Annotated in this window: 48 protein-coding genes (2 of these 48 cut by a window edge); 31 read left to right on the top strand and 17 right to left on the bottom strand. The window is 69.3% G+C overall.

The window, feature by feature from the left end; all coding sequences use genetic code 11:
- Nucleotides 1-295, bottom strand: the start of a protein-coding gene (locus tag LXT21_RS20620; protein ID WP_254039854.1) for an alkene reductase. The gene continues 806 nt to the left of window position 1, outside the view; only the first 295 of its 1,101 coding nucleotides appear in the window; it begins with the start codon at nt 293-295; its stop codon lies beyond the left edge, outside the window.
- A gap of 199 nt (nt 296-494) precedes the next feature.
- Between LXT21_RS20620 and LXT21_RS20615 the strand changes: the two genes are divergently transcribed.
- From LXT21_RS20615 to LXT21_RS20600, 4 genes are all read left to right on the top strand, one after another.
- Nucleotides 495-2,174 carry a hypothetical protein gene (locus LXT21_RS20615; RefSeq protein WP_254039853.1) on the top strand — a complete coding sequence of 560 codons (1,680 nt, stop codon included), beginning with the start codon at nt 495-497 and terminating at the stop codon, nt 2,172-2,174.
- 168 nt (nt 2,175-2,342) lie between these two features.
- Nucleotides 2,343-3,083 (top strand): SDR family oxidoreductase, encoded by a 741-nt coding sequence (locus LXT21_RS20610; RefSeq protein WP_254039852.1) that lies wholly within the window; start codon nt 2,343-2,345, stop codon nt 3,081-3,083.
- 23 nt (nt 3,084-3,106) lie between these two features.
- Nucleotides 3,107-3,424, top strand: coding sequence for a DMT family transporter (locus LXT21_RS20605; protein WP_254039851.1), 318 nt, complete (start codon nt 3,107-3,109; stop codon nt 3,422-3,424).
- Nucleotides 3,421-4,050 (top strand): TetR/AcrR family transcriptional regulator, encoded by a 630-nt coding sequence (locus LXT21_RS20600; RefSeq protein WP_254039850.1) that lies wholly within the window; start codon nt 3,421-3,423, stop codon nt 4,048-4,050. The genes LXT21_RS20605 and LXT21_RS20600 overlap by 4 nt, the downstream gene beginning before the upstream one ends.
- 73 nt (nt 4,051-4,123) lie before the next feature.
- Here LXT21_RS20600 and LXT21_RS20595 read toward each other — a convergent pair whose 3' ends face one another.
- The 6 genes from LXT21_RS20595 to LXT21_RS20570 all read right to left on the bottom strand — a co-directional run bounded on the left by LXT21_RS20595 (nt 4,124) and on the right by LXT21_RS20570 (nt 13,903).
- Nucleotides 4,124-6,640, bottom strand: a complete 2,517-nt coding sequence (locus tag LXT21_RS20595; protein WP_254039849.1) for an SBBP repeat-containing protein — start codon at nt 6,638-6,640, stop codon at nt 4,124-4,126.
- Nucleotides 6,641-7,068: 428 nt separating this feature from the next.
- The gene (locus LXT21_RS20590; RefSeq protein ID WP_254039848.1) at nt 7,069-7,776 is read right to left on the bottom strand and encodes a hypothetical protein; all 708 of its coding nucleotides are present in this window, start codon (nt 7,774-7,776) and stop codon (nt 7,069-7,071) included.
- A 69-nt stretch (nt 7,777-7,845) separates the two neighbouring features.
- Nucleotides 7,846-10,311, bottom strand: a complete 2,466-nt coding sequence (locus LXT21_RS20585) for an ABC transporter permease (protein ID WP_254039847.1) — start codon at nt 10,309-10,311, stop codon at nt 7,846-7,848.
- Nucleotides 10,312-10,621: 310 nt separating this feature from the next.
- Nucleotides 10,622-12,460, bottom strand: coding sequence for a bifunctional metallophosphatase/5'-nucleotidase (locus tag LXT21_RS20580; protein WP_254039846.1), 1,839 nt, complete (start codon nt 12,458-12,460; stop codon nt 10,622-10,624).
- A 129-nt stretch (nt 12,461-12,589) separates the two neighbouring features.
- Nucleotides 12,590-13,339, bottom strand: coding sequence for a hypothetical protein (locus LXT21_RS20575; RefSeq protein WP_254039845.1), 750 nt, complete (start codon nt 13,337-13,339; stop codon nt 12,590-12,592).
- A 240-nt stretch (nt 13,340-13,579) separates the two neighbouring features.
- Nucleotides 13,580-13,903, bottom strand: a complete 324-nt coding sequence (locus tag LXT21_RS20570) for a hypothetical protein (protein WP_254039844.1) — start codon at nt 13,901-13,903, stop codon at nt 13,580-13,582.
- A 365-nt stretch (nt 13,904-14,268) separates the two neighbouring features.
- Between LXT21_RS20570 and LXT21_RS20565 the strand changes: the two genes are divergently transcribed.
- The 12 genes from LXT21_RS20565 to LXT21_RS20510 all read left to right on the top strand — a co-directional run bounded on the left by LXT21_RS20565 (nt 14,269) and on the right by LXT21_RS20510 (nt 28,754).
- The gene (locus LXT21_RS20565; RefSeq protein ID WP_254039843.1) at nt 14,269-15,135 is read left to right on the top strand and encodes an HpcH/HpaI aldolase/citrate lyase family protein; all 867 of its coding nucleotides are present in this window, start codon (nt 14,269-14,271) and stop codon (nt 15,133-15,135) included.
- A gap of 31 nt (nt 15,136-15,166) precedes the next feature.
- On the top strand, nt 15,167-16,399 hold the full coding sequence (locus LXT21_RS20560; protein ID WP_254039842.1) for an aminotransferase class I/II-fold pyridoxal phosphate-dependent enzyme: 1,233 nt from the start codon (nt 15,167-15,169) through the stop codon (nt 16,397-16,399).
- 35 nt (nt 16,400-16,434) lie between these two features.
- Nucleotides 16,435-16,965 (top strand): MaoC family dehydratase, encoded by a 531-nt coding sequence (locus LXT21_RS20555; RefSeq protein WP_254039841.1) that lies wholly within the window; start codon nt 16,435-16,437, stop codon nt 16,963-16,965.
- Between the two features lie 4 nt (nt 16,966-16,969).
- Nucleotides 16,970-17,968 carry an NAD(P)H-quinone oxidoreductase gene (locus LXT21_RS20550; RefSeq protein ID WP_254039840.1) on the top strand — a complete coding sequence of 333 codons (999 nt, stop codon included), beginning with the start codon at nt 16,970-16,972 and terminating at the stop codon, nt 17,966-17,968.
- Entirely contained in the window at nt 17,961-18,233 is a 273-nt protein-coding gene (locus LXT21_RS20545; RefSeq protein WP_254039839.1) for an acyl carrier protein, read from the top strand. The genes LXT21_RS20550 and LXT21_RS20545 overlap by 8 nt, the downstream gene beginning before the upstream one ends.
- Entirely contained in the window at nt 18,230-19,624 is a 1,395-nt protein-coding gene (locus LXT21_RS20540; RefSeq protein ID WP_254039838.1) for an aminotransferase class III-fold pyridoxal phosphate-dependent enzyme, read from the top strand. Before LXT21_RS20545 ends, LXT21_RS20540 begins: the two co-directional genes overlap by 4 nt.
- On the top strand, nt 19,621-20,058 hold the full coding sequence (locus tag LXT21_RS20535) for an acyl-CoA thioesterase (protein ID WP_254039837.1): 438 nt from the start codon (nt 19,621-19,623) through the stop codon (nt 20,056-20,058). The genes LXT21_RS20540 and LXT21_RS20535 overlap by 4 nt, the downstream gene beginning before the upstream one ends.
- Nucleotides 20,007-20,537, top strand: coding sequence for a 3-hydroxyacyl-ACP dehydratase FabZ family protein (locus tag LXT21_RS20530; protein ID WP_254039836.1), 531 nt, complete (start codon nt 20,007-20,009; stop codon nt 20,535-20,537). Before LXT21_RS20535 ends, LXT21_RS20530 begins: the two co-directional genes overlap by 52 nt.
- The gene (locus tag LXT21_RS20525) at nt 20,531-21,652 is read left to right on the top strand and encodes a beta-ketoacyl-[acyl-carrier-protein] synthase family protein (protein WP_254039835.1); all 1,122 of its coding nucleotides are present in this window, start codon (nt 20,531-20,533) and stop codon (nt 21,650-21,652) included. Before LXT21_RS20530 ends, LXT21_RS20525 begins: the two co-directional genes overlap by 7 nt.
- A complete protein-coding gene (locus tag LXT21_RS20520; RefSeq protein WP_254039834.1) occupies nt 21,649-22,236 on the top strand; it encodes a coronafacic acid synthetase in 588 nt (195 codons plus the stop codon). The genes LXT21_RS20525 and LXT21_RS20520 overlap by 4 nt, the downstream gene beginning before the upstream one ends.
- Nucleotides 22,237-22,471: 235 nt before the next feature.
- Nucleotides 22,472-23,872 (top strand): class I adenylate-forming enzyme family protein, encoded by a 1,401-nt coding sequence (locus LXT21_RS20515; RefSeq protein WP_254039833.1) that lies wholly within the window; start codon nt 22,472-22,474, stop codon nt 23,870-23,872.
- Nucleotides 23,873-23,927: 55 nt separating this feature from the next.
- Nucleotides 23,928-28,754, top strand: coding sequence for a non-ribosomal peptide synthetase (locus LXT21_RS20510; RefSeq protein ID WP_254039832.1), 4,827 nt, complete (start codon nt 23,928-23,930; stop codon nt 28,752-28,754).
- Between the two features lie 96 nt (nt 28,755-28,850).
- On the opposite strand, the gene LXT21_RS20505 is transcribed toward LXT21_RS20510, so the two are convergent.
- Nucleotides 28,851-31,208, bottom strand: a complete 2,358-nt coding sequence (locus LXT21_RS20505; protein WP_254039831.1) for a hypothetical protein — start codon at nt 31,206-31,208, stop codon at nt 28,851-28,853.
- A 304-nt stretch (nt 31,209-31,512) separates the two neighbouring features.
- Here LXT21_RS20505 and LXT21_RS20500 point away from each other — a divergent pair, with 304 nt between their 5' ends.
- The 3 genes from LXT21_RS20500 (at nt 31,513) to LXT21_RS20490 (ending at nt 35,213) form a co-directional block, all read left to right on the top strand.
- Complete coding sequence (locus LXT21_RS20500; RefSeq protein WP_254039830.1) at nt 31,513-32,952, top strand: S41 family peptidase; 1,440 nt, start codon at nt 31,513-31,515, stop codon at nt 32,950-32,952.
- Nucleotides 32,949-33,581, top strand: coding sequence for a hypothetical protein (locus tag LXT21_RS20495; protein WP_254039829.1), 633 nt, complete (start codon nt 32,949-32,951; stop codon nt 33,579-33,581). Before LXT21_RS20500 ends, LXT21_RS20495 begins: the two co-directional genes overlap by 4 nt.
- Before the next feature lie 579 nt (nt 33,582-34,160).
- Nucleotides 34,161-35,213 carry a fatty acid desaturase gene (locus tag LXT21_RS20490; protein ID WP_254039828.1) on the top strand — a complete coding sequence of 351 codons (1,053 nt, stop codon included), beginning with the start codon at nt 34,161-34,163 and terminating at the stop codon, nt 35,211-35,213.
- A gap of 66 nt (nt 35,214-35,279) precedes the next feature.
- On the opposite strand, the gene LXT21_RS20485 is transcribed toward LXT21_RS20490, so the two are convergent.
- Nucleotides 35,280-36,503: a lipase family protein gene (locus tag LXT21_RS20485; protein WP_254039827.1), complete on the bottom strand. Its 1,224-nt coding sequence runs from the start codon at nt 36,501-36,503 to the stop codon at nt 35,280-35,282.
- 283 nt (nt 36,504-36,786) lie between these two features.
- Between LXT21_RS20485 and LXT21_RS20480 the strand changes: the two genes are divergently transcribed.
- Nucleotides 36,787-38,250, top strand: a complete 1,464-nt coding sequence (locus LXT21_RS20480; RefSeq protein ID WP_254039826.1) for a glycoside hydrolase family 16 protein — start codon at nt 36,787-36,789, stop codon at nt 38,248-38,250.
- A 38-nt stretch (nt 38,251-38,288) separates the two neighbouring features.
- Here LXT21_RS20480 and LXT21_RS20475 read toward each other — a convergent pair whose 3' ends face one another.
- A complete protein-coding gene (locus LXT21_RS20475; protein ID WP_254039825.1) occupies nt 38,289-39,506 on the bottom strand; it encodes an SGNH/GDSL hydrolase family protein in 1,218 nt (405 codons plus the stop codon).
- 230 nt (nt 39,507-39,736) lie between these two features.
- Here LXT21_RS20475 and LXT21_RS20470 point away from each other — a divergent pair, with 230 nt between their 5' ends.
- The 3 genes from LXT21_RS20470 (at nt 39,737) to LXT21_RS20460 (ending at nt 43,628) form a co-directional block, all read left to right on the top strand.
- Complete coding sequence (locus tag LXT21_RS20470) at nt 39,737-40,681, top strand: protein kinase domain-containing protein (protein WP_254039824.1); 945 nt, start codon at nt 39,737-39,739, stop codon at nt 40,679-40,681.
- Between the two features lie 52 nt (nt 40,682-40,733).
- Nucleotides 40,734-41,759, top strand: a complete 1,026-nt coding sequence (locus LXT21_RS20465) for a DUF3592 domain-containing protein (protein WP_254039823.1) — start codon at nt 40,734-40,736, stop codon at nt 41,757-41,759.
- 195 nt (nt 41,760-41,954) lie between these two features.
- Nucleotides 41,955-43,628 (top strand): alpha/beta hydrolase, encoded by a 1,674-nt coding sequence (locus LXT21_RS20460; protein ID WP_254039822.1) that lies wholly within the window; start codon nt 41,955-41,957, stop codon nt 43,626-43,628.
- A 177-nt stretch (nt 43,629-43,805) separates the two neighbouring features.
- Here LXT21_RS20460 and LXT21_RS20455 read toward each other — a convergent pair whose 3' ends face one another.
- Nucleotides 43,806-44,678, bottom strand: a complete 873-nt coding sequence (locus tag LXT21_RS20455) for a hypothetical protein (RefSeq protein ID WP_254039821.1) — start codon at nt 44,676-44,678, stop codon at nt 43,806-43,808.
- A gap of 227 nt (nt 44,679-44,905) precedes the next feature.
- On the opposite strand from LXT21_RS20455, the gene LXT21_RS20450 reads away from it, so the two are divergent.
- From LXT21_RS20450 to LXT21_RS20435, 4 genes are all read left to right on the top strand, one after another.
- Nucleotides 44,906-45,463, top strand: coding sequence for an RNA polymerase sigma factor (locus LXT21_RS20450; RefSeq protein WP_254039820.1), 558 nt, complete (start codon nt 44,906-44,908; stop codon nt 45,461-45,463).
- An 87-nt stretch (nt 45,464-45,550) separates the two neighbouring features.
- Nucleotides 45,551-47,152: a VWA domain-containing protein gene (locus LXT21_RS20445; RefSeq protein ID WP_254039819.1), complete on the top strand. Its 1,602-nt coding sequence runs from the start codon at nt 45,551-45,553 to the stop codon at nt 47,150-47,152.
- Nucleotides 47,153-47,393: 241 nt separating this feature from the next.
- The gene (locus LXT21_RS20440) at nt 47,394-47,678 is read left to right on the top strand and encodes a hypothetical protein (protein WP_407667007.1); all 285 of its coding nucleotides are present in this window, start codon (nt 47,394-47,396) and stop codon (nt 47,676-47,678) included.
- A 34-nt stretch (nt 47,679-47,712) separates the two neighbouring features.
- Nucleotides 47,713-48,057 (top strand): hypothetical protein, encoded by a 345-nt coding sequence (locus tag LXT21_RS20435; RefSeq protein WP_254039818.1) that lies wholly within the window; start codon nt 47,713-47,715, stop codon nt 48,055-48,057.
- A 224-nt stretch (nt 48,058-48,281) separates the two neighbouring features.
- Here LXT21_RS20435 and LXT21_RS45210 read toward each other — a convergent pair whose 3' ends face one another.
- From LXT21_RS45210 to LXT21_RS20415, 4 genes are all read right to left on the bottom strand, one after another.
- Nucleotides 48,282-49,925: a hypothetical protein gene (locus LXT21_RS45210; RefSeq protein ID WP_254040134.1), complete on the bottom strand. Its 1,644-nt coding sequence runs from the start codon at nt 49,923-49,925 to the stop codon at nt 48,282-48,284.
- Nucleotides 49,926-50,109: 184 nt separating this feature from the next.
- The gene (locus tag LXT21_RS20425) at nt 50,110-50,757 is read right to left on the bottom strand and encodes a polysaccharide deacetylase family protein (RefSeq protein WP_254039817.1); all 648 of its coding nucleotides are present in this window, start codon (nt 50,755-50,757) and stop codon (nt 50,110-50,112) included.
- The gene (locus tag LXT21_RS20420) at nt 50,754-51,296 is read right to left on the bottom strand and encodes a VOC family protein (protein ID WP_254039816.1); all 543 of its coding nucleotides are present in this window, start codon (nt 51,294-51,296) and stop codon (nt 50,754-50,756) included. Before LXT21_RS20420 ends, LXT21_RS20425 begins: the two co-directional genes overlap by 4 nt.
- 37 nt (nt 51,297-51,333) lie before the next feature.
- Complete coding sequence (locus tag LXT21_RS20415) at nt 51,334-52,200, bottom strand: fumarylacetoacetate hydrolase family protein (RefSeq protein WP_254039815.1); 867 nt, start codon at nt 52,198-52,200, stop codon at nt 51,334-51,336.
- Between the two features lie 150 nt (nt 52,201-52,350).
- Between LXT21_RS20415 and LXT21_RS20410 the strand changes: the two genes are divergently transcribed.
- From LXT21_RS20410 to LXT21_RS20395, 4 genes are all read left to right on the top strand, one after another.
- Nucleotides 52,351-53,103 carry a GntR family transcriptional regulator gene (locus LXT21_RS20410; protein WP_254039814.1) on the top strand — a complete coding sequence of 251 codons (753 nt, stop codon included), beginning with the start codon at nt 52,351-52,353 and terminating at the stop codon, nt 53,101-53,103.
- A gap of 34 nt (nt 53,104-53,137) precedes the next feature.
- A complete protein-coding gene (locus LXT21_RS20405) occupies nt 53,138-53,974 on the top strand; it encodes an alpha/beta fold hydrolase (protein WP_254039813.1) in 837 nt (278 codons plus the stop codon).
- Nucleotides 53,975-54,337: 363 nt separating this feature from the next.
- Nucleotides 54,338-55,630 (top strand): metallophosphoesterase family protein, encoded by a 1,293-nt coding sequence (locus LXT21_RS20400; RefSeq protein ID WP_254039812.1) that lies wholly within the window; start codon nt 54,338-54,340, stop codon nt 55,628-55,630.
- An 18-nt stretch (nt 55,631-55,648) separates the two neighbouring features.
- Complete coding sequence (locus LXT21_RS20395) at nt 55,649-56,455, top strand: hypothetical protein (RefSeq protein WP_254039811.1); 807 nt, start codon at nt 55,649-55,651, stop codon at nt 56,453-56,455.
- A 14-nt stretch (nt 56,456-56,469) separates the two neighbouring features.
- Here the strand turns inward: LXT21_RS20395 and fabD are convergent, their stop codons facing one another.
- On the bottom strand, nt 56,470-57,399 hold the full coding sequence (gene fabD / locus LXT21_RS20390) for an ACP S-malonyltransferase (protein WP_267145417.1): 930 nt from the start codon (nt 57,397-57,399) through the stop codon (nt 56,470-56,472).
- Between the two features lies 1 nt (nt 57,400).
- On the bottom strand, nt 57,401-57,671 hold the final stretch of the coding sequence (locus LXT21_RS20385) for a non-ribosomal peptide synthetase (RefSeq protein WP_254039810.1). 1,322 nt of this gene lie beyond the right edge of the window; the window shows 271 of its 1,593 coding nt (coding positions 1,323-1,593); the start codon falls outside the window, past its right edge; it ends in the stop codon at nt 57,401-57,403.

Below are 57,671 nucleotides of genomic sequence, written 5' to 3'. Positions count from 1 at the left end.
ACAATTGCGTGACGATGCGTCCTCCCGCCTCGTGCACCGCCTGGGTGACCTTCTTCCACGCGGACAGCTGCTCAGGAGCGTAGAGCCCCGGGACGTCGGCATAGCCCTGGGCCTGGTGGCTGATGGCGGTGGCCTCGCTGATGAGCAGGCCCGCGGTGGCGCGCTGGGCGTAATAGGTGACGGCGAGGTCCGGAGGGATGGCGCCAGGCGAGCGGTTGCGCGTCAGCGGCGCCATCACGATGCGGTTGGCGAGTCGCAGGTCACCTGCGTGCGTCGGGTCGAAGAGGGTCGGCATGGTGCGTCTCGGGGGATGGAGAAAATTCCGGCCAGCGTAACGACCTGCCTCCCGCGTCACCACAAAGTGTTCGAGGCGCCCTCCAAGTGAAGATTTCCGCCGGGGCGCGCATCACGGAGACGCGACTTCTCATCCCAGACTCCTCCTGGATAAAATTGCAAAACGCGCTTTTCGCACCGAGCGCGCCACAGGAGACGAGATGCGCACCTTCGCCAGCAACCTCCAGCGGGCCACCCGGCCCACGCTCCTTCCGCTGATACTTCCGCTGTTGTCACTGGGGACGGGGTGTGGCGGTTTGGAGCCCGGTGAGACACCCGAGGACTCGCTGACCGCCGCGACGCAGGCAGCCTCGGATGCCCAGCTGTATGACTCCTTCACGCGGGCCAACCACGACTCGCGGCTGTACAGCCTGGAGCAGGGCGTCCACGCGTGGGCGTCCACGCCGCAGTGGGGCGCCATCTGGGGCATCCAGTCGGGCCGCGCCTACCTCTCCCGCGATGACGGCACCTGGCAGGACCACTACACCACCGTGCCCGCCACCGCGAACGTGCGCGTGCTGGTGACGCTGTCCACGCTGGGCCAGTACTCCGGGCTCACCTTCCGCTTCGTCGACCGGACGAACAACTGGAAGCTGGCGACGGACACGGCCCAGGGGAAGTACTTCCTCACCCGCTACCTGGGCGGCACGCAGACCTTCCCGCTGCAGATTGCCCAGGCCCCCGTCGCGGGCGACGTGCTCGAGGTCCGCGCCAGCGACACCCGCATCGACGTGTACATCAACGGCGTGCACAAGGGCGGCGTCAACGACTCCACACACCAGTACGCCACCCGCGTCGGCCTGCTCGGCAGCCAGGACAACCTGGCGCGCTTCGACGAGTTCAGGGTCTACACGCAGGGGACGCGCGACGCGACGCTGCAGCCGTTCCGCTCCAACTCGGTGTGGAACCTGCCCATCGGCCAGGGCGCGACGTACGCGGACACCACGGACCCGGCGACACGGGACTTCATCGCCACCAGCCTCAACGGGGTGGGCATCACCACCTGGGCCAACTGGAACCAGTACTCCCACCCCATCACCTTCGCGGCCAGCACGGACCCGTGGGCGACGGTGACGGACTACAACGACTCGTCGCGCAGCGGCACCTACTTCGTGCCCGCCACCGCCGCCATCGCGGCCGGCTCGGACGCGCACATGCACGTCGTCAACCCGCAGCGCACGTTCATCGACGAGGCGTGGGCCACCACGCGCCAGTCCACCACCACGTACCGCGTGGGGCGACACCACACCATCGACCTCTACGGCTCCGGCCTGGGGCCTCGCAACGGGGTGCGCGCGTACGGCGGCTCCGCGGTGGGCGGCCTCATCCGCGCCTGGGAGACGACGTCCACGCACCCGAAGTACACGGGGAGGATTCAGCACGCGCTGGCCATCGCCGTGGACCGCGTGCAGCTGTATTACAGCGGCGGCGGGAGCGGCTACGACGCCAGCGGCTACGGCACCGCGAAGGGCTACGTCTGGCCCGCCACCGAGCAGGACTGGGGCAGCGAGACGACCTACAAGGGCCGCGTGGCCATGGGCGCGTACTTCGCCATTCCACCCACCGTGGACCTCAACGCCCAGGGCCTCACCGCGGAGGGGAAGATGGTGGCGCAGGCGCTCCAGGACTTTGGCGCCTACGTGACGGACGCCACGGTGGGCACCGTGGCCTTCTACGTGGAGCCCACCGCGCCCTCGGCCTTCGTGGCCAACGTGCGCAAGGACGCCCCGAAGCTGCGCTCGCTGATGCGGCGCGTGACGAACAACAGCGCGGCCACGCCCAATGGCCCCGGTGCCCGCCGCGTCCCCATGGTGCCGGACCTGGCTCCGCCGGCGCCGTGACGTAGCGGTGCTCCCTCGAGGCCCCACCGGCGCTCGCGGCGGCCCCCGTCACGAGCGCCGGCCCCGTCTCCTCGCATTTTAGAACCGCTCGGTTCGAAATCATTGCCACGGCGGCCCCTGGCTCATAGTTATTTCTGAACGACCGGTTCAAAAGTCGAGGGAACACACATGGGTGACTTCACGGGCAAGGCGGCATTGGTGACGGGTGGCGCACGCGGAATCGGCGCCGCCATCGTCCGGCATCTGGCGAAGGGGGGCGCGCGCGTCGCCTTCACGTACGTGCGCTCCGAGGACAAGGCGGCGCGGCTGGTGGCCGAGCTCGAGGCGCAGGGGCAGCACGCCGTGGCCATCCAGGCGGACAGCGGGGACGTGGACGCCGTACGCAAGAGCGTGGACCGCGCGGCGGCGGTGCTCGGTGGGCTGGACATCCTGGTCAACAACGCCGGGGTCTTCCCCTCCGGCCCCTTCGAGGCCGTCACCGTCGAGGAGCTGGACCGGACGCTCTCCATCCACGTGCGGGGCGTGTTCGTCGCCTCGCAGGCCGCGCTCGCCCACATGAAGCAGGGTGGCCGCATCATCTCCATCGGCACGTGCTTCGCGCAGCGGGTGCCCCATGGCGGCGTCACGCTCTACGCGATGACCAAGTCGGCGCTGATTGGACTGACGAAGGGACTGGCCCGCGACGTGGGCGGGCGTGGCATCACCGTGAACGTGGTGGACCCCGGGCCCACCGACACGGACATGAATCCGGCGGACGGGCCCCACGCCGCGGGGGAGCTGGCGCTGATGGCCATCAAGCAGTTCGCCGGGCCTGACGACATCGCCGCCACCGTGGGCCACCTCGCGGGCCCCGGCGGACGCTTCATCACCGGGGCGTCCATCGCGGTCGACGGCGGCATCAACGCGTGAGCGCCCGGTAGGAGGAGGCCCCCATGGCCTGGCTGCTCCTGGTGGTCGCGGGCGCCCTCGAGATTGCCTGGGCGCTCGCGCTCAAGCAGTCCGAGGGGATGACGCGCCTGTGGCCGAGCGTCGTCGGCATCGGCATCGCCCTGACCAGCCTGGTGCTGCTGGGCGTCGCGTTGAAGCACCTGCCCGTCGGGACGGCCTATGCCGTGTGGGTGGGCATCGGCGCCGCTGGCGTCTCCCTCGTCGGGATGATGTTCCTCGGCGAGCCCATCTCCCTGGCGCGCATCCTCTGCCTGGTGTTGATTGGGGCCGGTGTCGCGGGATTGAGGGCCATCGACGGATGACGACTCGCAGAGCGAGCAAGAAGACCTCGGCCCCCCTGGGCCGGCCTCGGAGCTTCGACCGGGACGAGGCGCTCGAGGCCGCCATGCGCGTGTTCTGGGCCCGGGGCTACGAGGGGACCTCCATCCAGGACCTCGTCGAGGCCATGGGCGTCAACAAGCCCAGCCTCTATGCCGTCTTCGGCTGCAAGGAGGCGCTCTTCCGCGAGGCCGTCGAGCTCTTCGACAAGACCGAGGGGCGCCCCGTCACCCGCGAGCTGGAGGAGGCCCCCACCGCGCGGGCCGCCGTGGAGCAGATGCTGCGCGCCAATGCACGCTCCTACACGGCCAGCGACAAGCCCCGGGGCTGCATGATCGTCCTGGCGTCGTTGCTCGGCGCGCCGGAGAACGAGCCGGTCCGGACGTTCCTCGCGAAGAACCGGCGGAGCGGTGAGCGCGCGCTCGAGCGCAGGCTCCAGCGCGGCGTGGAGCAGAAGGAGCTGCCCGCGGGCACACCCGTGGAGAAGCTCGCGGCGTTCTACACCGCGGTGCTGGAGGGCCTGTCCATCCAGGCCCGTGACGGCGCGTCCGCCGCGAAGCTCAACGCCATCATCGACACCGCGATGCTCGCGTGGCCTTCCGGCCGTTGAGCCGTGAGCAGGCGCCTGCCCCCTCCGCGCTCCTCCGGCGGATGCGGCCGGAGGAGGCGGGAGGAACGGGCCGCTACTCCTGGGTGACCTCCACGTTGTCGAGGCCCCAGGTGGGAGCCGCCAGGAGCGGATTCGAGGCGGCACTGACCGGACGGTAGAAGCTCACGACGATGGGCGACGTCCCATTCGTGTCGAACCGCCACTTGAGCCGGTAGATGGAGTCTCCCGCCTCGTAGCCCAGCGTGTTGTTGGCGATGGAGCTGGTCCGGGCAGCGCTACCAGGACGCGGGTAGGACTGGGTGCTCGACGTGTTGGAGAAAGTGCCACCCCAGGAGCTCGACATGATTTGTACGTACCAGCTGTTCGCGGACGGATTGGCGTCTCCGTCCCAACCATCGAGGATGTACAGGTCGAAGTTCAGCGAGATGATTCCGGACTTGCCCGTGGCCGGGAGCGTCAAACGGAGGACCTGGCTGGTGAACGGCCCCAGGAAGGCCTGCACCCCATTCGGGGTTCGAGAGATCTGGTTCGAGCTCCACTCCTGGCCCACCGCGGCGCCGAAGTTCGAGAAGTACAGCCGGTTCCCCGCCGGCACGGGGGCCGGAGCCTGGGGTCCCCGTTGGGCCTGGGCCTGAGCCTGCACCCGGGCCGTGGTTGCGATGAAGCTCGTGTCCTGGGTCACCGCGACGTCCACGGTGCAGCTGTCGAGGAAGATGCCCGTCTGGACGCCGCCCGCGAGGCACCGGTTCCGCGCCGCATCCCGCTCCGTCGCGGGCAGGTCGGCGACCGTGGCGGGCACCGCTGGGAAGCCGGGGATGGTGAAGGTCGCCGTGCTCTGCCCGGAGGCGTAGTCGAAGAGGGACTCGGACTGGGAGATGCGCCAGCTCGTGGCGAAGCTGGTCGGCCCCTCATAGAGCTCAGGGAAGGACAGCGTCGGCGACAGCTGGGTACCATTGCGCAGCGCGAACTCATTCGTCGCGACGCCGTCGTAGTTGCCCAGCAGGCCGCGAATCTTGCCGCGCCGAGTCGGCTTCAAGGCGAAGTTGAAGTCCATGTACGTGCCGTTGAGCGTGACGAGTGCCTTGTCACCACCCGGGTACGAGAGCACATAGGACGCCGCGTCCCGACGCAGGACGCGTCCGCCGCCCGCCACGGGAACGGTGTCCCCCACCGTAACGGAGGTCAGCACGCCGTCGACGCGCAGCTCGTGCCCGCTGGTCGTCAGGTAGACGCCCACCCGGCTCGCACCCAGCCTCGTCGCCACCGCCGTCATCACCGTCACCCGGTTGTTGTTCACCCATGGCTGCATGCGCGCCTGCGCGACCATGGGCGCGTTGGCGTCCGTGCTCTCCACGAAGATGAACTCGCCGGCTCCCTGAAAGTCGTAGTGGCGGTTGTCGAAGGTGACCAGGTGCGGGTCACCCCAGCCGTAGCCGATGCCGCACTGGCCCGGCGTGTTGATCTGACAGCCGTCCTCGTAGCGGAACACCACGTAGTCATCGCCACCGGCGTTCGGCAGTGGTGAGCTGACGAACTCCCCCTGCGTGGAGCCCGTGACGTAGACGCTGTCATTGATGTCCGCGGCGACGCCGTTGCCGACGTCATCCTGCATGGCGGGGTCGTTCATGTTGGTGGAGCCGAACTGACGCGTGAGCAGCAGTCCGCCTCCTGAGTCGTACTTCTGCATGAAGAAGTCGTACGAGGAGTTCGGCGAATTCGTGGCGAAGTCGTAGTTGCTGCGCCCCGTGATGTAGACGTTCGCACCTCCATCGGAGGCGATGCCGAGGGCCATCTCACTCCCAGCCGTTCCGAACTGGCGGGACCAGATCCGGGTCCCGGCGCCATCGAACTTCACGATGATGGCGTCCTGGCCGCCTGCGCTGGGCTGCCCGTCGAAAGGCATATCCGAGTAGCCCACCACGTAGACATTGACGACCCCACTCGACAGCCGCGAAGTGGCGACACCGTAGATGGTTTCCGAGCCCATCGTTCCCATCTGCCGTCGCCACTGCTGGACGCCCGCGCTGTTGTACTTCACGATGAACAAGTCAGTAGTGGGGGGGATACCGACGTTGGGGGTGGCGAACGTGCCCGTCGTGGAGCCAACGACATAGACATCGTTGTTCGCATCCGCGGCCACGCCTCGCACCACCTCGGCCAGTGACGAGCCGAACTGGCGAACCCAGAGCTGGGTGCCCGCGGAGTCATACTTGGCGAGGAAGCCATCCTGGCCGCCCGCGCTGGTGTTTCCCGGCAGTGTGCCCGCCGTGTTTCCCGCCACGTAGATGGAACCCGCGGGGTCCGTGGCCACACCCTGGGCCTGGTCCAGCACCGTGGTGCCGAACTGGCGCACCCACTGGAGGGCTCCGTTGGCCGGATTCACCCGGGCCAGGAAGGCGTCCTGCCCGCCCAGGGCTCCCGCGCCCCAGCTCCCGGTGGTGTAACCGGTGACGTAGAGCTGCGGCGTCGCCGGCACCGTATAGGTGGCGATGCCCGTGCCCACTTCGAGGGCGGACGTGCCGAGCATCGTGGACCAGACCTTGGTGCCATTGGCCAGGTGCTTGGTGACGACGACGTCGGAGCCCCCCATGGGAGCACTCGAATCGAGTGACCCCGTCGCTTCGCCCGTGGAGTAGACGCCCTCCGCGGTCGCGGCCACCGCGCGGCCTCGGTCCGCGTTCGCGGTGCCTCGGTGCCAAATCCAATTCGGGACCTGCGCCATCGCGGGCAATGCCACGAAGGCACACGCTCCTAGAATCCATGCACGCATCTGAATCCCCCACAATGAAAGACAGCAAGGCCGTCAGACCTCACGTCCCGCAATAGCAACTCGCGACACCCGCAGCATTTCGCAATGCGCAATCAAAAACGTCGACACAGGTCCGACACCACCTCAACCCGCGTCCTCTTGGCGCCACATGTCGTGATGTCTTTTTTGTCTCTGCGGGGAAACCCTGACATCTCACGCCCGCGCGGGCGGCGCGGGTGAAGAGTTCTCGTGGGGGAGCGCTCCTCACGTCAGTCGCCGTTTCTCGACACAGTGACGAGTTTCAGGAGGAGCGACTGGAGGTTCTGGTGGATGAGGCGCACCGCGGCCTGCAGCTCGCCCAGCATGTTCGCGCGTGTCTGGAGTTCGGCCAGGGTGTAGCGCCCACCCTGGCCGAAGTAGGGGCCACCCCTTACAGAGTCATCCACGTACCCGGACGCGATCCACCGCGCACAGACGTTGTGGCGGATGGCGTAGCGCTGCTCGTTGCTGAAGTCCTTGTGGCTCAGCACGAACCAGAGGGACGCGGGGAAGTCCGCGGAGCGCGCGGGGTGTCGCCAGATGTCCGCGAGCAGGTTCCTCGGGTGCTCGAAGTCCAGCGAGGGGGACGAGAAGAGCGCGGCCAACCCCAGCCCGGCGCCCACCGCACCGCCCGTGATGTCGAGGATGTCGTTGGCCCGGTCATCGTTGGAGATGGCGGTGACGGTGGTGGTCAACGCGCCGACGACGATGGAGGACACGGTGAGCAACGTCTGTCGCCGCGTCTCCTTGGCGTCGAGGAGGCTCGCCATCTGCGCCGTGCGCCGGGCCTCGCACTCCAGCTCAGCGGACACACTCGAGAGCGTCGTCGAGAACAGGAGCAGCCGCAGCTCGATGTCCTGGAGCAGGGCCTCTCGCTGGAGGCGGGAGTCGGCTCCAGGCTCCAGCCGAGCCAGCGCCTCCATGGGCGCACGAGACAACGCCTGGCCCGCACCAGGGCCAGGCGCGTCGTGCGGTGGACGGCGACACCAGGCCGTCCCCACCGTGACTCACGCCTCCGAGCGGAGCACCGTCATCGGGTCCACGCGCGAGGCGCGTCGGGCCGGCAACCAGCTCGCGAGCAGGGCCACGCCCAGCAGGAGGACCGCCACGCCCGCGATGACCAGCGGGTCCGCGGTGCTCACGCCGTACACCAGGCCCGACAGCACCTGTCCCAAGCCCAGCGCCGCCACCACCCCGAGCGCCACGCCGACCCCCGCGAGCACCACCGCCTGCCGGAGCACCAGTCGCAGCACGTCCTCGGCCGTGGCCCCCAGGGCGAAGCGGATGCCGAACTCCCGCGTGCGCTGCGCCACCGCGTAGGACACCACCGCGCCGAGTCCCGCCACCGAGAGCAGCAGCGCCACCGCGCTGAAGGCCCCCAGGAGCAACAGGCTGAAGCGCCGCGAGGCCAGCGAGCCCGTGAGCAGGCTCTCCACCGTGCTCAGGCGCGAGGGCAGCTCCGGAGCGAGCTCGCGCAGCACCGGCCCCGCCGCGTTCACCAGGGCCGAGGAGCCGATGGAGCCATGCACGGCGACATGGAAGTGGGAGAAGGCCCGCGTCCGCTGCCGGGAGCAGCCGTAGAACGTGGGCTTCGGCGCCTCGTCCAGGCCCCGCTCTCGCACGTCCGCCACGACGCCGACGATGGTGAAGGCACGCAGGTCCCCATCCATGTTGCCGAACTGGATGAGCTTGCCCAGCGGCTCCTCGTTGGGCCACCGCGCCTTGGCGAGCGACTCGCTGATGACCGCCACATGCGGCGACTGCATCGTGTCATTCACATCGAACAGGCGCCCGCGCACCAGCGGGATGTCCATCGCGTGGAAGTAGCCCTCGCTCGCCACGCGGTACTCGGCGACGCCCGTGCGCTCGGCCTCCTGCGCCAGTCGCCCGAAGTCGCCGAAGTCCTTCACCTCGTCAGGGCGATTGAGCACCAGGAAGGTGCCGTCACCGCCCGAGCCTCCCTCGAGCGGGAAGACGCTCACCGCCCCCACCGCGCGCACCCCGGGCAGCGCGCCCAGCCTCGACAGCAGCTCCTCTTGCAACCGGACGTTCTGCCCCGCCTGCACCGCGTCGTTCTTCTCGACGGGAGGGAGCACCAGGCTGAGCACCGCCACATCCTCGGTGCGGTAGCCTGGATCCAACGACAGCAGGCTCATCATGCTGCGGCCGAGCAGCGCCGCGCCCACCAGCAGGACCAGCGCGAGCGCCAGCTGCCCCACCACCAGGGCACGCCGCGCCCGGTCCGCGCTCCCACCGCCTGACTGCGTGCGCCCCGCCTGCGTCAGCGCGGCCCACGGACTCTGGCGCCCCGAGCGCAGCGCCGTCACCAGCCCCAACCCCACCGCGAGCACCAGCGACAACCCCAGCGCGAACAGGAGCGCCGTGGCGTTCACCTCCACCTCCTCCACGCGCGGCAGGTGGCCCGGCTCGAGCGCGAGCAACGCGTGCACACTCCAGGTGGCGAACAAGGCGCCGAGCACCCCACCCGCCAGCGACAACACGAGCGACTCCATGATGAAGCGCCGCACCAGCGCGCCCGGCCCCGCCCCCAACGCCACGTGGACCGCCAGCTCACGCCCTCGCGACGCGGCGCGGGCGAGCAGCAGGTTGGTGACGTTGGCCCCCGCCACCAGCAGCAGGAAGGCCGCGGCGCCCAGCAACATGTAGAGCGTGGGGCGCACGGTGCCCACCAGTTGCTCGCGAACCGGCACCACGGAGACATCGCGCATGTTGGTGCCCTGGCCGTGGACCGCGACGAGCTCGCGCGCGATGCCGGTGAGCTCCGCCCGCGCGGCCGCCAGGTTGACGCCCTCCGCCAGCCGCCCCACCACGCGCCAGTTGTGGGCCGTCCGGCTCGGAAGACGCGGCTCCAGCTCCCGCGGAATCCACAGCTGCGTGCCCGCGGGGTAGTCGAAGGACTCGGGCATCACGCCGACCACGGTGTAGGCGCGGCCCTCGAAGGTGAGCGTCCCGTCCAACGGGAGCGGCCGCGCGCCCAGGTACCGCTTCCAGAAGGCGTGGCTCACCACCACCACCGGCGCGCCTCCGGCTTGCTGCTCGTCCACGGCGAACACGCGCCCCTGTGCCGACGGCACACCGAAGGCGGGGAAGAACTCGCGAGAGACCCACGCCAGCGAGGCGAAGGTGGGCTCGCTCGAGCCGGTGACGGCGACGCTCGCCGAGTTGGAGACCTGGGCCAGCGACGTGACGGTGCGGCTCTGGGCCTGCACGTCCTCGAAGTTGGGGTCCGAGAACCGCATCGACTGGCCCTTCACCCCCAGCTGCGAGAGCTCCACGAGCCGCTCGGAGTCAGGATAAGGCAAGGGGCGCAGCAGGACGCCCTCCACCACGCTGAAGAGCGCGGTGCTCGCGCCGATGCCCACCGCGAGCAGCAGGATGCAACCCAGCGTGAAGCCCGGGCTGCGTCGCAAGGCACGCAGCGTCTGACGCACGCCACTGATGAGGATGTCCACGCGTGAAGCCTCCAGGCGCCTCGGCGGGCGCCTCGATGGGCGCCTACGGAGGCGGCGGCGGATGATTGCACCGTGGCGGCGCGTTTCCGACGGCGACATACCGCCCGTGCGCGGCCGCCGCGGCCTGCCCTCACTCCGCGCGCGACGTGGGCGGTGGAGCCCGCGGACACAGTGGCGCTTCTTCGTGGAAGACGAGCAATCCGTCGATGACCGTGCCCCAGGATGTCTTCACCACCCAAGGCTTGGGGGACGAGCGCACCGGAGGCGTGCGCCCGTCCCCTGGGATGACGTGACGTCAGTCGCCCTGCGTTCAGGGCCCGCACTTCGCGGGGCCGAGCGTGGCCGCGAAGTAGCGCGTGTACAGGTCCGGCGCGAGCGTGAAGTTGCAGGTGTTCACCGCGTCGGGAGACAGCCCCTGGTGCGACTGCATGTAGCGGGCGACGTAGTCACGCACGCCGTCCGCGGAGGTCCACAGCACCTTGCCCTCCTTGAACATGGCGTACCCACCGCCGCCACCCGCGCGGTAGTTGTTGATGGCGACGACGAAGACCTGGTCGTCCCGGACCTCCGCGCCCTCGAAGCGCAGGTGCGTGAGCCGGGAGCCCGCGGGCTTCGTCAGGTCGTAGCCGTACTCGATGCGCGAGTAGAGGTCCCAGTTGTAGTCGGCCACCACGGGTGAGCTGGCCTTGGCGCCCTCGGGCCGCTCGGGCAGGTTCGCCGCGTCGAGCCTCGCGAAATACAGCGTGTTCATCTCCAGCGCGCGCCGGAGGATGGAGCCGTTGATCTCCATCACATACAGCGTGTTGTCGTAGATGTAGATGCTGTACGCGTCGCGCAGGGTGACGTCACCGGCCGGCAGCGCGCCGTCGTTGGTGAAGATGGCCGCCAGGGAGAAGTCCACGTCGAAGCCCGCCTCGCGCGCGGCCTCCTCCTGGACGATGTTGATGAGGTCCCCGAGCGGGCTGTCCACGTAGCGCGCGGCGAAGCCTCCCGGGAACGCCGCCGTCGTCGAGCCGATCTTCTGGTTCACGTACGTCACCGTGGTGTCGTGGTAGCGCTGCGTCAGCTGCGTGACGGTGGCATCCGCCGCCACCTGCTCGTCCACGACATGGAGCCGGGAGTCATGGGTGTCCACGCCCCACCGCTCGCCGTTCCAGGTGACTTGGAGCTCCACATCCGCCAGGTGGCTGCCCCAGCGGTTGGGCTGGGTGAGGAGCACCTCGCGGCCCTCCGGGTTCTTCAGCAGCATCTTCGGGATGGGCTGGTGCGTGTGCCCGGTGAGGAGCACGTCGATGCCGGACACCCCCTGCGCAATCTGCACGGCCGGGTTCTCCCCGGGCAGGTTGCCCCGGTCCGCCCACTTCGAGTCATCCGCGTAGTCCACGAGCCACGCGTCGGGGTTGCTCGCGCTGCCGGTGGGCTGCTTGTCGGGGCCACCGTGGATGGCCACCACGATGACGTCCGCGCCCGCCTCCCGCATCCTCGGCACATAGGCCCGCGCCGTCTCCACCGGGTCGTCGAAGCGCAGGCCGGGGATGTTCTCCGCGCGCTCCCACGTCGTCACGCCCGGCGTCACCAGGCCCAGGATGCCGACCTTCACGTCGCAGACCTCCGTGAGCACGTAGGGCTGGAAGGCCTCGGCGCCGTCCGCGCTCTTGCGCACGTTGGCTCCGAGCACCGGGAAGTCGACCTCACTCTTGAACTTGTCGAGGACGCCCAAGCCATAGTTGAACTCGTGGTTGCCCACGGCCATGGCCACGTACCCCAGCTCGTTCATCGCGACGGCCATGGGGTGGCGGGGCGTGTTGTCCACCAGCCCGTAGTAGGTGCCCAGCGGCGTGCCCTGGAGGGTGTCGCCGGTGTCGACCAGCAGCGTGCAGTCCGGGTTCGCCTCTCGCGCCTGCTTGATGAGCGTGGCCACCTTGGCGAGGCCGCGCTTCGCATCCGGTTTCCCGCTGAAGTAGTCCCACGGGAAGATGTTGGTGTGCAGGTCGCTCGTCTGCAGCAGCGTCAGCTTGCGCGGCGAGGTGTCTGGGGGCGTGGGCCGGGGCGGCTTGTCATCGGAATCACAAGCGGTGAGGAACGCGCAGGCACCCACGAGACACAGGGAGGCGGCGCGCAACGCGCGCAGCGGAACAAGAAGACGCATCAGGAGACCTCGTTCAACGAGTCATGCCAGACGAATTGCCTGACGCGGGGCACCCTAGCGTCCCGCTCTGACGTCTCCGGAAGGCCTTGTCGTGAGGGATTCAACACTCACGCCACGCACCGCACGACCTCAGTCCATGCGATAGAGCGGCCCCGTGAAGCCCTCGGCGAGCAGCGTGTCCGCGGGGACTAGGTAGGGATTCGCGGAGGGCTCGAGCCCGCGCAGGAAGCGGTCCCACGCGGCGCGGTCCGCGGCGTCGTCGACAGGCGTCGAGAGGGCTTCGAACCATTCGCGCGGCACCGGGCGCTGCGCGCTGTGGTCGATCACCTTGACCTTGCCCTTCGGCTGGTCGACCTCTCCCGCGGGGCAATTCTTCGCCAGGGCGTCCAGGGCACGCCGCAGCCAGGGCTCGAAGTCCGCGTCCGGAGGAAGCATGTGGAGCCCCAGCGCGGCGCACTTGCCCGCCTCCATCGACATCTGATGTCGGCCCTTCTTGAAGACGAAGTTCAGGTCCTGCACGCGAATCAGCGCGTCCTGGCGCGGCCCGTCGGGGTTGCCCCGATTCATCACGTCGTTCGACACCCCGTCGTAGTCCAGGTTCTTCGAGTACGGCAGGGCCACCATCGACGCCCACGCCGCTTCCAACCGGGACAGCAGGTCCGTGACGTCCGTCAGTCCCGCCAGGCGCCACGCGACCCACTCGATGCACGCCAGGCCCAGCGCCGCCTTGCCCTTGTAGTTCACGCGCCACAGGGGGTCCCCCAGCCACTCCGGGATGTTTCCCGGGTTGTCCAGCGCGAGGGAGATCTCGTTGTTGAACCGGAAGGTCATCGGAGCGGTGGAGATCCACTCGGGGACATAGGCTGGGCGTTGCAGCATGCGCGGCTCCTCGATGAGGACTCCCTTCTACCCTGGAGTGAAGGTGAAGACCCGAGCCAAGATCGGTGGAGGCCTCCCCCGGAGGAGACCGTGCTCGAGCTTCAGCGATGGCTGTCTCCCGACGAGGCCCTTCGGTGGCTGCGTGAGCAGCACGACTTCACGGGACTCGACGTCGACCCCGAGATGATCGCCAGCGGATATGCCTCGAGCGGAGCGGGGCTCTACACGCCTCGACTAGCGCTACGGCGCGCTCGGACTGTCGCTGTTGAGCGCCCAGGTGTTGTTGCCCAGGCGCACCCAGCTCGTCTGCCGCCCACACCCCGTCACCCCGACACTCCGGGCATCGCTGGCCACCTTCGGGCCACTGCTCGAGGAGAGCACGAGGATCACCAGCTGCTCGGCCGGGCACTGCGTGGTGAACGCGGCCTGTGAACGGGCGGCGTGCTCGTCGCGCCCCCAGGACTCCGCGCCGAGCAGGAAGCCATCACGCTCCACCGTCGGTATCGACGCACACGAGGGACCCAGGAGCAGGACGGCGGCGAGAAGGTGCGGAGGGCTTCGCATGGCCGCGGCAGATATCACCGCCTGTGCGGGTGCGGCAATCCGATGACATGCCGTGTCAGCCATTCACGGCGAATCGAGCACCGTTTCATACGGGTTAACCGTCCCTGGGTCCCGACAACTCCAGTCTCAATCCAGTCTCACAAAAACATGGCAGCACGTGGTTACACCTATTCACACGCAGAAAGACATATCAAGACATAGCACGCGGCGAACCTGCAATTGCTTGCAGATTTTCTTGACGCCTCCCGGCCGACGAGAGTACCCAGACAAACACTGATTCATCGCGCCTCGAGCGGGCCGCCCGGAGTCTCACGGGCGGCGACGTGACGGGTGCGAGCAGGGCAGGCCCACCTCCGGAGGCGACCATGAAGTTCACCCGGTATTGCCGCTCCATCCTGTTCACTCCCGCGCTCGTCGTGGACCGCTTCGCCCGAGGGCAGCAGTCCGGCGCGGACATCAGCCTGGTGGACCTGGAGGACTCCGTGGCCGCCAGCCACAAGGACACGGCCCGCCAGCAGGCGGAGGCGTTCTTCTCCGCGCCCAAGGGCCCCAGCCGCCGCGCCATCCGCATCAACACCGTCACCCGACCGGAGGGGCTCAAGGACCTGCTCGCCCTGCGTCACTACGCCGTCAAGCCGGACGCGGTGCTGGTGCCCAAGGTGGAGTCTCCCCGGGACTTGGAGATCGTCGAGCAGGTGCTCGGCGCCAGCTGCTCGCAGGTGGACCTGCTCGCCCTGGTGGAGACCCCGCGCGGCGTGGAGAACGTGCACGCCATCGCCTGCGCGACGCCCAGGCTCAAGGCGCTGGTGTTCGGCTCGGCGGACTACTCCTTCAGCATCGGCGCGTCGCTCTCCTGGGAGCCTCTGTACTACGCGCGCTCCCGGCTGGTCGCCGCAGCGCGCGCCGCCAACGTGCAGGTGGTCGACTCGCCGCTGTTCGACATGTCCGACGTGGAGGGCCTGCGCCGCGAGTGTCAGCTCGCCCGGAGCATGGGCTTCAGCGGCAAGGCCGCCGTGCACCCGCGCCAGGTGGAGGTCATCAACCAGGCGTTCTCCCCGGACGAACACACGCTGCGCAAGGCGCGGACCATCGTCCAGGAGAGCCAGGCCCGCGACTTCAATATCTGCGTGGTGGAGGGGACCATGATGGGTGCCCCGTTCGTCGAGGCGGCCAGGCGCACACTCGAGGAGTTCGGCCCCCGAGAGGCCGACAGCCCGGCGCGCTCCCTCTGACGCCCCACCCCCTTCCCCAGGAGGAATCCCCATGGAAACGAGCAACGAGCAGAGCGTCTTGGGTCCCCGCCGCTATCGCAACAACGAGAAGCTCATCGCCGTGGGGGACCGTGGCTGGCAGCACGCCAAGGACAACGGGCTCATCGGCATCAAGGTGGACTTCGAGTCGAACAACCGGCTCGCCGACACCACGTCGGGCCACGAGTTCATGACGCTCTGCTCATGCTCGTACCTGGGCCTCAACCACCACCCGAAGATCCTCCAGGGCGCCATCGACGCGCTCCAGGAGGCGGGCACCAACAGCCTGGCCATGTCCACGCTGCGCATCCGCCTGAAGCTCATGGCGCGGCTGGAAGAGGAGCTGCGCGAGCTCTACGGCTGCCCCACCCTGCCCGGCGTCACCTGCAGCGCCCTGACGGCGGGCATCCTCCCACTGCTCGCCTCCGGCCACGTCACCGAGGACGGCCAGCCGCGCGTCATGGTGTTCGACCGCTACTGTCACTTCTCCATGGCCTACATCAAGCCCATCTGCGGCGATGAGAGCCTGGTGCTGACCAGCCCGCACAACGACCTCAACTACCTGGAGGACGTCTGCAAGAAGTACCCGCGCGTGGCCTACGTCGCCGACGGTGCCTACTCCATGGGCGGCCTCATCGCGCTGGAGGGGCTGCTCCAGCTCCAGGAGCGCTACGGCCTGTTCCTCTACATCGATGACTCGCACTCGCTCGCGCTGACGGGTGAGCGCGGCGAGGGCTACGTCCGCTCGCGGCTGAAGATGAATCCCCTGACGATGGTGGTCGCCTCGCTGGCCAAGGCCTTCGGCAGCTCCGGCGGCATCGCCATGCTGGGCAGCGAGAAGAGCTTCGACTTCCTCTACCGGAACGCGGGGCCGCTGGCCTGGTCGCAGAACCTCCAGATGCCGTCGGTGGGCGCGTCGCTCGCCAGCATCGCGCTTCACCACACGCCGGAGCTGCGCGAGCTGCAGGGACGGCTCGCGCGCAACATCCAGCTCTTCGACAGCCGCTTCCCCTCCCCCAACGCAGGCAACGGGATGCCCATCCGCCTCATCCAGGTGGGCGAGGAGGCGCGCGCCATCCGCCTGTCCTCGGAGCTGTACCAGCGGGGCTACTACTGCTCGGCGGTGTTCTTCCCCGTCGTCGCCCGGGGCGAGGCGGGGGTGCGCGTGATGATGCGCGCGGACATGAGCGAGGAGCAGGTCCGCGTCTTCTGCGACGACGTGCAGGACATCCTCTCCCGCTTCTGAGCCACGCCCACCTCCCGCCGACGAGGAGTCACGCCATGCAGGGCAGCGCCATCACCGGATACAAGCAGCTCGGCCCCCAGCGCTACCGCGAGGTGCTCGGCTTCCACTACGAGGACTTCACCGTGGGGGACGTCTTCGAGCACCGCCCCGGCAGGACGGTGACGGAGGCCGACAACGTGTGGATGAACACGTTGTGCATGAACCCGTCCCCGCTGCACCTGGACGCCGCGTACTGCGAACAGACGGTGTGGGGCCGGCCGCTCATCTCCAGCCTCGTCACGTTCAGCATCGTCTGCGGGATGAGCGTGCGCAGCACCAGCGGTCGGGCCACCGCCAACCTGGGCTGGGACAAGATTCGCCTCACCCACCCCGTCTTCGCGGGCGACACGCTCTACGCGGAGAGCCGCATCCTCTCCGCGCGCCTGTCCACCCGCCGCGCTGGCGAGGGAATCATCACCTGCGAGACGGTGGGCCTCACCGCCAAGGGCGAGGTCTTCCTCTCCTTCGAGCGCAGCTTCCTGGTCCCCACCCGCGCGCACGCCGTCGAGGAAAGGGCCAGGTACTGACGCCATGCGCGCCGTCGTCTTCGAAGGCATCGGTGGGCCGGAGGTGGTGAAGCTGCGCGAGGTGCCCCAGCCCATCCCCACGCGCGAGGCGCTGCTGGTGAAGGTGCACGCCACGGCGCTCAACCGCGCGGACCTGCTCCAGCGCCAGGGCGAGTACCACGTGCCGGAGGGACAGTCCGCCATCCCCGGCGTGGAGGTGGCGGGCACCGTGGAGGCGTGGGGCGAGGACGTGAAGGGCTTCACCCGGGGACAGCGCGTCTTCGGCGTGGTGGAGGGAGGAGGATTCGCGGACTACTGCCTGCTGGACCAGGGCATGGCGCTGCCCATCCCCTCCGGCTTCGACTTCGCCGAGGCCGCCGCCACCTCCGAGTCCTGCCTCACCGCGAACGAGACGCTCTTCACCCTGGGCCAGCTCCAGCGGGGACAGGCGGTGCTCATCCACGCGGCCGCCAGCAGCATCGGGACCACCATGGTCCAGATGGCCCGGCACGTGGGCGCGACGACGTACTGCACCGTGGGCACCCGCCGGAAGGTGGAGGCCGTGCGCGCGCTGGGCGCCGACGCGGTGTTCGATTACCGGGAGCAGGACTTCGTCCAGGAGGTGCTCCAGCTCACGCGAGGCGAGGGCGTCCCGCTGGTGATGGACTTCATCGGCGGCGCGTACCTGGAGCGCAACCTGGGGGTGCTGGCGCACGAGGGGTGTCTCGTGCTCGTGGGGCTGCTCGACGGCATGTCCACGCAGGTGGACCTCCTGCGCATCGTCCAGCGCCGGCTGCAGCTCAAGGGCTCGTCGCTGCGGCTGCGGCCTCTGAAAGAGAAGCGCGAGGTGAACGCGCGCTTCCGTCAGCGGTGGATGGAGGTGCTCGCCCTGGGCGGGCTGCGCCCCGTCATCCACGCCCGGCATCCCCTGGAGGACGTGAACGTGGCGCTGGGGGAGATGGAAGCCAACCGCAACATCGGGAAGTTCGTTCTCACATTGGAAAGGAATGCCAGCCATGCATGAAGCGCTGACGGCAAGCATCAAGCAGATCCTCATCGACAAGCTGTTCGTGGAGCTGCCCCCAGAGCAGATTGGCGAGGACGACGGCCTGCAGTCCGTCATCGGGCTCGACTCGGTGGGGTTCCTGGAGCTGCGCGTGCTCTGCGAGGACGTGTTCAAGGTCCGCATCACCGACGAGGACTTCAACACCGACAACTTCCGCACGGTGAACCAGCTCGTGTCGCTCATCGCAGGCCTGAAGACCGCGGCCCAGGGAGGTGCGTGGTGAGGACGCCCGCGCCCGGAGGCAGCCTCGCGCCCGCGGACCTCGAGCGCCTGCGCGCGGGCCAGGCCCTGCAGATGGACCACTACGGCGGCGGGCGCCTGCCCTTCGTCTCCCTCCAGGCCCGAGGGCTCGTCCAGCACATGGTCCCCCTGGAAGGCGAGCGCGCCGGTCAGGTGCTGGAGGTGATGGACGCGAGCGGCGGCTATGCCAGCGCGTGCCTGGGCGCGGCGCATCCATGTCTCCAGCCCGCGTTCCGCGAAGGGCTCGAGCGCGGCTACGTCACCGATGAGCTGGGCTCGCTGGAGCGCACGCTGCTCCTGGAGGAGCTGTTCGGTCCTGGGGGACGTTGGGCGGACCGCTTCCCCGGCGGCGAGTACCACGCCAGCGGCCGCAACTCCGGCTCCGAGGGCCTGGAGCTCGCGCTGCGGCTGGTGCTGGAGTCGGGCTTCGACCGGCGGAGGCTGACGGCGAAGGCGGGCCGCGAGGCACGCAGGACGGTCCTCGCCTTCGAGGGCGCGTGGCATGGCTGGACGGGGGGACTGGTCCCCCTGCTCAATCGCAGACACTATCGCCTGGGCCTGCCGCTGCCGGGCGCCGAGCCTCCCTTCGGATTGGACGTGGCCTTCCTCCCCTTCGGCGAGGCGGCGCTCCTGGAGCGGTTCTTCGTTGAGCAGGGCTCGAAGCTGTCCGCGGTCATCGTCGAGCCCATCCAGGGCGACGCGGGCATCCTCGTCCCACCGCCGGGCTACCTGCGCAGGCTGGCCGCGCTGTGCCGGGAGCATGACGTGCTCCTCGTCGCGGACGAGGTGCTCACCTTCGCGAAGACGGGCCGCTTCTTCGCGATGACGGACGAGGAGGGGCCCATCCCCACCGACGTCACCGTCATCGGCAAGAGCCTGGGCATGGGCGCGGTCTCCACGTCCATGGTCATCGCGCGTCGGGAATTGAGCGTGCGTCCGAGCGGCGCGGTGTCCACCTCCGATTTGCGTCCGCTCACGTGCGCGCTGATGCGCTCGGGCCTGCGCTACCTCTCGGAGGAGCGCCTCATCGAGCGGGCGGGCGCGCTGGGCGAGGAGCTGCGCGAGCGGCTGCGGCGCGACGTGGTGGAGGCCTTCCCGGCGCTGTTCCTGGAGGTGCGGGGTCAGGGCTACATGAACGGCGTCGAGCTGACCGAGCGGGCCTCGCACGGCCTGACCCGGCTGCGCCAGCGGCTCCTGGAGGCCGGAGTCTTCGTCGAGTTCATGGCGGGCGCGGGCAGACGCTCCCACGGGCTGCGCTACCTGTTCCCCGCCATGCGCGTCGCCCCGCCGCTCATCGCGAACGACGAGGACCTGCGTCACATCGTCGAGCGCATCCGCGAGGGGACGCGGCGCTTCGTGGAGGCGGGGCCATGAGGATGGAGTCCCCCGCCCCGGCGCCCCGGCGTCATCGGGTGGAGCACGTGGACACCGATGCGTCGGGCGTCGTGCACTTCTCGCGGTACGCGTCGCTGCTGGAGACGGCGGCGCTGGAGGAGCTGGAGCGTCGCGGCTCGGACCTCGTGAAGCTCGAGGGGCAGGGGTTGGATCTGCGCGTGCGTGAGCTGCGCATCCGCTACCGCGAGGCCGCGCGCTTCCAGGACTGGCTGCGGTTGGAGGCCCGTCTGGAGCACGTGGGCCCCGCGAGTCTGAAGCTGGGCGTGGCGGTCTACCGCGAGGGCCCCGCGCCCGAGCCGGTGCTGCTCGCCTCCGGAAGTCTGGACCTGGCTGTCGTCAATCGTGAGAGCGGAGACCCCACATGCCTTCCCCCGAACCTCAGCAGCGCCCTCGAGCGGTCCCCGTCGTCCTGAACAAGGCCGAGCGCCAGCCCAGGCCCCTGGGCTTCACCGCCCTGCGCGAGTGGCTGCGGCACCGCCACCCGATGATTCTGTTGGACCGCATCGTCGACCACGAGCCGGGCGACTTCCTGGAGGCGCTCGTCTCCATCTCCGGGAACCTGGACTGCATCGCGGGCCACTTCCCCGAGCGCGCCATCTACCCCGGCAGCAACCTCATCCAGGCCTTCGCCCAGGCGGGCATCATCCTCTACCAGATGAGCACCTCGCCCCTGGCCGAGGACGAGCTGACCTTGATTGGCTCGGTGGAGAGCCGGTTCCTCCAGGTCGTCGTGCCCGGGGACCAGGTGGTGCTGCGCATCCAGAAGAACCGGCTCGCGGGAGGGCTCTTCGTCTACTCGGGCAAGGCGATGGTGGGCACGCGTCGGGTGGCGGCGTTCCGCGCGAGCCTCATCCGCGCCAAGGTCTCGGAGCTGGGCTCGCCGCTATGGTAGCGCCCATCGCGGTGACCGGGGCCGCGTGGAGCACGGCCCTGGGCCACGGGCTCGAGGATGTGTGGCGGCGACTGCTCGCCGGTGAGCACGGCTTCGTCGAGGTGGCCTCTCCGCATCGGCTGCGCAACACGCTGGCCGCGGTCATCCCCTCACGGGGGGAGGGTCCCGCGCCCCGGCTGCGGAGGTTCGCGGTGGAGACGCTCGGTCGCGCGCTGACGGAGGCCGGGCTGGACGCGCGCGGAGCCACGACGAGACTGGTCCTGGGCACGAGCCTGGGCGCGTGGCTCGACGACGAGGGCGAGTGGACGGCGCCGCTCCACGCCTGGGCGGACGAGGTGGCCCGGGCGGTGGGGGCGCGTGAGCGGCCTGTCAGTCTCTCCACGGCGTGCTCCTCGGGGGCGGACGCCATCCTCGTCGGGGCGGAGCTCATCCGCTCCGGTGCCGCGGAGGTGTGCGTCTGCGGCGGCGTGGATGTCATGACGCCAAGCAAGCGGCTGGCGCACTCGGCGCTCTCCACCATGTCCCCCACCCGCTCGCGCGCCTTCGACACGCGGCATGACGGCATGTTGTTGGGCGAGGGCGCGGGGTTCCTGGTGTTGGAGTCCCTGGAGCATGCGCGGGGGCGCTCGGCTTCGCTGCTCGCGCTCTTCCGGGGAGCGGGCTCGGCCAACGACGCGGCGAGCATGACCTCGCCGGACCCAGCGGCGTTGGGGGCGCGGTTGGCGATGGAGCGGGCGCTCCAGGACGCGCGGGTCTCGGCTCGGGACATCGGGCTCATCAACGCGCATGGCTCGGCGACGCCGGCGAATGACCGCGCGGAGGCAGAGGCGTTCCGGGCGCTGTTCGGGACGGGCCCGCGTCCGTGTGTCTTCGCGACGAAGGGGGCCTTCGGACACACGTTGGGGGCCACGGGAGCGATGGAGGCGATCGCGCTCATCCTCGCGCTGCGCGAGGGAGTAGTGCCGCCCATCGTCGGACTGGAGCAGCCCGACAAGGACTTCCCCTGCCCGCTCCCCGTGGGGCGGCCGGTGAGGCACGAGGAGCGGCTCGGACTGAGCCTGACGCTCGGCTTCGGTGGGTTCGATACCGCGCTCGTCTTCGAGGCGGCGCGATGAACCCGACGACCTCGCTGGTGCTCCGTGGCGGCGCGCGGACGCGCGGTGGTGGAGCGAATCCCTACGTGGCGAAGGTGAAGACCTCCGTCCGCTACGCGGACCCGATGGCCTGGACGCTGGTGCTCGCGGTGGGAGAGGTCCTCGAGTCGCTGGGCGAGAGCTTCCGCGCATCGGCGGACCGATGCTCGCTCATCCACGTGGGCACCCAGGCGCCACCGGAGGCCCTGTCCAGCGCCGCTCGCGAGGCCTTGCGTGGCTTCGCATCGCCCATCCGTTTCCCTGCCGCGCCTCCGAGCGCGCCGACGGGTCTGGCCTGCATCGTCCACGGGATTCGAGGTCCGACGCTCGCGCTGACGCTGCCCGTGACGGAGGGGGCTGGACTCGCGTTGTCGCTCTCCACGGCCTGGCTCATGCGCGGTGTCATCGACTACGCGCTCATCGCGACGACGGCGGCGGTGTCCGGAGAGGAGCCTCGCGCCGCATGTGTGGTGCTCTCACGCGGCGAAGGGCAACCCGTGGACACGGCGCTGCTGGTGCAGGCCCTACTCCCGGCGTCGCGCGCCACTGACGAGGTGCGTCCATGAAGAGAGCCACTGCCACCGGCGCAGACCCCTCTTCGAGAGCCACGTTCCTGGCTCCGTATGGAGCCGCGAGTCGGCCGCGAGGTGCGTTCACGAGGCGAACGACCACCTGCGGGCCCGATGCTTTTCCCAGAGCCCGGCGTGGCGCTTCGCGCACCGGGTGCGACGCCTCCACCGTGTGCCGGACCCTCCGCGGCTCCGACGCCGCGGGTGACAGTCGTTCCCCTGGTGATGCCCCATGACCGAGCTCGCTGACATCCCTCTCTCCTCCATCCAGGCGTTCCTGGACCGTGTTCGGGACCTGACCTGCGAGACGGGTACGTCCACCCGACACCGGGTGGAGCCCCTCGCCGAGGCATGGCGAGCACATGGACTGAGACCGGGCGATGTCGTCCTCCTCGCCCTGCCGAACGGAGCCGAGCTGCTCACCCAGCTCTTCGCCATCCTCGCCGCCCGTGGCGTGCCCGCCCTGGTGTCACCGTCCGCGCCAGCATTGCGACAACAGGCCCTCGTGGAGGCGCTCCCCGCACGCGCGTTGGTCACCATGCGCCGCCCCGCGCCCCTGATTCGGGGTGTGGACCGCTTCCACCTGGGCGGAGCGGAAGTCGCCATGTTCTCCGAGGCACCACCTCCCGGCGCCCAGCCCGGCGAGATGGTGCTGCTCACCTCGGGCACGTCGGGCTTCGCCAGCGGCTGCGTGTTCGACCTGGAGGCGCTCTTCCGCAACGCGCGTCGTCACTCGGACGCCGTGGGCCTGCGTCCGGGCGACACCGTGCTGGTGAACCTGCCGCTCTACTACTCGTACTCGATGGTGGCCCAGGCCTTCGCCTCACTGCTTCGCGGCGCGGACCTGGTCATCAGCGGCCCCCCGTTCCAGCCCGCGGCCTATCTGCGACTGCTCGCCGAGCAGGGCATCACCGTCTCCGCCCTCACGCCCCTCCTGGTGCGCGCGCTCCTCCAACAAGGCGGAGCCTTCCTCGAGGACTTGCGCTCACTCGGCGTCGGAGGGGACGTGCTCTCCCCCGAGCACGTGGCGCAATTGCTTCGCCTGCGTCCACGCGGAGAGCTGTACCTCACCTATGGGCTGTCCGAGGCCGGTCCCCGGGTGGCCACGCTCGCGGCCCATGCGGAGCCCCCACACCGATACGCGTCCGTGGGACGTCCCCTGCCCGGTACACAGGTGTCACTCTTCCCACGAGGCCCCGGCGGACAACAGGAGCTGCTGGTCTCCTCCGACACGCTGATGAAGCGGCGCATCGGACTGGTGGAGGGCGACAAGCTGCACGCGTGGCGCGGCCCCCGTCTGCTGGCCACCGGCGACATCTTCGACATCGACGCGGACGGCTACCTGTACTTCCAGGGGCGGCTCTCCGACTTCCTCGTCCGCGGCAGCGAGAAGATATGCATGGCCTCCGTGCGGCGCCTGGCCACCACGCTCCCGGGTGTGCTCACGGCGCGAACCCAGGTCGTCTCCGGCACGGAGGGAGATGACTACGAGATGATCCTCACCGTGGCCGACGAGGGCCGACCCCTGGAGCACGTGTCCGAGGCGCTCTCGCGGCTTTTGCGACTCGCCGAGCGCCCCCGACGCATCCAGGTCGTCTCCGCCGACGGCAACACCGCCGCCCTGCACAAGTGAGCGGCCGACGCCACACGCGTCCCCCCAACCTGTTCCACCCGAGAAGGACTCTCCGATGACGCTCGCCTCCGCGAACACCGGCAGCAATCAGTCACCTCGCACCCAGACGGAGCAGGTCCTCTGCGAGCTCTGGAGCGTGCTGCTGGAGGTCGAACGCGTGGGCGTCCACGACGACTTCTTCCAGCTCGGCGGCCACTCGCTCATCGCCACCCAGCTCGTCTCGCGCATCAACGAGATATTCCAACTGCGACTGCCGCTGCCGAGCATCTTCGATGCGCCCACCATCGCCCAGCTCGCCTCGGCCATCGACGCCTCTCGAGGCGCCGCGACCCCCAGCAAGGACCTCAAGCTGCGCCCGGGTGTCCGGAGCAGCGAAGCCCCGCTCTCCTATTCGCAGGAGCGGCTCTGGTTCATGGAGCAGCTCCACCCCGGGCAGGCCACCCACAACATCCCCATCGCCTATCGCATCACCTCCGCGCTCGACTTCGGCGTGCTCCAGCAGGCCCTGGACGAGGTGCTCCGTCGACACGAGTCTCTCCGCGTCACCTTCGCCTCCACGGAGTCGGGCCCCGTCGCACGCATCACACCCCCGGGTGCCTTCCCACTCTCGGTCATCGACCTGTGCCACCTCTCCGCAGACGCCCGCGAGGAGGAGGCGTCGCGAGTCGCCACGGAGCAGGCGCATACGCCCATCGACGTCCGCACCGGCCCCATCATCCGAGGCACCCTGCTCAAGCTCGGGGCGCGAGAGCATCATCTCCTGCTCACGATGCATCACATCGTGTCCGACGGCTGGTCCGTGGGTGTCCTCCTGCGCGAGCTGCGTGCGCACTACGCGGACTTCGACGCCGGCCGGTCGTCATCGCGCCCCGAGCTGCCCGTGCGGTACGCGGACTTCGCCGCCTGGCAGCGACAGTGGTTGCCCCCGCAAGCCGAGGAGCGGCTCCTGCCCTACTGGCGCAAGCGGCTCGCCCAAGCCCCCTCCCTCCTGTCGCTTCCCTCGGACCGCCCCCGGCCACCGCTCCAGCGCTTCCAGGGCGCACGGCGGACGTTCCACATCCGCGAGGAGACGGCGCTGGCCCTCGACGCGCTCTGCCGCCAGGAGCGCACCACGCTCTTCATGACGCTGCTCGCGGGCTTCTGCGCCCTGCTCCATCGCTACTCCGGCCAGGAGGACCTCCTCGTGGGCTCCCCCATCTCCGGACGCATCCGACCGGAGGTGGAAGGACTCATCGGCTTCTTCGTCAACACGCTCACGCTGCGCAATGACCTGTCGGGAAACCCGCGCTTCGTCGAGCTGCTCGCCCGGGTGCGTGAGACGACGCTCGGGGCCTTCGCCCACCAGGAGTTCCCCTTCGAGAAGCTGGTCGAGGCCCTCCAGCCCGAACGCACGCTCAGCCACGCGCAGCTCGTCCAGGTGATGTTCGTGCTGCAGAACGCGCCCACGCTGGAGGAGGACCCGTCCGCCGCGCTCCAGCTCTCCGCCCTGGCGGAGCCGTGGGAGACGAACACCGGCACATCGAAGTGCGACCTCGTCCTCTACATGGCGAGGAGCGCCGAGGGCCTGCGCGCCACGTTCGAGTACGACACGGACCTCTTCGACGAAGCGCGCATCGAGCGCATGGCCGGGCACCTCCAGGTGATGCTCGAGGCGGTGGCCGCCGACCCGCACCAACCCCTCTCGGCGCTGCCCCTGCTCACCCCCGCCGAGCGCACGCAGGTGCTGCGCGACTGGAACAGCGCCTCCGCGGACTTCCCTCGGGACGTCTGCGTCCACGAGCTGTTCTCACGTCAGGCCGCGAGGACTCCGGACGCGGTCGCCGTCTCCTACGGTGGGCAGGGCCTCACCTACCGGGAGCTCGACACGCGCTCCAATCAGCTCGCCCACCACCTGCGCGCGCACGGCGTGGGGCCCGAGGTGCTCGTCGGCCTGTGTGTCGAGCGCTCCGTGGACCTGGTCGTCAGCATGCTCGGCATCCTCAAGGCGGGAGGCGCGTACCTTCCGCTCGAGGCCTCGTATCCCACCGAGCGGCTGTCCTTCATGCTCCAGGACTCCCGCGTCTCGCTGTTGCTGGTCCACGCGTCCAGGCTCCAGCAGCTGCCCCCGTTCGCGGGGCCGGTGGTCCGCATCGACACCGAACGGGAGGTCATCGCCCGGTGCTCCGCGCTTCCGGTCGCCTCCACCGTCTGCCCCGACAACCTCGCCTACGTCATCTACACCTCCGGCTCCACCGGCAGGCCCAAGGGCAGCGCCATCGTCCATCGCGGCATCTGCGCCCTGCTCTTCCAGACGAACTTCGTCCGCTTCTCGCCGAAGGACCGCGTCGCCCAGGCCTCCAACGCCTCCTTCGACCCGAGCACCTTCGAAATCTGGGGGGCGCTGCTCCACGGAGCCCGGCTCGTCGGCATCACCGCGGACCCGGCGCGCGAGCCGCACGAGCTGGCCGCCCAGATTCACGACGAGGCCATCACGGTGATGTTCGTCACCACCGCGGTGCTCCACCTGCTGGCGCGGCAGATTCCGGACGCGTTCCGCGACGTGCACACGCTCGTGTTCGGAGGCGAGGCCGCGGACCCGCTGGCGCTGCGAGAGGTGCTCCGACACGGGCCCCCGCGCCGACTGCTCAACGGCTACGGCCCCACCGAGTGCACGGTCTTCTCCACCTTCCACGCCATCGACTCGCCGCCGCCGCTCGGACAGCCCGTGCCCATCGGGCGGCCCATCACGAACGGCCCGGTCTACCTGCTGGACGAGCACCTGCGGCCGGTGCCCGTCGGTGTCCCCGGGGAGCTGTATGTCGCGGGAGAGCGACTGGGTCGTGGTTACTTCCACCGCCCGGACCTCACCGCGCGCACGTATGTGCCCGACCCCTTCGGCAGCCAACCGGGGGGGCGCCTCTACAAGACGGGGGACCTGGGCCGCTACCTGGCCAACGGCCGCATCGAGTACCTGGGCCGCGCCGACCTGCAGGTGAAGATTCGCGGCTTCCGGGTGGAGCTGGGCGAGGTCGAGGAGTCGCTGCGGCAGCACCCGTCCGTGGAGGACTGCACGGTGGTGGCGCTGGAGATGGGCGGGGACCGCAAGCTGGCCGCGTACCTCGTCTCACGGGGACAGGCGCCCTCGCAGTCGTCCCTGCGCGCGTGGCTGCGGGAGCGGTTGCCCGAGCACATGGTGCCCGCGTCCTTCACGGTGCTGCCGGTGCTGCCGCTCACGCCGAACGGCAAGGTGGATCGACGCGCCCTGCCCTCGCCCGAGGCGCCCCAGGGAGAGGCCTCCACGCATCAGGCCCCGCGCACCTTCACGGAGGAGACGCTCTGCCGGATGTGGGCGTCCCTGCTGGGGATGGCGCGCGTGGGCATCCACGACAACTTCTTCCACCTGGGTGGGCACTCGCTCCTGGCGACGCAGGTCGTCTCGCGGGTGCGCGCGGAGCTCGGGGTGGAGGTCTCCTTGCGCACGTTGTTCTCGGCGCCCACGGTGGCCGACCTGGCGAGGCACGTCTCTCGCGCGGAGCCCCCCGTGGTGCTCGCGCGGCCAGTGCCTCCGCTGCGCAAGGTGTCTCGGGAAGGAGCGCTGCGGGTGTCGTTCGCGCAGGAGCGCCTGTGGCGGTTCTTCCAGCGCGCGCCCGAGTCCAGCGCCTACAACATCCCGCGCGCGTTCCGGTTGAAGGGACGGCTGGAGGCCCGGCACCTCGAGGCCGCGTTCCAGGGGCTCATCGCCCGGCATGAGACGTTGCGTGTCACGTACTCCGAGGAGGACGGGGTGCCGCTCCAGCACCTCCATCCCTCGATGGACTTCCCCTTCCGGGAGGTGGACCTCCGAGGGCGCGAGGACCGCGAGGAGGAGGCGCGACGCCTGATGTTGGAATCCGCGCTGCGCCCGTTCGACCTGACGCGAGGGCCGCTGATTCACGGGATGCTGCTCCGATTGGAGGACGAGGAGCACCTGCTGTTCTGGAGCATGCACCACATCACGGCGGACGGCTGGTCCATGGGCGTCATCTCGCGAGAGCTGAGCCGGCTCTACACGGCCAGCGTCACGGGGGGCGCGCATGGGCTGCCGCCGTTGGGCATCCAGTATCCCGACTACGCGGCCTGGCAGCGCGACTGGCTGTCGGGGGCGGAGCTGAAGGAGCGGTTGGGGTTCTGGAAGAAGGCGCTCGCTGGAGCGCCCACGCGGCTCGACCTCCCCACGGACAAGCCACGGCCCTCGGTGCGGACCTTCAACGGACGTCATCTGAGCGTGGAGTTGGGCGTGGAGCGCAGCCATGCCTTGAATGCGCTCTGTCGTCAGGAGCAGGTGACGCCCTTCATGGCGGTGCTCGCCGTCTTCGGCGCGGTGTTGGCGCGACACTCGGGGCAGGAGGAGGTGGTCATCGGCTCGCCCATCGCCAACCGCCTCCGGCCCGAGCTGGAGCCCCTCATCGGGATGTTCGTCAACGGGCTGTGCTTGCGAGTCAATCTGCAGGGCCGCCCCGCCTATCGGGAGCTGCTCCAGCGGGTGCGAGAGGAGACCCTGGCGGGCTATGCCCATCAGGAAGTCCCACTGGACCAGGTGATGGCCTCACTCGGGGTGGAGCTGCCCGTCAACCGCCCGCCGGTGTTCCAGGCGATGTTCGTGTTGCAGAACGCCCCCACCGCGCCGCTGGAGCTCCCGGGGCTCACGGTCCTCAACGAGTCCGTCAATCGCGGCTCCGTCACGTATGAGCTGACATGGGCGCTGACGGAGACGCCCGAGGGGTTCTCGGGCATCTTGGAGTTCAACACGGACCTGTTCGAGCCCACCACCGCGGCTCGCATCCTCGCGGACCTGTTGGAGTCGCTGGATGCCGCGCTGGCGGACCCGGATGCGAGCCTGGGGCTGGAGACGCGCGCGGGCTAGATGCCATCGAGCGAACTGCCTGCTCGAATGGAAAAGACCCGGCCGGCAACGAGTGCCGACCGGGTCTGGATGAACCCGAACAGAGGCCCTTCGCGCTCAGGGCGACGCTTGCAACGCCTTGCGCTCCTTGGCGCAGACCTGGATGAGTTCAATCATGCTCATGCTGCCGTTGCCGGTGTCGAACTTCTGGTCCTTGAAGTCGGGGTAGCCGTTCTCCAGGATGCGCCCCTCCGCGATGCAGTCGTTGAGCTGCGCGAGCGCCTCGGGCTTCTTGCCCTTGGAGAGCAGCGCCTTCGCGGAGTCATAGGCCTTGCGCTGGCCCTCCTGGAAGCGCAGCTCCACGTCCGCCTTCTTCTGCGGCGCCTGGATCGCCTCCGCCGTCTGCGCGCACTGAGCCATCACGTCCTGCGGCCGGGTGGGAATCCCCTCCACCAGCACATCCACGCTGGCGAGGCTCGCGTTCTCCTTCACCATCCTCGCGCCCTCGTCCTGGCAGGCCCGGAGCTTCTCCGCCGCGCTCGCGTACAGCTCCTTGCGCTTGCGCAAATCCTTGGAGGACCCGGCCAACGCGAACGCCTTGCCGGCGGCGGTCAGCGCCTCACCCGTCAGCTGCCGCAACGTCCTCGCCTGCTTCGCGAACTCCAGCGCCTCCACCAGCTTCAGCCACTCGGCGCGCCCTCGCTCCGCGTTCGCCGCGTAGCCCGCGTCCTGCCGCTCCAGCGCCGCGTTCGCCTCGAAGAACTGCATCACGTCGTCCACGCCCTTCGACGCCGTCTCCACGTCGCCGTCCGTCGCGGAGATGCTCTTCGCCGACTCCAGCTTCTCCTTCGTCAGCGCCAGCCGCGTGGACAGCTGCGCCCGGGCATCCGCCGCGGACAGGACGATCTTCCGGCGGTTGATCCGCTCCGCCAGGTCCGCCATGCGCTCCTTCGTCTCCTTGGCGTAGATGGCGTAGTCGCGGTCCTTCTTCACGAAGGCGGCCCCCGCCTCCAACACCACGCCAATCTGCTTCACGGCGTTGTCCGCCTCCTGCAGCTGCGCAGGCGTGGGAGACTCCTTCTGGATCTGGATGACCAGCGCCGCCGCGGTCTTGCGCGCCTCGTCCACCTTCATCCGCTGCTGCGTCAGGTCGACCTCGTACCGGCGCCGCTCCATCGTCGCCCGGCCGTCCTTGAGCAGCTGCCGCGCCTCCACCGCCGAGGGGCTGATGGCCGGGTTCTTCACGTGCACCGTCTCGAGCGTCTTCTCCAGGACGACCATCGCCGTCTTGGCCTCCTCGAACTGCTCGGGCGTCACGGCCCGCTTCTCCACGTTGCGCAGGGCCTGGACCACCTCGGCGCGCGCCGCGTCCAGCGTGCGGACCTGGAGCGCCACCTCCACCTCGACGAGCGTGTTCTTCACCTCGCCGAGGTACTGGCCAATCGCCTGGCTCCTCGCCGCCTGGGGCTCGTACTTGTCCACCAGCTTCCGGGCGACGAACGCCGCCGTCTTCGCCTCGGAGAGCTGCTCGGGCGTGGGGCGCCTCGCCCGGAGCGCCTTGGCGGACGCGCGCAGCTCCTCGTGCGCGGGCTCCAGCTCCACCTTGACCCGGGAGACGCCCGCCTGCACGACGAGCTCATCCATCCGGCGCCGGGCCTGGGTGATCTCCGCGCGGGCCTTGTCCGCCTCCGAGCGGTACGCCTTGTCGCGCGCCTCGAGCGGCGTGCCCTCGTCGAGCGTCTTCTGCAACGCCACCGTGGCCTTGTCCGTCGCCGAGAACTTCTCGTCCGACCAGGCCTTGTTCACCTCGGCGAGCGCGTTCGCCAGCGACTTGCGGCTCTCCTCCAACTGCCCGCGCTGCTTCTGCGCCGACTGCTGCAACCACCGCTCGTCGAGCGTCTTCTCGTGGCGGGCGATGGTCGCGTCGACCTCGGTGAGGTACTGGGCGAACTTCGGGTCCTGGCTCTTCAACGGCCGGCCCTCCTCCGCCAGCTTCTTGAGCCCGTCCACCGCGGCGCGAGCCTCGTCCATCCCCTGCTTGCCGGAGTCCTCCTTGACGAGCTTCGCCATGCGCTCGTTCAGGGGCGCGAGCGCACCGTCGATGCGGCGGCGGAACTCGTGGATGTGGACCTTGGCGCGGCGCTCGTCGACGTACTCCCGCTGCGTGCGCAGCTGCTTGCGCGCGGCGAGGACGAGCTTGGCGTACTCCAGGTCCTCCGTCTCGAAGCTGGCCCCCGCGTTGAGCGCGTCCTTCAACGCCTCCACGGCCACGACGGCGGCGTCCAGGTCCGCGTTGCGCGGCGGCTCCACCTCGATTTTCTGCACGGCCGTCGCGAGCGCCGCGCGCGCCGACTCCACCTTCTTCGTCGCCTCCGCGATGGACTTCGCGGCGCCGGCTTCCGGGGACGCGGCCAAGGCCTCGGCGGACGCGAGGATGAACAACCCCATCAACACCAACACAGAAGTACGTACCATTCACACCAACCTACTACAGCGAGGCCGTGGGAGCCCCGGCATAGTGGATGCGCCCTGAAGGCTGGCGGGAACTGGACTCGAGGTGGGAGACCCACGGACTCCCACCTGGGCCAGCAGGCGTCCAGGCTCCTGGATGGACTGGTGCCGCACGTCCGACGTCGCCCGGCATGCAGGGGAGGCACACGTTCCAACAGGAACGAGGAACCGGGGGCCTCACGTGTCAGCCGTCGCGAGGCAGCGAGGTTGACGTGTCAGCGGCCCCGAGGCGGAGTTGGTCTAGCGTGGCCTCGTGAGGCCCCATCTCGTGAAATCCACCGTCTTCCTCCTGCTCATCGCGGGCCTTCTGGGCTGCGCCGCGACCTCCTCGGTCGCCCGTTCCACCCCACCCGAGCCCGTGCTCCTCGTTCGGGACGGCGTCACGGCGGAGACAGCACGAGGCGTCTGGCGCTCGCGTGGCTACGGGTACGTCCTGACCGTCTCCGCGACGGACCTGAAGCTGCATCACACGACGGCCGCCGGCTGCCATCCGCAGCCCGACGAAGAGCCAGGGGCGCTGTCCGGCTTCGTCTACGTGATGCCCGATTCGGCTCCCGACACCCTGTCCCTCAGCACCGTTCCCGGAGACACGCGGTACCTCTTCGAGCGGCTCCCCGCCCTGCCCTCCGCGTGCGCGGCCACCACCGAATGGACTCCGCCGAAGCTGTTCGAGCTCTTCGCCGCGACCTTCACGGAGCACTACGCCTTCTTCGCGGAGCATCACGTGGACTTCCGCGCCCGTGTCTCCGCGCTCCGCCCCAGAGTCACCGACACGACGGATGCGCGGACCTTGTTCGGAGTCTTCCAGGAGCTGACGACGGGGCTCGGGGACGCGCATACCCGCATCAGTGCCGAGGTGGACGGAGAGCCCCTCAGCTTCGGAGAGGGAGAGGCCCGGACGCTGGAGCGCGTGGAGGCCGAGGGGAAGAAGACCGGACAGTCATCCCGGGATGCACAGCGAGCCTGGCTCGCCGCCTACCGCGACGGCATCCTCCAGACCGTGCTGAAGGGCGCGGGTCACCATGTGGCGAACAAGCGCATCTTCCATGGGCGCGTGGGCGACGTCGGCTACCTCAACGTGATGACGATGGGTGGCTATGTCGGCGAGGACGAGGTCCCGCTGGAAGAGGAGCTCCGGGTCCTCGATGGAGCACTCGACACGGCGCTGCAATCCTTCCAGGGCGCACGGGCCGTCATCGTCGATGTCAGCAACAACCGCGGAGGCCACGACGTCATCTCCCGAGCCATCGCCGCGCGCTTCACCGACACCCGGCGGCTCGCCTACACCAAGGCCCCGTTCAACTCTGGAGCGCCACCCCAACCCTTCCACGTCGAGCCCACGTCAAGACCGCGCTACACCGGCCCTGTCCATCTGGTGACGAGTGACGTCACCGTGAGCGCCGGAGAAGTCTTCACCCTCGCCATGCGCGCGCTGCCGAACGTCACCCACGTGGGCACCACCACCCGGGGCGCCCTCTCCGACGTGCTCGTCAAGCCGCTGCCGAATGGCTGGAGCGTGGAGCTGTCCAACGAGCGCTATCTGGACCCGAAGGGACAGCTGTTCGAGGCACGCGGCATCCCGCCCCAACAGGAACTGGAGGTCTTCCCCGAAGAGGACCTGCACAATGGCCACGCCAGGGCCGTGCAGTCGGTGGTGGAAGCGGCCTTGGGTCAACGAGACGCAGTCCCGGGAGGTGCTCGCGAATGACGGCGGCCTACGAGTTGTTCATGCGGGAGGTCGATGCCCAGGGACGGGAGCGTGCCGACGGGTTCTCGCTGGGCAACCTTCGACACCTCACGCCCGAAGAGCACCTCCAGGTGCTCGCCACGTTGACGCGCCTGCTCTCCGAGCGGGAGGACCGGGCCCCCGTCGCGCTGGCCATCCTGGCCCCGACACCCGCCACCGTCACGCTGTTGCGTGAAGCACTCCCGCTGCCGTGGAAGCCCGAAGCGCGGCCCGAGTACTTCGACCTGGAGGTCGCCTCCGCGCTCGGCGTGCTCACGGGTGACCCCATGGCCCTGGACCTGCTCGAGGACACCGTGGCCCGAATCCCGGACCAGTGGGCCAAGGGCATCGCGACGGAGGGGCTGCGCCGTGCCTCGCCTTCGAGTGACGCCAGCGCGCGCCTCGCGCGGCTCATCCGCACGCGACCTCGGGAGTCGATGCGGCTCGACAGCGCGGAGATGCTGATGACGCGGCATGGACTGTGGGCCTATGACCTGGCACACCAGGATGAGCGACTGACGCTCCTGCGCGCGCTGGCGGGAGACGACGACACCGCCCGGGACGAAGCCCTCGGGCAGCTCCTCGCCGCGCCCGTCAAACCCTGGCCCTGACGGGAACGCGCGGCTGCGGCTGCCCCGGACGCAGCTGCGTTCCACCGGCACGCCCGCTGCCTTCCCGGCCCGGAGGCGTTCAACAGGACCTCAGATGGTATGTGTCTTGAGAGCGCCGAGACCCGCAAGGACGGAGCCATGCTTCAGGTCGCATTCGAGTCCCGGTACCGACTGGAGCCAGGAAAGCCTTTCTACAACACCTTCGACGCGACCAGGCGAGGCATCGAGAAGTTCCACAAGCCGCTCTCGGGGATTCACGGCGACTTGAATCCGGAGCGCCAACAGCGACGAGCGCGGGGCCCGGGCCTGCGGGCAAGCGCCGCGGGCCTGGGCGAGGGCAGCCGACGAGGTCACCCCTCGCTGGCAGCCGCGAGCCAGGCAAGAGGCGGAGTCCTGGGTGACCGGCGGGATGAGGAGGCCCCCCGGGCTCGTTTCATGCTGCCGGGGAGCGCCGCTCCCCGCTCGTGACGCTCCGCGCCTTCCCCCGGCCTCAAATATCGGGTGACACCTGACACGGCCGCCGGAGTTCCATGAGACACTGACGCTTCTCCACGCGCCCGGCAGCCTGCTCAGGACTCCATGTCATTTCTGGACCGCATCCTCGACCCTCCGAGTTACGGCTACGAAAAGAACGGCGCACTCTACGTGCCGACCCATCGGGAAATCCTCTCGGAATTCTTCTCCCGGCTGAACATCCTACGAAGTCGTAAGAACTGGCTGGCGTTGACGGGGTGGGCCACGACGTTGGCGTTCGGCATCCCGCTGGCGCTCTTCTTCACCCACCACTTCAGCGTGTGGCTGCTCCTGGTGGGCTTCGTCTACAGCATGGTGGTGATGGGCACCCACGGCACCATCTGGTTCCACCGGTATGCGACCCACCGTGCGTTCAAGTTCAGGAACGCCTTCTTCCGGGAGCTGTGCCGCAACCTGGTGGTGAAGACCATCCCGGAAGAGGCCTATGTCATCTCCCACCACGTGCACCACGCCAGGTCGGAGCAGCCGGGCGACCCCTACAACGCGAAGGCCGGCTGGCTCTACTGCTTCCTGGCGGACGTGAATCACCAGGGCATCCGCAAGGACTTGAACGCCAGGGATTACGCGCAGCTGTGCAAGCTGATGGAGCACACGGGGGTGCGCCTCAACAGCCATGCGCAGTACCAGAAGTGGGGCTCGCTCTGTCACCCGGGCTGGACGGTGGTGCACTTCCTGGCGAACTGGGCGGTCTGGTACGGCGTGTTCTTCCTGCTCGGCGGGCACGCGCTGGCGCTGGCGCTCTTCGGCTGGTCCGGGGTGTGGGTCGTGGGCGTGCGGACGTTCAACTACGACGGGCACGGGGGCGGGAAGGACCGCCGGCGCGACGGGGTGGACTTCAACCGGCGCGACCAATCCATCAACCAGTGCTGGCCGGGCCTCATCACCGGTGAGTGGCACAACAACCACCACCTCTATCCGCACGGCGCTCGCGCGGGCTTCCTGCCGTACCAGTTCGACCCCGCGTGGCAGTGCATCCGCGGCGCGCACTGGCTCGGCGCCATCAGCAGCTATCGCGACTTCAAGCAGGAGTTCCTGGAGCGCCACTACCTCCCCTGGCTGGCGGAACAGAAGGCCAAGGCCGTCGCGGCGGTCAGCTGACCCTCGGAGCGTGGAGTGTTGGCGCGGGCAGGAGTCCTCCCTGCGCCGCGCCTCGGAGTCTCGACGTCAGGCGAGGTTCCGCGCCGCTGGGGTGCCCTCCTTCGTCGCCGCGTCGGGCGAAGCACTCAGGAGGCTGACCTTCGGCCTCGCCACGGTGGCGGGCACCCCGAAGTAGGCGTCATACGCGTCGATGTGCTGCTGCCCCACCGTCGTCATGAAGTCCGCGAAGTCCGCCGGCTGGGCGGGCAGCGTCGACGGAATGAAGAACTGCGAAGGCAGTCTGACGTAGGGATTCGGGGTCGGGACCCGCTCGTACAACGGGTGGATGGCCCCATAGGTGAGGTTGGCGTCCAGCCCGAAGAGCCCCGAGAGGGGGCCGTAGAGCGTCTGGATGGACTTGTCCTTGATGTAGTCCCACACGACGTCGTTCTGCACGCTGGGCGGCTTCACGTTCATCAGGTTGGTCCAGCCGTGCGGCACCACGTCGTACACGTTCGTGATGACCTGATTCCAGTAGCCATGGTTCGGGATGCCGGTGATGTACGTCGGCACGAAGAGCCCGCTGAAGTAGTTGACGAACCCCTGGTCTCCCGTCGTCGGCGCGGCCGTCGGCAGCACGAAGACATCGTTCCACCGCTTCACGGCGAAGATGCTCGGATAGAGCCAGCGGGTCAACGTCGGGCAGAGCGAGCCTCCCAGGCTGTGCCCGGTGAAGACCAGCGTCGACGTGGACGACTCCTTCGTCCCCAGGAAGGTCTGCAGCGACTGATTCGTCTGGGGGTCCAGCATGTTCAGCAGATTCGTGGTCCCCCAGGCGGCCCCCTGCGAGACATTCCCGATGTTGGAACTGCTGGGGTTGGTGCTGTTCGTCGGGGTGATGCCCATCGGGTAGGGCACCGTCACCGAGACGTTGTTGTCCAGGCAGTCCGTGTCGTACCAGTTGTACGTCGTGTCCCGGTTCCCGTTGGTGCCAGCAATCGCCACGACGTAGCAGTCCGCTTGCGCGTTGTAGGCCACGTACATGACGTTGTCGGCCACCTTCGACACGCGTCCCTTCCCCGAGCAGTCCTTGTCCGTTTGATAGACACAAGGGCCCCACACCCGCGCCCACACGCCCAACTGCCGCGCATTCTGCGTCAACGCGCCGTCGATGATGGGCCCGAGCGCACGTGCGATGTTGGAGGCCGTGTCCTCGATTTCGTCACCCAGACCGGAGAACCGTGAGAGCCGGTAGACCGTCTGGATGATGTCGTAGCTCCCTCCTGCATTGATGGGCTGCACGACCTTCATATGGGATTCCTCCATGAGGGGTGGTGCGCCTCCCGCAGCAGAAGACATGCCAGCACGCTCGAGGCGAGCCCCCATGCAAACACACGCATTTGCAAATCCCTGTCAGTCCCTTGACGCGTCAAGGGTGGGCACTTGACGTGTCAGGCGTGGCCAGCATTCGTCGACAGGGGAATTTTTCGTCGCCCCTACACGGAACGGGTTCGGCCCCCGATGGAGACGTCTTCCGGGTTGACATGTCACACACCTACGATGCCTGGCGCTGTGCCCACCCAAGGTCCTCTTCATGAACAGAGTGCTGCGTCCGCTCCGGCTCCTGTCTGTCTTCTCCCTCACATTCCTGGCGGCGTGCCAGGGCGCCCCCTCCGAGCAGGGCCACGGCATCGAGACAGGTGGGAGCGTCACCTCGACGCTCATCTCATCGAGCCTGTCCCCCACCCGCGACGAGGCCATGAGTGGCATCTGGGCGGGCGGAGGCAGCGCGCCCATCCACGGATTGATGGATGACGGGGTCTCCTTCGCGGCGAGCGACCGGGGCGGCTCGTTCGCGCGCAGCGCTCCCGCCCGGGCGTCCTCGAGCCTGACGCTGGGCTATCAAGACAGCGCGGTGCCCGGCGGCGCATCGAACGTCGTCGTGAACTACGACGGCTGGGCCATCAACGGCGGCGTCGGCACGCTCCGCGTGAAGCTCTACGAGGGAGCGACGCTGCTCGGCACGGGGCCCCTGCACGTGCTCGGCACCACGCCGGGGAACTTCAGCGACACGTTCGCGAACCTGGACGTCGCGGACGCCGGGCTGCTGCGCACCGAGCTGCTCTTCGAGAACAGCGCCGCGGCCGGCTCGCTGGTGTCCTCCATCATCTGGCTCGACGTCACCGGTCGCGCCGGCCCTGTCACCACGCTCGAATGCCCGCCGGGGTTCACCCGCGAAGTCTTCCGTGACGACTTCGACGGGAGCGCCCTCGACGCCACGAAGTGGGACGTCATCCAGGGGAACAACAACCCCAGCGGGGGCGCGTTCACCCAGCTCACCAAGATGCTCCGCGCCAACGTGAAGGTCGAGGACGGCAGGCTGAAGGTGTCCTCCAAGCGCCACTGCGTGGACCCCTACCCCACCATCACCCCGGAGAACCCCTCCCGGTGCGCGGGGACGAACTACTACTCGGGTGCGTGGCTGAAGGGGAAGGACACCTTCGCCCCCGGCAAGGGGCTGATGGCCTTCCACGCGAAGATGCCGCCGCCCATGCCCGGCACGTTCCCCGCGCTCTGGGCTCGCAACAGCTTCGGCGATGCGCGCTATGGCGAGCTCGACCTCATCGAGACCTGGTGGGATGCCCCCAAGGGCACGGCCAATGACCCGAACAAGTTCTCGGCCACCACGCACCTCGGCTCCAGCCCGATGATTCACACCTCGAACAACGAGGTCGGCCCGTTCGCCAATCTGGTCTCGGCCTCGCATGTCTGGGAGGTCGAGTGGGACGCCGGCGCGACGCCCGCGGTCGCCCGCTACTACTACCGGGACAGCCTGGGCTCGACGCGCATCCTGGTGCGGACCGCGACCCACCAGACGTCTGGCTTCAACGGGAGGGTCACCGACGAGGCCTTCCGCACGGCGCTCGCCGACGGGTGGCGTCCCTATATCGACTTCGCCGTGCAGCCGGAGGGGACCTGGAATGTCGGGCCCGACACCGCGGCGGTCTATGACCCGCAGGACCTGGAGGTCGACTCGGTCATCATCTGCGCTCCCTGAGCCTCACCGGGGCCCAGGGTTCGTGACAGCGCGGGCCGTCACTCGAGCAGGCGGAGGTCCACGGCCTCCGCCATGAGCGCGTGGCCCGCGTCGTTGGGGTGCAGTCCGTCCACCGTCAACGCCGCCCGCATCGAGTGAGGGTTCGCCGGCTCCCTCACCGCCGCGTCGAAATCAATCACCGCGTCGAACCTGCCCGCGGTGCGAATCCACTGGTTCACCGCCTGGCGCGTGGTCTCGTTCGCCGCGGTGAAGTAGGGATGGCCCTGCATCGGCGTCAACGTCCCGCCATACACCTTCAAGCCCCGGGCCCTGGCGCGCTGGATGAGCTGTTCATAGGCCTGGGTGATTCGCTCGGCCCCAGACGCCGCCCCCGGGCGACCGATGTCGTTGACTCCCTCCAACAGGAGGACGGCCTTCACGCCGCGCTGGGCCAGCACGTCGCGCTCGAAGCGGCGCAGGCCGTTGGGACCATAGCCATCGTCCAACAACCGGTTGCCCGAGAGCCCCGCGTTGAGCACGCCCACGGCGCGTCCTCCCCTCGCCCTCAGGCGTTGTGACAGGCGCGCCGGCCAGGAGCGCTCCTCGTCCACCGTGGTCCCCACGCCATCGGTGATGGAGTCACCGAACGCCACGACCAGGGACTCGCCCGGAGCGGCGTCGACGTGCAGCGCGGCGAGGAAGTAGAGACTCCGCGTGGTGAGCGCGGGCACGAAGCTCGCCGCCGCCGTGTGGTTGCTGGAGGCCGAGACATAGGTGCTCCGCGTGCCCTCCAGGTGCCAGGAAACGGCCCCCGAGCGCTCGAGGAAGTAGAGCGACACCGCCACGTCCCGGAGCCCATCGACCGCGAGCTCCACGGGCTCGCTGGTGGCGGTCCTCCCGGGAGGAATGCTGACGGAGGCCGCGCCGGCGAAGCGGACCTGCCGGTCCGTCGTCGGGTCGATGGAGACGCCCTGGACTCGCAGCCCGACGCGGACGGCCGCGACCTGCAGGAGCTGCGCACCGTACTGGTTGCTCAACACCAGCCGCAGCCGGGGACCTGCCAGCGTGGGCCGCACGAACATGCACACCGTCTGGTCGCGGAAGCTCGGCCCGGCGAGCGCATCTCCCATCGTGGCCGAGGCGGACGGATGCATCGGCGCGGTGAAGGCGGGCAGCCAGTGCGGTGAAGCCAGCGACGGTTTCTCTCCACACGCCCACACGACACACGCCATGATGACGAACCCGATGCGGAACATCCCGCCGAGAAGACTCGACATGGTTTCTCCCTGGCTTCTCCCTCACGTCCAGGAGGAGCTGACCGCACGGCACGGCAGGTGACCATCACCCCCACGGACCACGACTCCGTCTCCAACGAGGTCGCGTCCGTGGCGCGACCCTTCCTGACGTCGCACGTCGGCCCGCCGCGGCACGCGAGCGTTCGCGCGGGAGCGCTCGATTGACGCCTTCGCGCGGCGCGTGAAACCATCTCCCCGGAGGACCCGGTCGAATGTTCCAGGTCGGAGACATCAGCGCATCCACGGTGCCCACCCTCGCCGAGCTCATCGCGACGCGCATCGGCTACCCCGCCGGCGCGGAGTCGCTGGAGGCGGCGCTCACCGAGCTCGTCAAGGTCTCGGAGAACGTGAGCCTCTCGGACCTGGTCAAGGCGGTCCAGGGCCTCCACGGCGTGACGGCGCTCAAGCTCCGCAAGAGCGCCTTCTTCGTCGAGCATCAAGCGCCCCGGCAGCAGGAGGACCTGGGCGCGAGGCCGGAGCAGCCTCCTCCGCAGGAGGTCAGCGCGAAGACGAGCCTGGGCCTTCCGCCTGGGCTCACGTTCGTCAAGATCCAGGGCCAGGGCGGCTTCGGCATGGTGATGCAAGCCAGGACCCAGGACGGCGAAATCGTCATCGTGAAGCAACTCCAGACAGTCGAAGAGGCCCAGCACGAAGAGCGGGTGATGCGCGCGTTGAACCACCCGAACATCCCCAAGGTGCGCAGCCGCCATCAGGCCTTCCTGGCCATGGACTTCGTCGTCGGCGACGACCTCAAGAGCGAAATCCCCATGCAACCGCAGCGCATCTACCAGGTGGGGCTCGCGGTCCTGGAGACGCTGGCGTACATGCACCAGAACAACTACGTGCATGGGGACATCAAGCCCGCGAACGTCATGCTCACGACCACCGGGCGCTTCATGCTCATCGACTTCGGCGAGTCGAAGACCATCGGCGGCAATCACTCGCGGGTGGAGGCCGACATCCGGATGTTCGGCAACCTCTTGCGTCGACTGATGCTGGGCAACGAGGTCTCCGACGAGGAGGAGTGGCCCACCTGGGTTCCCCTCATCCAGCGCCGGTTGATCGACCGCTGTCGGCAGAAGTTCGGCACCCAGCCAGACCTGCGGGAGATTGTCCGGGTGCTCACGACGTTCAGCGTCCCGCTCCAGGTGGACTGACGAAGCCGCCTCCTGCGTCGGTGATTCAGGATGACTCCTGTAGACTCACACCATGTCTTCTCGTGTGGGTTCGACGGCCGTGGTGCTCGTGTTCGTGTTGCCGTGGTTGGCCATCACCGGGTTCGCCGACTACATGGTCGGCTCCAGCGTGGGGCGCCAGGTGCAATCCGCGAGCTGGCCCACCGCCCAGGGCACCATCACCTCGAGCGAGGTGGAGACGGCGCGTGGAAACAAGAGCATCACGTACGGCCTCAAGGTGGCCTACACGTACTCCGTCGACGGACAACAGCGAGAGGGCCACAAGTACCGCATCACGACCTCGCGCTCGGGGGACATCGAGGAGGCACAGGCCCTGGTCGACCGGTACCCCGTCGGAGCTCGCGTCACCGTGTACCACTCGCCAGGTCCCCCCTCGGAGGCGATCCTCCAGCCGGGCCTCGGCGGCGGAGAGCTGGTCGTGCTCCTGATGTTGCTGCCCTTCAACCTGGTGGCGCTCTATCTGGTGAGGATGGTGGTGCAGTCCTTCAAGCCGAAGCCGCCGCTGCTGTCCCCCTTCACGAGGGAGGACGGCAGCGAGTGCGTGGCGCCCGATGCGCCCGACACGGGCACCTGGGTGGGCCTGGTCATGGGCCCCGCGTCCCTGGCGTGCGTCGTGCTCACGAGCAGCCTCGCGGGCGTCTACCCGCCCGTGCTCGCGGGCGTGGCGGCCTGGGCCGTCGTCATCGCGAGCGGGCTGTTCGTCGGGCGCTACATCCACACCCGGAAGAAGGCCGGCCACTACGAGGTGCGCCTCCACCGCCGGGAGCGGAGGCTCTCCCTGCCGCCCATCCAGGGACGCAAGGCGCGGCTCGAGGTCCGGTGGAGGGACGTGCTGTCGCTGCGTGTCGAGCCCCAGGTGCCGGCGAAGAAGGACACGCACTACCGAGCCACGCTCGAGATCGCCACCGCCGACGGCACCACGCGCCAGGAAGCCGTCTGCGAGTTCACCCGCGAGGAGCAGGCGGCGGCGCTCGCGCAGTGGCTGCGACAGGACCTCCGGGTGGGCGAGGTCTCGCCCGAGGCGCTGCGCTCGGCATGACGACAGCCGCCGCATGAGTCGCGGTGCGCACCCGGCCAGCGCGTGCACGGAGGCTCGCCTGCCCCGTCCACCGCGCCGGGCAGGAGCGACGAGCGCACGCTGTGGGACGCGTGCTTCGACCCTACCCTTCCCCCTGGAACGGGCAGCGCGAGCCTGTCTTTCGGGGGACACATGGAGCGCCTCATCGGAAGCCCCGTGCGAGCCGCACCCTCGCGCGGGGTGTGGCACCGGAGTCGAGCCACGGCCTGGTGGCGCCACTTCACGCTGCCTGGCGCGTGGGTCGCGCTGGTGTTCGCGTGTCTGTCATTCACCCCCTCGCTCCTGCCTCGCAGCGGCCCCTTCCAGGGGCTCGTCAGTGGCATCAGCGCGGTCATCGGCTACGGGCTCGGGGTGGCGGGTGCCTGGCTCTGGCGCGAGTTCGCCAACCGACCTGCGCGCACGCCCAGCCCCCGGGCCTGGCGAGGGTACTTCGGGGTGGCGGCCGTGGCCCTGGCCGCATCCCTGGTGCTGGGCTGGCATTGGCAGGCGAGCATCCGGGAGCGGATGGGGATGCCCCACCCGGGCCGCGCGGGATACCTGTTCGCGCCCTTCATCGCCGCGATCCTCTTCCTCCTGCTCATCGGCGCGGGCCGCGGGTTGCGCGCGCTCTCCCATCGACTGAACGCGCGCCTGTCGCGCCACATCGGCCCACGCGCGGCCCGGGCGACGAGCGGGCTCGCGGTGGCGACGCTCACCTTCCTGCTCCTCAGCGGCGTGCTGTGGGACGGGCTCATCTCCCTGGCGGACCGCACCCTGGCCCTCCAGGACACGACGACCGCCGAGGGCGTGCACCCGCCCCACGGCCCGCTGCGCTCCGGGAGCCCGGACTCCCTCGTGCCTTGGGAGACGCTGGGCCGGGAGGGCCGCAACTTCGTGGCCCGGGGTCCGTCGGTGGAAGAGCTGTCCGCGTTCCATGGCGCCACCGCGGAGGCGCCCATCCGGGTGTATGCCGGCTACGCGTCCGCCCCGGATGCGGAGCGCCGCGCCGAGCTCGCGGTCCGTGACTTGGAGCGGGCGGGGGGCTTCGAGCGCGAATACCTGCTGGTGGTGACCACCACCGGCAGCGGCTGGGTGGTGCCCGAGTCCGTCGATGCCTTCGAGTTCCTCACAGGCGGCGACTCCGCCATCGTCTCCATGCAGTACTCGCATCTGTGGTCCTGGCTCTCCGTCCTGGTGGACCAGCAGCGGGCGCGCGAGGCGGGACGGGCCCTCTTCGACGCCGTCTACGAGCGCTGGGCGCGACTCCCCGAGGACCGCCGTCCCAAGCTGTTCGTGTTCGGGGAGAGCCTGGGCTCGTACGGCGGGGAGACGGCCTTCAGCGGCGAGCGGGACCTGGCCAATCGCACACACGGCGCGCTCTTCGTGGGTCCGCCCCAGTTCAATACCCTGTATCGCGAGTTCACCGACCAGCGCGACGCCGGCAGCCCCGAGGTGGAGCCTGTCTATCGGAGCGGCCGCATCGTCCGCTTCAGCCGTCGCCCGGGCGAGGAGATTCCCCCCGCCTCCGCGCCGTGGGGAGACTCCCGGGTGCTCTATCTGCTGCACCCCTCGGACCCCATCACCTGGTGGAGCCCCCAGCTACTCCTGCGACGGCCGGACTGGCTGCGCGAGCCGCGCGGGGACGACGTCGTGGACGCGGTGGTGTGGCTGCCCTTCGTGACGTTCTGGCAGGTGACGGCCGACCTGCCGCTGGGGATGGCCGTGCCGCCCGGTTACGGACACGTCTACACGGGCGAGCACGTCGACGGATGGCTCGCGTTGCTCCGCCCCGAGGGCTGGACCGCGGAGCAGACCGCGCGCTTGCGCAAGCACCTCCAACCACCGCCCTGACGGTGCGGACCCCGGCCAATCCGAACGATGGGCGTGTCATGTGCCCCAGGCGCTTCAAACCCCATGGGGAACCACTCGCCTGGGAGAGTCGCAAGGACATCCCCCCGAACGCTCCCCATGACGTCGCAGGTGTCACATCCGTGACAGGAATTCACCCCGCCCCGTCGCGGGACCCCATCACTCCCGTGCGGCGGGCCCGATGACGTCGAGCCACTCCCCGTGCGCGCGCGCGGGTGCGCCGACCAACAGGAACTCGCGCACCGAGGTCTCGAAGTCGCGCCAGAAGGAGCCCACGTAGGCGTCCAGCCAGTTCTCCTGGCTGTGGGCCATGAGGCTCGCGGCGACGTGGAGCGCGGGCGCATCCGTCTTGACGGCGACGACGAGCGTGAGCCGGTGGCTCTCCGCGCCCACGCCTGGCGAGGCAGCGTCCAACCGCCAGCGCGCGCCCGTGGGCCCTCTCACCTGCGCGGCGACACACGTGCGGACCGCGCCGGAAAGGTAACGCCCCTCAGGCCCGTAGTGCTCCAACAGGACCTCCGCGGCCCGCCGCGCCCGGGGCAGCGGATTCACGTGGGCCACCCGGAGCCCGGTGTCCAGTTGGAGCGTGCCGCGCAATGCCTCACACGCCTGGAGCTCCGAGCGAGGCGAGGGCAACACGGCGAGCAGGTGACAACCGCCAGGGTGCCCCTCAGAGGAATAGAGCTCCAGGAGGACCTCGACGCGCGAGAAGCCATCCGGGCGCTTCGGCAGCAATGTCAGGGCGAACTCCACGCGCCACGGGGAGTACCCCTCCGGGCACGAGAGCTGCTCGCCGGCATACGGCGTCACCTCCACTTCGTCATGGAACGACACCAGGTCCGAGGTGGCCTGCCGGCGCAGGTCGAGGAACGTCTTCTTCAACCGCGAGGCCTCGGCCTTGGTGGCGAGCTCACCACTCAGCCGGAACGCGTCATGCACGGCCGCGTCCCACAGGTCCATGACATCCCATGGAGGATGGGTCTCCAGGAACCGCTCCAGCGGAGGACGCATCGACGCTTCGGGACTGGACATGCGGCTCCTCGCTCGACACCGGGCTGCAGCCGCCATCATGCAGCGTGGGCCCCATTCGGCGCAGCGACAACGATGGGGCCGGCGCGCGAAGAATCAGGGACCACCGCGTTGGCCTGGAAGCGACCCGGCCGAGGCACACGGCCCCTTCCATCATTCGTCCGAGCGCGGAGCACCTCAGGGGAAACACCTAACGGCGCCGGGTCCACCGAGAGTCTTCGAGGGGGACCATGTCCGACAAGCACCAGCGTCCGACCCCGTCGGCGGAGCGCTCCTGTCACGCGTCACGGGAGGTGGTCGACCTGTATCGCCGCTACAGCGGCGTCGCGTACCAGCGCGCCTTGAGACTCCTGCGCAACGCCGACGAGGCCCGCGACGTCACCCAGGACGCCTTCGTGGCGCTCGTGGCGAGGTGGGAGCGGCTGGCTCCGCGTGGCGCCACGGCCTCGCTGCTCTTCGAAATCTCCACGGGGCTGGCCATCGACCGGCTCCGCAGGAGGAAGCGATGGGAGCAGCCACTCGAGCCGACACCGGAGGACCGCGCCGCACCACTCTCCTGGGAGCCGGTGGCGCGCGGAGGCCACGAGCGCGTGGAGGCCGCCAGGGACCTCACCCTGCTGACGCGCGGCGAGTCCCCACGCACGCTCGCCATCGCCACCCTCCACTACGTGGAAGGACACACGTTGACCGAGGTCGCGGCGACGCTCTCGCTGTCTCCCAGGACGGTCCGGCGCCTGCTCGCGCGCTTCGTCAGCCGCGCGCGCAAGCGGGACCTCCGCCTGGGATGACGCCCGCCCCACCGAAGATAGTTGTCCAGTCCTCCGGGCCTCGAGCGATCCACCTTCCAGCACCCCAACACCCCACCTGGAGTCCACGTGAACCGCTCACTGAAGCACGGGCTGAAGTGTATCTTCCTCATGCCGCTGCTCGCCGCATGCGGACCCGACGCAGCGCTGGAACAGTCCTCCATGCCGGAGTCGACCCCGTCAGAGGTCGTGACCGCCCTCGTCTCCACCCGCGAGGACGCCAAGGAGTCCTCCCCAGGAGACCGCCCCCGCGTCCCCACGCGGCTCGTGCTGGCCCGCGACGCAATCTCCCCCAAGGCCGGGGATGCGCACCTGGGGCCCAACCGCTATGGCCTCATCCTCATCGACCGCTCCGGCTCCATGAACACGGTGCGGACCAGCACCGGCAACACCCGCTGCTATGACTCCGTGAAGCAGGCGGGCGTCGAGCTCAACAACCTCTTCGACCCGAGCGGGGCGGACCGCACGCACGTCGCGGTCTGGACCTTCACGGGCACGGAGGTCACCAAGCTCACCACCGCGCCGGTCGGCAAGGTCGAGGCCCAGGCCGCCATCGACACCCTCATTGGAAAGACGTGCTCGGGCGACACCCCGCTCGCCGAGTCGATGTGCTTCGCCATCGACTACCTGTCCGCCCTGGACCCGGGCTTCACGACGTACCTCTACATCGGCACGGACGGCTACGAGAACTCGAGCGACGGTGCGTGCGCGGGCCCCAGCGGGAGCACGGCGGACCTGGCGAGCTGGCATGGCAAGGTCTTCAAGAAGGCCAATGACAGCCTCGTGAAGACGAGCACGTCCTTCTGGGTCTCCAACACGGACCTGGAGCTGGCGCCCGGCCAGCCGCAGGGGCTCGCCCGGACCTGCAGCGCGTCGGACCCGAAGGTCTGTGACGAGCAGCTCTTCAACAAGCTGGCGACCAGCTCCGGCGGTGAGTATCGCCGCGCGGTGGACACGAACACGTCCTACCCCTGCGCCAGCGCCGCCAGCTGTCCCATCCCCCTCTCCGTGCCGCGCGGCAACGTGCTGCCGTTCAGCGTGAGCAACACCAGCAACGCCACCATCAACACGGCGAACCAGGGCATCCACCTGCTCGCCGGTGAGACGCTCACGGTGGGGACCTGCGGCGTGACGGGCGCCTCGGCGACGGGCGACACCGCCCTGAAGCTCTTCGGCCCCACGGGGTCCGTGGTCGCGCAGAACGACGACAGCTGCGGCCTGCTCTCCCAGGTGACGTACACGGCCAGCGTCACCGGCACCTACCAGGTCCGTGTCGGCTGCTTCGCCAACAACCCCTGCAACGGGCAGGTGGCCTACACCATCACCGGCGGCTTCCCCTTCAGGGCCGCCAACACCAATAACGGCACCGTCAACACCTACAACAGCCCGGTCCATGTGCGGCCCGGCCAGCGCCTGCAGTTGGGGACCTGCAACGTGGCGGGCGCCTCGGCCGTCGGTGACACCATCATCCGGCTCTTCAGCCCGGTGGCGCCTCGCCAGCAGCTCGTCATCAACGACGACGCGTGCCCGGGCGGCCTCTCGTACTTCTCCTACGTCGTGCCCTCGACGGTGGCGGGCACGGCGGAGGTCCGCGTCGGCTGCTTCTCCACCACCGCCTGCAGCGGGAACGTGAGCTACCGCATCGTCGATGACCTGACCGGCGGGCCGTGAGTCGGCGCTGACGCTCACGCGAAGTCCCAAGCCTCCTCCCGGCGCGTCTCTGGCTCCGGGAGGGGGCCGCACGAGCGGGTGCCGAACACCCCAATCGAACGTCCGTTCGACAGGTCGCCTGGTTGAATCACGACGCAAATAGGCAAAAACATCAAAACAGTCAATTTGATTAAATCCGCCAAATTCCAATAACATCCAGGGACCGGTCATCTCGCCGGTACACACCCAAGGACAATCACCCGTGAAGATGAAGTCTCTCATCATCGGTCTGGCATTTGGAGGCATGTTGGCGGCGTGCGGCGGCGCGCCGGAGGAGCTGACGGACGCGGAGGGCACGCTCGGCGAGACAGAGCAGGGCATCTGCGAGGGCTACGACCGGGGCGCGCGGCACTGCACGTTCAAGTGCACGGCCAACGACTGGCGTCATTGGTACGGCTACAACGACGTCGCGTGGGGCCAGTGCGAGAACGTGGCGCGGCGCGACTGCGGCCGAGAGCCGTACAGCGTCTGCTGGAGCATCCCCTGAGCCTGTTCTCCTCCTCACCCCAGGAATCCCTCCCATGAAGACGCTGACGAAGCCCCCGATGATGGCGCTGGCCTCCGTGATGCTCCTCGGCGCGTGCGGCGCCCCTCCCGAGGAGGCGACCGAAGCCTCCACGCTGCCGGCCCCTTCCGGCGTCGTGATGTCCAAGGACCGCGCCCCGGGCGAGGTGAGCGCGTCCTGGACCGCGAACTGTGCCGGCTGGGCCGATGGCGGACGCACGTGTTCGTGGCGCTGCCGCAGCACCAGCGAGTGGATGTGGGCCACGCAGACCGTCGCGTATGGCGACTGCAACGCCTACGCGAACAACTTCTGCGGACGTAACGCCCACGCCGTCTGCTGGAGCAGCAACCCGCATCCGTAGTCACCCCGGAGCGGCCCCCGCCGAGGCCTGTTGCGCTCGGCGGGCGGCTTCGTCCACGCCCGGGGGCCCGGGGAGACTCGGGGGCATGTCCTCGAATGAGCGGCGCTCGGCCTGGCGAGCGCACACGCCTGGGGCACGCGGTGTACCCACGCCCTCGCGTCGAACGACGACCTCGCCGGCACGGTTTCAACCCCGTGCCGGTCGAGGCCTTCCTCAGGACGCGCTCAGAGGGTCTGCACGTAGGTCACGACCACCTGCCCGTGGCCACCGCCGACGGCGGGGGTGTTCACGGCGTTCGCGCCCGCGTTGAACGAGCCGCCACCGCCACCACCGCCACAAGCGCTCGCCGCGCCGCCAGCGCCACCACCGGCGTGGCCACCCGCGCCGCCGCCCGCGCCCGCCGCGCCACCACCGCCGCCGTAGCCGCCGTTGCCATTGAGCGTGCCACCACCGCCCGCGCCGCCAGCGCTGATGGCCACGCCGCCGCCACCACCGCCGGAGCCGGCACCACCCGCGCCCGTGCCACCCGACTGCGTGAGACCCGCGCCGCCACCGCCACCGCCGTGGAAGCCCGCGGCGCCACCGCTGCCGCCATTCGAGCCGATGCCACCATTGGCGCCAGGGCTGCCATTGCCATTCGTCCCCTGGCCCGTCACCGAGGCGTTGACGCCGTTGTAACCGCCACAGCCCGCGCCGCCGCCACCACCCGCCGCGAGCAGCGTCGAGGCCGTCGAGGCCGCGCTGGTCCCCGTCCAGACGAAGGAGCCACCACCGCCACCGCCGTTGGTCCCATTCGCACCCGCGCCGCCGACGAGCAGGGTGAAGGTCGCTCCCGGCGCCGCCGCGAAGTCACCGCGCACCGAGGCGCCGAGCCCCGCCACCGTGTTGTTGTAGGCATTGCCACCGCGCGCGCCCACGGCGGTGAACGTCACCTGACGCACGCCCGAGGGGACGGTGAACGTCTGCGTCGCCCCCGTGTAGTTGAACGTCTGGGTGACGACGACCGACTGCTTCCAGGAGAGGACGACCTGGCCATGGCCCGTGCCGATGGCCGTGGCGTTCACGGCGTTCGAGCCCGCGTTGAACGAGCCGCCGCCGCCGCCACCACCACAGGCGCTCGCCGCGCCGCCAGCGCCACCGCCGCTATAGCCACCCGCCCCACCGCCCGCGCCCGCCGCGCCACCACCCCCGCCAAAGCCACCATTGCCATTGAGGGTGCCACCGCCGCCCGCGCCGCCAGCGCTGATGGCCACGCCGCCGCCACCACCGCCAGAGCCGGCGCCACCGGCGCCCGCCCCGCCCGACTGCGCGAGGCCCGCGCCACCACCGCCACCGCCATGGAAGCCCGCGGCACCGCCACTACCACCGCTGGCGCCCACGCCTCCCGCGGCGCCAGGGCTGCCATTGCCATTCGTCCCCTGGCCCGTCACGAGCGCGTTCACACCATTGAAGCCATTGCAGCCCGCGCCACCGCCACCGCCCGCGGCGATGAACAACGAAGCCGGCGAAGCCGCTCCGGTGCCGAGCCACACGAAGGACCCGCCACCACCGCCTCCATTGGTCCCATTCGCGCCCGCGCCTCCGACGAGTACGGAGACCTGCGCCCCCGCCGTCACCGGGAAATCACCCTGCAGCGAGGCGCCGAGCCCCGCCACCGTGTTGTTGTAGGCATTGCCACCGCGCGCGCCCACGGCCGACACGGTGAGGGTGCTCACTCCCGCGGGCACGGTGAACGTCTGCGTCCCCCCCGTGTAGTTGAACACCTGCGTCTGCGCCCAAGCGGGTGTCCAGAGCAGCGCGGCGCCCATCATCAGCGCGCCCGAGAAACACCTCGCCACTCCGCCCAACGGACGATTCTGTCGATGCATGTTGTACCCCCTCCTGAAGACTTCCACGCGGCGTCCTCCGCCGCGCCGCGGCCCTCAGCAAGAGGCAAGCCAGTTCCCCCGCAGACGAGGCGACCCGCCACGTCGGTGCTCACGTGCGTCCAGAATCAACGCCTCTGCGTCCGTCAAGGAAGCACTCGGGGTGTTTCCTCACGCCCGCAACGGCTCAGGCGTCCGCGACGAGCCCCGTGAGGTCTCGCACGATTCGCCCGTCGACGATGGGCAGACATTCCGCGGGACACTCCTGGGTGAACCGCACGCCCATCGCCCGGGCCCGGTGGAGGAAGCCGTCGAGCCCCTCCAGGCTGGCCTCCGGGATGTCATGCAACACCATCAGCGTGTGGGGCCTCGCGGCGCAGTCCTGGAGCGCCTTCTCGGGCCAGCCCTTCGCATCCAGCCAGTCCCCGGGAACGCTGTTCCAGAGGGCGCACGTGTACTGGTGTCGGACCAGGTGCTCGACGGCGCGAGGACTCAGCAGGTGCGGGCCCAGCTTGCCGCCACCGCCGAAAGGTCGGAACCACTTCGCCGAGGGGACCAGCGGCGCGAGCAGCGCATCCGTGGCGCCAATCTCCGCCTCCACCGCGTCGGGACGCGTGTCCTCGCCGAGCGGCGTGGCGTGCGAGAAGGAGTGGTTCCCCACCCGGTGGCCCTCATCCCGCGCGCGGACCACGAGCTGGCGTCCCTCGTCCGTCACCAGGTGCTTGCCCAGCACGAAGAACCACGCGGGGATGCCGTGCGACGCCAGCACGTCGAGCACCCGTGGCGTCACCACGGGGTCGGGCCCGTTGTCGAACGACAGCGTGAGCAGGCTCACCGGAACACGTTGTTGGACGTGCGGTCCCCGGACAGCCAGCGCTTGAGCTCCTGGTGGGCCTTCTCGCGCCGCGCCTGGAGCAGGTCCGAGGTGATGGCCTGGGGGCTGTCGTGGGTGAACTCGACGATCATCCCGTTCGGGTCCTTCACATAGAGCGAGCGGCAGTAGCCGTGCTCGAGCACGTACGTGTCCGGCTCCGAGTAGCCCGCGGCGCGCAGGCGCTGCTCGATGCCCTGCTGCGTCTCCACGTCGACGTTCAGCGCGATGTGGTGGAACGGCGAGGACGGAATCTCCGGACCGAAGAGCTGCTGGTCCTCGGGCTTCTCGAACTGGAAGAACGCGAGCGCGCTGCCGTCCGCGAGCTCGAAGAAGGTGTGACAGTAGGTGCGCACCGCGCCGAACAGCTCGTCGGACTCGCACCAGGTCGCCACCAGCGGAAGTCCAATCAGGTCCTCGTAGAACCTCCGCGTCGCCTCGAGGTCCTTGGTCACATACGCCGTGTGGTGCAGTCGGCTCGGCAGCTTTGCTTGCGTGGACATGGGTCCTCCCAGGGGGTTGGTCCTCAACGACTCGAGCTCACGACGCGCGGACGACGGGGTTCTTGAGCACGCCCACGCCTTCGACGATGACCTCGCACACATCGCCCTCGCGAAGGAAGCGCGGGGGGTTGCGCGCGGCGCCCACTCCGCTCGGCGTGCCCATGGCGATGACGTCGCCGGGCTGGAGCGTCATGGCCACGGAGAGGTCCGCGAGGACCGTGGCGACGTCGAAGATCATGTCCGACGTGCTCGCGTCCTGGAGGACCTCGCCGCCGACGCGCATCTGGATGCGCAGGCCGCGCGCGCCCGCGGGGAGCTCGTCGGGGGTGACGAGCTCGGGGCCCAGCGGGCCGGTGGCGTCGAAGTTCTTGCCCACCGTCCACTGGTGGGTGCGCTTCTGGTAGTCGCGAATCGAGCCGTCGTTGAAGAGCGTGTAGCCCGCGACCCACTCCAGCGCGCGCTCCTTGGGGATGTGCCGACCCGGGCGCCCCACCACCACCGCCAGCTCCGCCTCGTAGTCGAGCTGACTCGAACAGGTGGGCACCACCATCGGCTCACCGTGGCCCAGCAGACCCGAGGCCACGCGGGAGAAGACCACCGGGTACTTCGGGGCCTCGTAGGTGGCCTCCGCCGCGTGCGCGACGTAGTTGAGCCCCAGGCACAGGAACTTGCTCGGCTCCGGGACGAGCGGCCGATAGCTGAACTCCTCGTCGGAGAGCACCGGTGCTCCCGACCTCCCCGCGATGTGCCGGGCCAGGTCCGCCAGCACGTCCGGCCCCCGCTCGAGCAGCCCTCGCAGCGAGGTGCCGACGCCCGCGTCGAGCGCCGTCACGTTGAGCATTCCCCGGGGCGTGCGCACACCCAGCGCGGGCTCCCCCTTCACCAGAATCGATGCAATCCGCATGGTCGCCGGTCTCCCTCGTGCGAGCGCAAGGCTAGCCAGATGGAACGCCTTGCTCAATCGATTGTCGACAAAATACGCTTTGCATCCAGGATGACACCTTGTGTCAAATCCGCTCCGTGACGTATAGGTCGCCTGTCCGTGAGGAGGCCGATGGCTGCCCCGTCCCGCATCCGGGTTCCCGTATCGGAACCCACGCTCGCATCGACCGTGGTGGACCGCTTGCGAGCGGACATCCTGCAAGGTGGCCTCGCGCCGGGAGAGAAGCTGCGGCTCGAGCACCTGGCGCCGCGCTATGGCGTGGGGCGCACGCCGCTGCGCGAGGCGTGTTGCCGTCTGGCCTCGGAGGGGTTGGTCACCATCGAGGACCAGCGTGGCTTCCGGGTGGCGCCCATCTCCCGGGCGGACCTGTTGGATTTGACGCGGACGCGGCAGCAGATCGAGACGCTCGCGCTGCGTGGGGCCATCGCCCAGGGGGACATCACCTGGGAGGGAGAGGTGACGGCGGCGCTGCACCGGCTGCAGCGCCGGGCTCCGGCGTCCGGCAGCGGCGTGCTGGATGACACCTGGGAGGCAGAGCACGCGCGGTTCCACGCGACGCTGCTGAGCGCCTGCCAGTCGCCGTGGCTGCTCAAGTTCCACGCGATGCTGTTCGACCAGACGGAGCGCTACCGGCGCCTCTCCCTTGCCCATGGCAAGGCCGGACGCAACGTGGAGGACGAGCACGCGGCCCTGGTGAAGGCCACGCTGGACCGGGACGCGGAGCGCGCCTGCGCGCTGCTGACGGAGCACATCGCCAAGACGACCGAGCGGGTGCTCGCGAGCCACCCCGGGCTGCGCGCGGTGTCCGTCCCCGCTCCGAAGGCTTTGCCGACAAAAACCCGGCGACCGCGCGCGAGGGATTGACGCTGAGCCCGCCCGCGCGTACTGCCGGAGGCACATGGTACGCACGCGCTTCGTCGAGGGTTCAGGAGGGGTTCGGCTCGCGGTGAGTGAGTCGGGTCCGGCATCGGGTGCGCCGAGCATCCTCTTCGTGCACGGGCTCGCCCAGGGCCGTGGGAGCTGGGACGAGGTGCTGCGGGGTCGGCTGGCGGAGCGTCACCACCTGGTCGCCATCGACCTGCGCGGGCACGGGGACTCCGACAAGCCCGAGGGCGATGCGCCCTATGTGGACGGGGTCCACTTCGCTGGAGACCTCGCCGCGGTCATCCAGCAGCTCGGGTTGGTACGGCCCGTCGTCGTGCCCTGGTCCTATGGTGGTGTCGTCGTCGGCGACTACTTGCGGCGTCACGGCGACGACGCGCTGGGCGGTCTGTTCTTCGTGGCGGCGGCGCTCAAGACGGGCAAGCCGGCGCGCGCGCTGTTCGGTCCGGGGATGATGTCCAACGCGCGGGGACTGATGTCGGAGGACAGCGCCACCTATGAGGGCTCGGCGCGGGCCTTCGTCGAGGCGTGCGCCGCGGGCAAGCTCGACGCGTCGCGAGTCGACGCGAGCGTGCGGGCCATGCTGCGCGTGCCGGTGAATGTCCGTCGGGCGCTGCTGTCCCGCGCGGAGGATTACTCCGGGGAGCTCGAGCGCTGTGGTCGGCCGGTCGCGACGATTCATGGCGAGTTGGACCAGGTGGTGCTCCCCGCCATGAGTCGTGAGGTGGTGCTGGCGGGTGCCCGCTCGGAGCAGGGGACCTGGCTGCCCGGGGTGGGCCACGTGCCCTTCATCGAGGCTACACCCCGGTTCGAGGACGCGCTGGAGTCGTTCGTGGCTCAGGCGGCCACCTGACGCGACTTGCCGCGCGGGGTGCGCCGTCGCCGCAGCGCCCAGGTCAGCGCCCACAGCCCCCACGGCGTGAGCCCCGTCGGGGAGGCATTGCATCCCAGCCATGCTGGCTCTGGACGACCGGGACCCCGCTCCGGGAGACCTGGCTGTGATTGCCCGCCTCGTCCAGCGCCACCGCGGCGACGAATTGGCAATGCCTGTCTTCCCCATGCTACGCTCCCATGACGTGGCCGGGGGGCGAACGTGCAACCAAACGTGGTGCTTCATCCCTGTGGAGCGACAGCGGACCGGCTTCGGGTCTGGTTGGGCATCTTCGGAAAGACAGCCTCCCCCGCTTCACTCTCCTGGCGTCTGAACGGCGTCGTCGTGGAGCCCTCCACGGTCGTCCGTCCGCTCGAGTCCGTCCGACAGGACACCTTCCTCTCGGGCGCCCCTCCCCGCACGTTCACAGGGGTCTTCGACTTCGTGCTCCCCCTCTCGGCGCAGGGGCGTGCCCACGTCGTGGAAGCGATGATTCCGGACGAGCCCGCGGCATCCCTGACGACGAGCCCTGTCCCCGCGCAGGTCGGGCCAGACTGGAGCCAACCCTTCAACGTGCTCACGATGTCGTGCTTCGACACGGCGACGGACCGAGGCAAGGCCAGGCTCGTGCTGCGCTCACTCCCTCAGCACCTGAGGCCGCATCTCACGCTCCTGACGGGCGACCAGGTCTACCTGGATGCACCGACGCTGGAGAACCTGCCGAACGATGATGTCGCGCTCGCCGAGGTCCTCGAACGAAAGTACATCCATAACTGGAGTGCCCCGGGTGTGTTCAGCCACGTGCTGGACATGGCGCCCACCGTCTGCTGTCCGGACGACCACGAGTACTGGAACAACTATCCCAACTGGTTCTTGTTCGCCAACAACACATGGGGGTCAGCGAGTCGCCAGCGATGGATGGATATCGGCAAGCGCCTCTATCAATGCTTCCAGCACTCGGGCTCCGTGCCCTTCGGGCAACCCATCCGCGTGGACGTGTCTCCACTGTCGTTCCTGGTGGTGGACACGCGCAGCTTCCGTGACGATGGCGGCAACAACAAGGCCCTGCACGACAACGCACTCGCGGCCGTGAGGCAATGGGCCACGAGCCTCAAGGCCTCGGGCCACATCGGTGTCTTCGTTTCAGGGCAGTCTTTGATGGAAGACGCCAAGGGGTGGTTCGGCGCCAGGCTCAAGGACGCGACCCTGGCGAACTTCGACGACTACGCGCCCATCATGGAGGCCTTGCACGCGGCGATGCGCGACGGCTCCGACATCCTGCTCGTCACGGGGGACGTACACTGGAGTCACGTGACTCAACTGGAGCCCGTGGACGCGCTGGTGAATGCGGGAAGGGCCTATGAAGTCGTCTGCTCACCCGCCAGTCTGCTGGCCGCCTTGAGCCCATCCTCCCCGCCTCCCATCCACGAGTGGGCAGGGTCCAAGCGACAGACCGGCATGCGTCTGCCCACGCGAATGGGCAAGGACCTGAAGGGCGACCACGCCTGCATCCTGTCGTTCCGACGCATCGGATTGCGGTCCGCGCCGAGCGTCGAATTGAAGGTCACCTTCGTCCCGCTCACCCCCGGCGAGCCTCCGTATGAGCTGGGGTCGACCCTCGTGCTGCGGCGACGTTGAATCTCAAGGAGCCCACCCATGATGTCGAACACCCGGAGTTCCCCCGCGAAGACGAAGAACCCGCTCCTGGCGGAGCGTCCCCGCGAGCAGCCCCTGGACAGCAATCTGGACTGGCTCAAGAAGCATGGGGAGTCGTCCGCGAAGTCCCCGCAGTCGCTCGCCCTCCTCCTCCTGGGAGGAACGGGCCCGGATGACCTGCGCCTGCGCGTGGCCCAATCGCACGTGCGCCATGACATGACGCCCAGCAGTTGGTCCCATGTCGTGATGATGGAGCCCAGCCCCAGGGGCCTCACGGAGCGCACGGCCCGCGAGGTGTCGCTGACTCCACCGAAGGGCTTCGCGTTCCCCCCACGCACGAACGGTCTTCAAGTGGCCAATCTGGAGACCTACGCGGACCCGCAGCGCTACCCCAACATCGCGGTGCTCCACATCCCGCTCCCCGCCGACCCGGAAGGGGAAGCCAAGGGCCTCCCGACGCCCCTCGAGCATGTCCAGCAGATGCTCGGAGCCTTTCCGTTTCAACGCGGCGTCCTGGACGTCGTCCAGCTCATCACGCTCTGGCTGCCCTTCGTCTGGGGCGTTGGCGCCACGCCCAACCCGCTGCTGGAGGGGCATGGAATCCCTTCCGCGGCCATGGTGGAGGCCATCCTCGCCGCCGCGGGCTACGACATCTCACCCTCGGTCTCCAGCCGCGCCAGTTGCCCGGAGACCATCTGGCAGGCCGCGCGTTGGTGGCATGACTACCTGGCCCGAGAAGGAGCGCCCGGCGCCATCCAGGGCGCCTACACAGCCCCCCATTCCCTCTGTTTCGGCAGCCACGACTGAAGAGCGCCCCACGGTCAGCAGGCGTGCGCGAGCTGCCCCAGGACCGTCGGCTCCAGGAACGTCAAGGTCTGGAGCGTCGGCGCCGTCCTCCGCGCGAGGGACGAGACGACCTTGCTGTCCCCCACTTCCAGCACGCGCGTCACGCCCTGCTCGACGAGCGCCTGCATGCACTGGGACCACAGCACCGGCCCCGTGATTTGGGTCAGCAGCGAGCGCCGGATGCAGACCAGCGTCTTCACCGGCTTCGCGGTGGTGTTGAGCAGCACCGGGTAGCGAGGCATCCGGAGCTGGAGGCCCGCCACCACCGACTTCCACACCTCCTCCACCTGCCCCATCAGCGGCGAGTGAAAGGCATGGCTCACGTCCAACATCACGCACTCCGTCGCCCCCGCCGACAGGGCCACGTCCTTGAACCGCTCCAGGACACTCCGGTCCCCGGACAACACGAACTGCTTCGGGCTGTTGTGGATGGCCATCACCACCACGCCTTCTCTCGCGGCGTCGTGACACAGCTCGGCCAGCCTCACGCCGTCCAGCCCCATGACGGCCAGCATCCCGCCCGGCGTCGTCACGCTCGCCATCAACTGCCCACGCTTCCTCACCGCGCGAACCGCCGTGGCCAATGGCATGCACCCCGCCGCCACCAACGCGGAGAACTCCCCCACGCTGTGCCCCACCACCACCGAGGGCTTCAGCCCCCGCTCCTCCAGCTCCACGAGGCACGCCACGCTCACCGTCACGATGGCGGGCTGCGCGTTCTCGGTCGCCGTCAGCCGCTCGAACGGCCCGTCCAGGCACAGCCGCTTCAAGTCCTCGCCGATGGCGTCCGAGGCCTCCTCGAACACCCTCCGGGCCGCGCTGGAGCGCTCCAGCATCTTCCGCCCCATCCCCACCTTCTGAGAGCCCTGCCCCGGGAAGAGCCAGGCCCACGCCGTGTCGTTCATGTCAGCCCACCGCCGCCGTGACGCCAGGGCCCATCGCCATCCGCTCCACCTCCGCCACCCAGCGCTCGGCGAACTCTCGCGCCGTCTCGTCGCGGACCGTCGGCGAGAGGTACTCGAGCACCCCGTGCACCTCGCCTCCCGAGTGGATGATGACGACACCGAAACAGGGCCTGCCCGTCAGCGAGCCCCGCACCAGCACCCGCTCCGTCTCCACGCCTTCGGGCAGCGCCAACGCCTCGGGCTGCCGGATGGTGCTCACGAGCAGCGAGTAG

Origin of the sequence: Myxococcus guangdongensis, from assembly GCF_024198255.1 — a bacterium.
GTDB lineage: Bacteria > Myxococcota > Myxococcia > Myxococcales > Myxococcaceae > Myxococcus > Myxococcus guangdongensis.
The sequence above is the reverse complement of the archived record's forward strand: the minus strand, read 5'-3'. Positions and strand labels throughout refer to the sequence as shown.

Coding starts and splice junctions, on each gene's coding strand:
- LXT21_RS20615 (WP_254039853.1), top strand. CDS start 495: ATGCGCACCTTCGCCAGCAACCTCCAGCGGGCCACCCGGCCCACGCTC.
- LXT21_RS20610 (WP_254039852.1), top strand. CDS start 2,343: ATGGGTGACTTCACGGGCAAGGCGGCATTGGTGACGGGTGGCGCACGC.
- LXT21_RS20605 (WP_254039851.1), top strand. CDS start 3,107: ATGGCCTGGCTGCTCCTGGTGGTCGCGGGCGCCCTCGAGATTGCCTGG.
- LXT21_RS20600 (WP_254039850.1), top strand. CDS start 3,421: ATGACGACTCGCAGAGCGAGCAAGAAGACCTCGGCCCCCCTGGGCCGG.
- LXT21_RS20595 (WP_254039849.1), bottom strand. CDS start 6,640: ATGGGGGGCTCCGACGTCGTCGTCACCAAGCACCTGGCCAATGGCACC.
- LXT21_RS20580 (WP_254039846.1), bottom strand. CDS start 12,460: ATGCGTCTTCTTGTTCCGCTGCGCGCGTTGCGCGCCGCCTCCCTGTGT.
- LXT21_RS20575 (WP_254039845.1), bottom strand. CDS start 13,339: ATGCTGCAACGCCCAGCCTATGTCCCCGAGTGGATCTCCACCGCTCCG.
- LXT21_RS20570 (WP_254039844.1), bottom strand. CDS start 13,903: ATGCGAAGCCCTCCGCACCTTCTCGCCGCCGTCCTGCTCCTGGGTCCC.
- LXT21_RS20565 (WP_254039843.1), top strand. CDS start 14,269: ATGAAGTTCACCCGGTATTGCCGCTCCATCCTGTTCACTCCCGCGCTC.
- LXT21_RS20560 (WP_254039842.1), top strand. CDS start 15,167: ATGGAAACGAGCAACGAGCAGAGCGTCTTGGGTCCCCGCCGCTATCGC.
- LXT21_RS20555 (WP_254039841.1), top strand. CDS start 16,435: ATGCAGGGCAGCGCCATCACCGGATACAAGCAGCTCGGCCCCCAGCGC.
- LXT21_RS20550 (WP_254039840.1), top strand. CDS start 16,970: ATGCGCGCCGTCGTCTTCGAAGGCATCGGTGGGCCGGAGGTGGTGAAG.
- LXT21_RS20545 (WP_254039839.1), top strand. CDS start 17,961: ATGCATGAAGCGCTGACGGCAAGCATCAAGCAGATCCTCATCGACAAG.
- LXT21_RS20535 (WP_254039837.1), top strand. CDS start 19,621: ATGAGGATGGAGTCCCCCGCCCCGGCGCCCCGGCGTCATCGGGTGGAG.
- LXT21_RS20530 (WP_254039836.1), top strand. CDS start 20,007: ATGCCTTCCCCCGAACCTCAGCAGCGCCCTCGAGCGGTCCCCGTCGTC.
- LXT21_RS20525 (WP_254039835.1), top strand. CDS start 20,531: ATGGTAGCGCCCATCGCGGTGACCGGGGCCGCGTGGAGCACGGCCCTG.
- LXT21_RS20520 (WP_254039834.1), top strand. CDS start 21,649: ATGAACCCGACGACCTCGCTGGTGCTCCGTGGCGGCGCGCGGACGCGC.
- LXT21_RS20515 (WP_254039833.1), top strand. CDS start 22,472: ATGACCGAGCTCGCTGACATCCCTCTCTCCTCCATCCAGGCGTTCCTG.
- LXT21_RS20510 (WP_254039832.1), top strand. CDS start 23,928: ATGACGCTCGCCTCCGCGAACACCGGCAGCAATCAGTCACCTCGCACC.
- LXT21_RS20505 (WP_254039831.1), bottom strand. CDS start 31,208: ATGGTACGTACTTCTGTGTTGGTGTTGATGGGGTTGTTCATCCTCGCG.
- LXT21_RS20495 (WP_254039829.1), top strand. CDS start 32,949: ATGACGGCGGCCTACGAGTTGTTCATGCGGGAGGTCGATGCCCAGGGA.
- LXT21_RS20490 (WP_254039828.1), top strand. CDS start 34,161: ATGTCATTTCTGGACCGCATCCTCGACCCTCCGAGTTACGGCTACGAA.
- LXT21_RS20485 (WP_254039827.1), bottom strand. CDS start 36,503: ATGAAGGTCGTGCAGCCCATCAATGCAGGAGGGAGCTACGACATCATC.
- LXT21_RS20480 (WP_254039826.1), top strand. CDS start 36,787: ATGAACAGAGTGCTGCGTCCGCTCCGGCTCCTGTCTGTCTTCTCCCTC.
- LXT21_RS20475 (WP_254039825.1), bottom strand. CDS start 39,506: ATGTCGAGTCTTCTCGGCGGGATGTTCCGCATCGGGTTCGTCATCATG.
- LXT21_RS20470 (WP_254039824.1), top strand. CDS start 39,737: ATGTTCCAGGTCGGAGACATCAGCGCATCCACGGTGCCCACCCTCGCC.
- LXT21_RS20465 (WP_254039823.1), top strand. CDS start 40,734: ATGTCTTCTCGTGTGGGTTCGACGGCCGTGGTGCTCGTGTTCGTGTTG.
- LXT21_RS20455 (WP_254039821.1), bottom strand. CDS start 44,678: ATGTCCAGTCCCGAAGCGTCGATGCGTCCTCCGCTGGAGCGGTTCCTG.
- LXT21_RS20450 (WP_254039820.1), top strand. CDS start 44,906: ATGTCCGACAAGCACCAGCGTCCGACCCCGTCGGCGGAGCGCTCCTGT.
- LXT21_RS20435 (WP_254039818.1), top strand. CDS start 47,713: ATGAAGACGCTGACGAAGCCCCCGATGATGGCGCTGGCCTCCGTGATG.
- LXT21_RS45210 (WP_254040134.1), bottom strand. CDS start 49,925: ATGCATCGACAGAATCGTCCGTTGGGCGGAGTGGCGAGGTGTTTCTCG.
- LXT21_RS20420 (WP_254039816.1), bottom strand. CDS start 51,296: ATGTCCACGCAAGCAAAGCTGCCGAGCCGACTGCACCACACGGCGTAT.
- LXT21_RS20415 (WP_254039815.1), bottom strand. CDS start 52,200: ATGCGGATTGCATCGATTCTGGTGAAGGGGGAGCCCGCGCTGGGTGTG.
- LXT21_RS20410 (WP_254039814.1), top strand. CDS start 52,351: ATGGCTGCCCCGTCCCGCATCCGGGTTCCCGTATCGGAACCCACGCTC.
- LXT21_RS20405 (WP_254039813.1), top strand. CDS start 53,138: ATGGTACGCACGCGCTTCGTCGAGGGTTCAGGAGGGGTTCGGCTCGCG.
- LXT21_RS20395 (WP_254039811.1), top strand. CDS start 55,649: ATGATGTCGAACACCCGGAGTTCCCCCGCGAAGACGAAGAACCCGCTC.
- fabD (WP_267145417.1), bottom strand. CDS start 57,399: ATGAACGACACGGCGTGGGCCTGGCTCTTCCCGGGGCAGGGCTCTCAG.